38 protein-coding genes, 2 tRNA genes, 1 other RNA gene and 1 pseudogene are annotated in these 57,671 nt (G+C 60.9%); 11 read left to right on the top strand and 31 right to left on the bottom strand.

Annotated features, from left to right (window positions below):
- Positions 1-82: 82 nt before the first annotated feature.
- The 3 genes from EIH27_RS03555 (at position 83) to map (ending at position 3,096) form a co-directional block, all read left to right on the top strand.
- Positions 83-1,249, top strand: a complete 1,167-nt coding sequence (locus EIH27_RS03555) for a nucleotide sugar dehydrogenase (RefSeq protein WP_124039578.1) — start codon at positions 83-85, stop codon at positions 1,247-1,249.
- Positions 1,250-1,273: 24 nt separating this feature from the next.
- Positions 1,274-2,101 carry a 3-methyl-2-oxobutanoate hydroxymethyltransferase gene (gene panB / locus EIH27_RS03560; protein WP_124039579.1) on the top strand — a complete coding sequence of 276 codons (828 nt, stop codon included), beginning with the start codon at positions 1,274-1,276 and terminating at the stop codon, positions 2,099-2,101.
- A gap of 89 nt (positions 2,102-2,190) precedes the next feature.
- The gene (map, locus tag EIH27_RS03565) at positions 2,191-3,096 is read left to right on the top strand and encodes a type I methionyl aminopeptidase (protein ID WP_124039580.1); all 906 of its coding nucleotides are present in this window, start codon (positions 2,191-2,193) and stop codon (positions 3,094-3,096) included.
- Between the two features lie 59 nt (positions 3,097-3,155).
- On the opposite strand, the gene uriT is transcribed toward map, so the two are convergent.
- The 3 genes from uriT to EIH27_RS03580 all read right to left on the bottom strand — a co-directional run bounded on the left by uriT (position 3,156) and on the right by EIH27_RS03580 (position 6,518).
- On the bottom strand, positions 3,156-4,562 hold the full coding sequence (gene uriT, locus EIH27_RS03570) for a uridine transporter UriT (RefSeq protein WP_124039581.1): 1,407 nt from the start codon (positions 4,560-4,562) through the stop codon (positions 3,156-3,158).
- A gap of 118 nt (positions 4,563-4,680) precedes the next feature.
- On the bottom strand, positions 4,681-5,601 hold the full coding sequence (locus EIH27_RS03575; RefSeq protein WP_124039582.1) for a carbohydrate kinase family protein: 921 nt from the start codon (positions 5,599-5,601) through the stop codon (positions 4,681-4,683).
- The gene (locus EIH27_RS03580) at positions 5,601-6,518 is read right to left on the bottom strand and encodes a pseudouridine-5'-phosphate glycosidase (RefSeq protein ID WP_124039583.1); all 918 of its coding nucleotides are present in this window, start codon (positions 6,516-6,518) and stop codon (positions 5,601-5,603) included. The genes EIH27_RS03575 and EIH27_RS03580 overlap by 1 nt, the downstream gene beginning before the upstream one ends.
- 110 nt (positions 6,519-6,628) lie before the next feature.
- Here EIH27_RS03580 and EIH27_RS03585 point away from each other — a divergent pair, with 110 nt between their 5' ends.
- A complete protein-coding gene (locus EIH27_RS03585) occupies positions 6,629-7,534 on the top strand; it encodes a LysR family transcriptional regulator (protein WP_124039584.1) in 906 nt (301 codons plus the stop codon).
- A gap of 100 nt (positions 7,535-7,634) precedes the next feature.
- On the opposite strand, the gene rnpB is transcribed toward EIH27_RS03585, so the two are convergent.
- The 3 genes from rnpB to EIH27_RS03600 all read right to left on the bottom strand — a co-directional run bounded on the left by rnpB (position 7,635) and on the right by EIH27_RS03600 (position 9,669).
- Positions 7,635-7,979, bottom strand: an RNA gene (gene rnpB / locus EIH27_RS03590) — RNase P RNA component class A.
- Between the two features lie 72 nt (positions 7,980-8,051).
- Positions 8,052-8,786, bottom strand: a complete 735-nt coding sequence (locus tag EIH27_RS03595; RefSeq protein WP_124039585.1) for a zinc ribbon domain-containing protein — start codon at positions 8,784-8,786, stop codon at positions 8,052-8,054.
- A 28-nt stretch (positions 8,787-8,814) separates the two neighbouring features.
- Positions 8,815-9,669 (bottom strand): Nif3-like dinuclear metal center hexameric protein, encoded by an 855-nt coding sequence (locus EIH27_RS03600; RefSeq protein WP_124039586.1) that lies wholly within the window; start codon positions 9,667-9,669, stop codon positions 8,815-8,817.
- 98 nt (positions 9,670-9,767) lie between these two features.
- On the opposite strand from EIH27_RS03600, the gene EIH27_RS03605 reads away from it, so the two are divergent.
- Positions 9,768-10,766, top strand: coding sequence for a zinc-binding alcohol dehydrogenase family protein (locus EIH27_RS03605; protein WP_124039587.1), 999 nt, complete (start codon positions 9,768-9,770; stop codon positions 10,764-10,766).
- 64 nt (positions 10,767-10,830) lie between these two features.
- Here the strand turns inward: EIH27_RS03605 and EIH27_RS03610 are convergent, their stop codons facing one another.
- The 6 genes from EIH27_RS03610 to EIH27_RS03635 form a co-directional block, all read right to left on the bottom strand.
- Positions 10,831-18,243, bottom strand: a complete 7,413-nt coding sequence (locus EIH27_RS03610; RefSeq protein ID WP_164461589.1) for a GDSL-type esterase/lipase family protein — start codon at positions 18,241-18,243, stop codon at positions 10,831-10,833.
- 118 nt (positions 18,244-18,361) lie between these two features.
- Entirely contained in the window at positions 18,362-19,135 is a 774-nt protein-coding gene (locus tag EIH27_RS03615; RefSeq protein WP_124039589.1) for a SurA N-terminal domain-containing protein, read from the bottom strand.
- Positions 19,136-19,224: 89 nt separating this feature from the next.
- Complete coding sequence (locus EIH27_RS03620; RefSeq protein WP_124039590.1) at positions 19,225-22,176, bottom strand: family 20 glycosylhydrolase; 2,952 nt, start codon at positions 22,174-22,176, stop codon at positions 19,225-19,227.
- A gap of 81 nt (positions 22,177-22,257) precedes the next feature.
- A complete protein-coding gene (locus EIH27_RS03625) occupies positions 22,258-27,306 on the bottom strand; it encodes an endo-alpha-N-acetylgalactosaminidase family protein (RefSeq protein ID WP_124039591.1) in 5,049 nt (1,682 codons plus the stop codon).
- 435 nt (positions 27,307-27,741) lie between these two features.
- A tRNA-Val gene (locus EIH27_RS03630) sits at positions 27,742-27,815 on the bottom strand.
- Positions 27,816-27,853: 38 nt separating this feature from the next.
- A complete protein-coding gene (locus EIH27_RS03635) occupies positions 27,854-28,252 on the bottom strand; it encodes a DUF3052 family protein (protein WP_124039592.1) in 399 nt (132 codons plus the stop codon).
- 279 nt (positions 28,253-28,531) lie between these two features.
- On the opposite strand from EIH27_RS03635, the gene aceE reads away from it, so the two are divergent.
- Positions 28,532-31,294: a pyruvate dehydrogenase (acetyl-transferring), homodimeric type gene (gene aceE, locus EIH27_RS03640; protein WP_124039593.1), complete on the top strand. Its 2,763-nt coding sequence runs from the start codon at positions 28,532-28,534 to the stop codon at positions 31,292-31,294.
- Positions 31,295-31,383: 89 nt separating this feature from the next.
- Here aceE and EIH27_RS03645 read toward each other — a convergent pair whose 3' ends face one another.
- From EIH27_RS03645 to EIH27_RS03655, 3 genes are read right to left on the bottom strand one after another with little or no spacing between them, the layout of a single operon-like run.
- On the bottom strand, positions 31,384-32,052 hold the full coding sequence (locus tag EIH27_RS03645) for an HAD hydrolase-like protein (RefSeq protein ID WP_124039594.1): 669 nt from the start codon (positions 32,050-32,052) through the stop codon (positions 31,384-31,386).
- The gene (locus EIH27_RS03650) at positions 32,049-32,663 is read right to left on the bottom strand and encodes an L-threonylcarbamoyladenylate synthase (protein WP_124039595.1); all 615 of its coding nucleotides are present in this window, start codon (positions 32,661-32,663) and stop codon (positions 32,049-32,051) included. Before EIH27_RS03650 ends, EIH27_RS03645 begins: the two co-directional genes overlap by 4 nt.
- 51 nt (positions 32,664-32,714) lie before the next feature.
- Positions 32,715-33,326 carry a hypothetical protein gene (locus EIH27_RS03655; RefSeq protein ID WP_124039596.1) on the bottom strand — a complete coding sequence of 204 codons (612 nt, stop codon included), beginning with the start codon at positions 33,324-33,326 and terminating at the stop codon, positions 32,715-32,717.
- Positions 33,327-33,360: 34 nt separating this feature from the next.
- Here EIH27_RS03655 and EIH27_RS03660 point away from each other — a divergent pair, with 34 nt between their 5' ends.
- Complete coding sequence (locus tag EIH27_RS03660; protein ID WP_124039597.1) at positions 33,361-33,651, top strand: hypothetical protein; 291 nt, start codon at positions 33,361-33,363, stop codon at positions 33,649-33,651.
- 72 nt (positions 33,652-33,723) lie between these two features.
- On the opposite strand, the gene EIH27_RS03665 is transcribed toward EIH27_RS03660, so the two are convergent.
- The 5 genes from EIH27_RS03665 to EIH27_RS08125 form a co-directional block, all read right to left on the bottom strand.
- Positions 33,724-34,230 carry a DUF3145 domain-containing protein gene (locus EIH27_RS03665; protein WP_124039598.1) on the bottom strand — a complete coding sequence of 169 codons (507 nt, stop codon included), beginning with the start codon at positions 34,228-34,230 and terminating at the stop codon, positions 33,724-33,726.
- Between the two features lie 205 nt (positions 34,231-34,435).
- Positions 34,436-34,921: a peptide deformylase gene (gene def / locus EIH27_RS03670; protein WP_124039599.1), complete on the bottom strand. Its 486-nt coding sequence runs from the start codon at positions 34,919-34,921 to the stop codon at positions 34,436-34,438.
- A 205-nt stretch (positions 34,922-35,126) separates the two neighbouring features.
- Positions 35,127-35,483: a hypothetical protein gene (locus EIH27_RS03675; protein ID WP_124039600.1), complete on the bottom strand. Its 357-nt coding sequence runs from the start codon at positions 35,481-35,483 to the stop codon at positions 35,127-35,129.
- Positions 35,484-35,728: 245 nt separating this feature from the next.
- A complete protein-coding gene (locus EIH27_RS03680; protein WP_124039601.1) occupies positions 35,729-36,043 on the bottom strand; it encodes a DMT family transporter in 315 nt (104 codons plus the stop codon).
- 1,077 nt (positions 36,044-37,120) lie between these two features.
- Positions 37,121-37,282, bottom strand: a complete 162-nt coding sequence (locus EIH27_RS08125) for a recombinase family protein (protein ID WP_124039602.1) — start codon at positions 37,280-37,282, stop codon at positions 37,121-37,123.
- Positions 37,283-37,568: 286 nt separating this feature from the next.
- Here EIH27_RS08125 and EIH27_RS03690 point away from each other — a divergent pair, with 286 nt between their 5' ends.
- Both EIH27_RS03690 and EIH27_RS03695 read left to right on the top strand, forming a co-directional pair.
- Positions 37,569-38,132, top strand: coding sequence for a hypothetical protein (locus EIH27_RS03690; protein ID WP_124039603.1), 564 nt, complete (start codon positions 37,569-37,571; stop codon positions 38,130-38,132).
- A 24-nt stretch (positions 38,133-38,156) separates the two neighbouring features.
- A complete protein-coding gene (locus EIH27_RS03695; RefSeq protein WP_124039604.1) occupies positions 38,157-38,687 on the top strand; it encodes a hypothetical protein in 531 nt (176 codons plus the stop codon).
- A gap of 41 nt (positions 38,688-38,728) precedes the next feature.
- On the opposite strand, the pseudogene EIH27_RS03700 reads toward EIH27_RS03695, so the two are convergent.
- The 3 genes and pseudogenes from EIH27_RS03700 to EIH27_RS03710 form a co-directional block, all read right to left on the bottom strand.
- Positions 38,729-39,090 (bottom strand): annotated as a pseudogene (locus EIH27_RS03700) (transposase); the annotation flags it as partial.
- Between the two features lie 110 nt (positions 39,091-39,200).
- Positions 39,201-39,272 (bottom strand) — tRNA-Asn (locus tag EIH27_RS03705).
- Between the two features lie 234 nt (positions 39,273-39,506).
- Positions 39,507-39,887 (bottom strand): hypothetical protein, encoded by a 381-nt coding sequence (locus EIH27_RS03710; protein WP_124039606.1) that lies wholly within the window; start codon positions 39,885-39,887, stop codon positions 39,507-39,509.
- 98 nt (positions 39,888-39,985) lie between these two features.
- Between EIH27_RS03710 and EIH27_RS03715 the strand changes: the two genes are divergently transcribed.
- Positions 39,986-41,230: a lipid II:glycine glycyltransferase FemX gene (locus tag EIH27_RS03715; protein ID WP_124039607.1), complete on the top strand. Its 1,245-nt coding sequence runs from the start codon at positions 39,986-39,988 to the stop codon at positions 41,228-41,230.
- A 95-nt stretch (positions 41,231-41,325) separates the two neighbouring features.
- On the opposite strand, the gene EIH27_RS03720 is transcribed toward EIH27_RS03715, so the two are convergent.
- The 5 genes from EIH27_RS03720 to EIH27_RS03740 all read right to left on the bottom strand — a co-directional run bounded on the left by EIH27_RS03720 (position 41,326) and on the right by EIH27_RS03740 (position 52,108).
- Positions 41,326-42,561, bottom strand: a complete 1,236-nt coding sequence (locus tag EIH27_RS03720; RefSeq protein ID WP_124039608.1) for a carboxylate--amine ligase — start codon at positions 42,559-42,561, stop codon at positions 41,326-41,328.
- Positions 42,562-42,638: 77 nt separating this feature from the next.
- Positions 42,639-44,480: a murein biosynthesis integral membrane protein MurJ gene (murJ, locus tag EIH27_RS03725; RefSeq protein ID WP_124039609.1), complete on the bottom strand. Its 1,842-nt coding sequence runs from the start codon at positions 44,478-44,480 to the stop codon at positions 42,639-42,641.
- A gap of 224 nt (positions 44,481-44,704) precedes the next feature.
- On the bottom strand, positions 44,705-47,653 hold the full coding sequence (locus tag EIH27_RS03730; RefSeq protein ID WP_124039610.1) for a LamG-like jellyroll fold domain-containing protein: 2,949 nt from the start codon (positions 47,651-47,653) through the stop codon (positions 44,705-44,707).
- Between the two features lie 151 nt (positions 47,654-47,804).
- Positions 47,805-48,833 carry a cation diffusion facilitator family transporter gene (locus tag EIH27_RS03735; protein WP_206424874.1) on the bottom strand — a complete coding sequence of 343 codons (1,029 nt, stop codon included), beginning with the start codon at positions 48,831-48,833 and terminating at the stop codon, positions 47,805-47,807.
- A 194-nt stretch (positions 48,834-49,027) separates the two neighbouring features.
- Complete coding sequence (locus EIH27_RS03740) at positions 49,028-52,108, bottom strand: type I restriction endonuclease subunit R (protein ID WP_124039611.1); 3,081 nt, start codon at positions 52,106-52,108, stop codon at positions 49,028-49,030.
- Positions 52,109-52,284: 176 nt separating this feature from the next.
- On the opposite strand from EIH27_RS03740, the gene EIH27_RS03745 reads away from it, so the two are divergent.
- Positions 52,285-52,506, top strand: coding sequence for a hypothetical protein (locus EIH27_RS03745; RefSeq protein ID WP_124039612.1), 222 nt, complete (start codon positions 52,285-52,287; stop codon positions 52,504-52,506).
- Positions 52,507-52,536: 30 nt separating this feature from the next.
- Here EIH27_RS03745 and EIH27_RS03750 read toward each other — a convergent pair whose 3' ends face one another.
- The 3 genes from EIH27_RS03750 to EIH27_RS07830 all read right to left on the bottom strand — a co-directional run bounded on the left by EIH27_RS03750 (position 52,537) and on the right by EIH27_RS07830 (position 56,520).
- On the bottom strand, positions 52,537-53,646 hold the full coding sequence (locus EIH27_RS03750) for a restriction endonuclease subunit S (protein ID WP_124040132.1): 1,110 nt from the start codon (positions 53,644-53,646) through the stop codon (positions 52,537-52,539).
- Between the two features lie 2 nt (positions 53,647-53,648).
- Positions 53,649-55,277, bottom strand: coding sequence for a type I restriction-modification system subunit M (locus EIH27_RS03755; protein ID WP_241152999.1), 1,629 nt, complete (start codon positions 55,275-55,277; stop codon positions 53,649-53,651).
- A gap of 1,087 nt (positions 55,278-56,364) precedes the next feature.
- Positions 56,365-56,520, bottom strand: a complete 156-nt coding sequence (locus EIH27_RS07830) for a hypothetical protein (protein WP_164461591.1) — start codon at positions 56,518-56,520, stop codon at positions 56,365-56,367.
- Positions 56,521-57,671: the final 1,151 nt, after the last annotated feature.

Consider the following 57,671-nt stretch of genomic DNA (forward strand, 5'->3'; position numbering starts at 1 on the left):
GCATTTCTCCCATAACGGGGGTAGATTTAGTTATCTGGATCCGTCACATCTATTCTGGATCTGTCACATTTATGGAGAATTCATGAAGATTACAGTCATCGGTCTTGGCTATGTGGGGCTCTCCAATGCCCTCCTACTTTCGTTCCACCACGATGTGTGGGGCCTTGATATCAGTGAGGAGCGGGTTGCTACGCTGCAGGCGGGAAAGAGCCCACTTGTGGACCGGGAGATCGAGGCTGCCATGGCCGATAGCTCGAAGAGCTTCCAGGTGACCATGGACTTTGCCGCGGCAATCGCGGACGCGTCCTACGTAATCATCGCTACCCCGACGAACTACGACGAGGTGCGTAACCAGTTCGACACGAGCGCTGTTGATTCCGTACTACAGCAGCTGGTGGATGCCGAGTACAAGGGCGCCGTCATTATCAAGTCCACCATTCCGATTGGTTTCACCGCGGATGCACGCAAGCGCTTCCCTGCGCTGAGCATTAGCTTCTCCCCCGAGTTCCTGCGCGAGGGCAAGGCACTCTACGACAACCAGCATCCGAGCCGCGTGGTGGTCTCCGACGAGGTTCCCGAGGGCCCGGCTTTCGCGAAAATCCTGGCGGGTGCGGCACTCGATGAGAACGTTTCAGTTCTTACCACCCCGTGCACGGAGTGCGAGGCCATCAAGCTATTCGCTAATACATACCTGGCTATGCGCGTGGCCTATTTCAATGAACTGGACAGCTTCGCAATGTCCAAGGGCCTGAGCACCAAGAAGATCGTCGAGGGCGTATCGCTCGATCCCCGTATCGGTAACCACTACAACAATCCGAGCTTCGGTTACGGCGGGTACTGCCTCCCGAAGGACAGCAAGGAACTCCTCGCCAACTTCGAGGGCGTACCGCAGGCCCTCATCAGCGCCATCGTTGAATCTAATGACATCCGTAAGCAGTTCATCACGGATTCCGTGATCGCCGAGCATCCCACCACGGTGGGTGTCTACCGGCTCGCGATGAAGTCCGGTTCTGATAATGCTCGTTCCTCGGCAATCCTGGATATTATCGGCCGGCTCACAAAGCAGGGCATTAACGTGATCGTTTACGATCAGGGTGTCAAGCGCGAGCTGCACAAGGATCTCACGTATGTTGATGATTTTGCGGCCTTCGCCCAGGATTCTGATCTTATCCTGGCCAACCGCATGGATTCGGAACTAAAGCCGTACGCCTCGAAGGTTCGCACGCGCGATCTTTTCGAACGCGACTAGTCCCTGACAAGAAAGCAGGACAGCATGACCGGCAGCAGCGAAACTCCGTCCCTACCGGGGCCCGAGCCCGTCCAGCGCGTACGTGTTCAACACCTACGTGAAATGATGAAGCGTGGCGAAAAGATCACGGCCCTGACGGCGTCGAGCACGGATACCGCACGGATCTTTGATGCTGCCGGCGTGGACCTGCTCTATGTGAGCGAAACTCTCGCCGCCTCCCAGCTGGGGTACTCCACGGTCCTGTCCCTTAACCTCAACCACATGGTGGAGGCCACTTCTGCCGTCACCCGCGGCACCACGCGTGCTTTCATTGTGGCGGATCTTCCGTTTGGTTCCTACGAGTCCTCCCCCACGCAGGCCATCGCCAGCGCGGTGCAGCTGGTGCGCGCGGGAGCCGACGCCGTGGCCGTGAGTGCTGCCACGCCTACGATCCGCGCCATCACACAGGCGGGCATGAACGTTATGGCACGCATTGGATATGTGCCGCAGCACGACGCCGTACTGGGCGGGCCGCGCGTGGTGGGGCGCCGGGAGCGTGAGGCCGAAGCCCTCGTTGATATGGCCGGGGAAGCCGAGGAGGCGGGTGTCTTCGCGGTACTTCTCGACATGGTGCCGGCCAAGCTGGCGGGTAAAATCACGGAGATCCTGCACGTCCCCACCATTGGGCTGGGTGCCGGTCCGCACACCGACGGCCAGGTACTGGAGTGGACGGACGTAGCCGGTATATCCCAGCAGCACCCCGGTTACGCACGCGCTTTCGGCGACGTGACCGGCGCCCTTCGCGCCGCCGTGGATTCCTACCGCAGCGCCGTCACGGAGGAACGCTTCCCGGGGCCGGAACAGTCTGCGTAATACGCGTCACTACCCCGCTACGCGGCGCCACCGACGTCGCCTGCCATCCCGTCACTACCTCGACCGGTTCAGGCTCCTAGACTGGTCGTATGACTGAACTAGCAAGCCGGGCCCCGCTGGGGCACACCATTCAGGGCCGTATTTCGCCCAGGTTGAACGTGCCAAACTCTATTGAGCGGCCAGAGTACATGTTCCATGACGGCCCGGAGCGTATCACGGCATCCGATGTGAAGGATGAGGAGACCATCGAGCGTATCCGCGAGGCCGGTACCATTGCCGCGGATGCCATGTATGAGGCCGCCAAGGCAATCAAGCCGGGCGTCACCACGGACACGCTGGACAGAATCGCCCACGAGTACATGGTGGATAACGGCGCCTACCCCTCCACGCTCGGATACATGGGCTACCCGAAGTCCATCTGCACGTCAGTGAATGAGGTGATCTGCCATGGCATCCCTGACGACCGCCCACTTGAAGAAGGCGACATCATTAACCTGGATGTCACCGCCTACAAGAATGGCGTGCATGGCGATACGTCGGCAATGTTCACCGTCGGCGAGGTGGATGAGGAGTCCCGCCTGCTCATTGAGCGCACCGCCCAGGCCACGCTACGCGGTATCCGCGCCGCCAAGGTGGGCCGGGAAATCAATGTTATTGGCCGCGTTATCGAGGTGTACGCGAAGCGCTTCCAGTATGGGGATGTGCATGATTTCACCGGGCACGGCGTGGGCGAAGCATTCCACTCCGGCCTCATCGTGCCGCACTATGACGCCGCGCCGCTGTACAACACGGTGATTGAACCGGGCATGGTGTTCACCGTGGAGCCCATGCTCACCCTTGGCACCATCGATTACGATATTTGGGATAACGATTGGACCGCATCCACCAAGGACAAGGGCCGCACCGCCCAGTGGGAGCACACCATTGTGGTCCGTGAGGATGGTTTCGAGCTACTTACGCTGCCCTCTGACCCGTCGGTCGGTTTGCGCCCCTAGTATTTATGGCACGAAAAGGTGGTGGGCTGGCGGTTGCCGGCCCACCACCTTGCGCGGTTCTACTTCTCTACCTCATCCGGATGAGGAATAAGGAAAGAGGCAGCGAAGGCAAGCGCCATGATAATGGCACCCACAAGCACCGCCCAGCGGTAGCCCGCTACGGGTCCCGAGGCTGCCTGCAGCGCCTGCTGAATGGCAAAGATAATCGCGAAGGAGAGTCCGGCGCCCAGGTTGAACGCACCGGAGTTCATGCCGGGCAGATAGCCCTGGTTATCCCTCGGCGAGAGCACCACGCCCAGTCCGTTCAACATGATGTTGCAGGTGCCCGCATAGGTGAGTCCCAGGAAGATGGAGAACACCAGCAGGAACGCCGGAGCCGGGTGGTGCAGGAAGATTGCAAACACCACCAGTCCCATAACGGAGAGCACCAACCCGCCACGCAGCACCTTGCGGAAACCCCAGCGTGCGGCCAGTTGCCCCGCCACCGGCCCCATGAGCAGGCCGGCAATCGCGTACGGAGAAAGCGTCCACCAGGACACGATGCCGGCGGACATGCCGGCGCCCGCCTCCGGGTCCTGCGCCAGGTTTGGCAGGATGCCGTTCATGACGGCGAATACGCCCGTCATGGTGAGAAGCGTGGTGAGCAGAAGGGCCCAGGTGCGGCGCTGCTTCATGTAGTGCGTAGTCACCAACGGTGCATGCGCATTCGTTTCGATACGCCAGAACACCACGAAGGCCACGGCGGCGAGCACGATGAGCCCCGCAACGAGACCCCAGTTAGCCCCGCCGAGCTTGCCCATTTCATTGAACGCGAAGTAGAGGCCACCGAGCACCACGAGCAGGGCAGGGACACCCGGCCAGTCCATCTTCTGCGACTCAGAGGAGCGGGATTCCACTGTGCCGAGAGCGACGCCGATGACCGCGAGCACGGCCACGCCCGCCATGGTCCAGAAGACGGAGCGGAATCCGTATGTTTCTGCCAGCCAGCCGCCCAGTAGTGCGTCCAGGCCGGCAATGCCGCCGTTTACGGCCGTGAGGATGGACATGAGCTTGGCGTAGTGAGCGTTATCCGTCACCTGCTGGTGAAGCATGATGAGTGCCAGCGGCACGATCGGACCCGAGGTACCCTGGATGATTCGGCCGATACCCAGCACCGTCACGTTAGTGGCCAGCGCGGATACCACGCATCCCACACCGGTGGCGATGAGCATACCGAGCATGATCTTTTTCCGGCCGGCCAGATCACCCCAGCGTGGCAGGAACAATGAGAACAATGCCGCGGCGGCGAAGAATCCCGTCTGGGTCACACCGATTTCCGCCTGGGTGGCATTAAGCTGCTGCCCCATCACGGTCAGGGCCGGCGCTAGCATGCTGGCATTGAGCTGGAATGCAAAAATGGCGGCCATGAGCGCCGTCATCAGCGCCCCGATGGATACGGTGCGGCCGCGCACGTCATTGTGCGACATTTCAATATCCCTTCTTTATCTCACGCGCCGGTTGGCGCGCCTGCGGCGTCCGGTGCCGGACACCGCTCCTGCGCAGAGTACACGCGGTGGGCCGTCAGTATCCACCTGACGGCCCCTCCTACTTCTCCTCCGCTCCGGACGGGCTGGCCGAGGCATCGGCGTCGTCCGGCTCCGTAGCACCGGGGCTGCGAAGAACGCGCTGTGCTACGGTGTGGGCATCCTCCACCGCTTGGCGCAGATCGTGGTGGCTAAGCCACGAGGAGAGGAAGCCCGCATTAAAGGCGTCCCCCGCGCCCGTCATATCGCGCACCTCGTCCACCGGCGGCACCGGCACCTCAAACATCAGTTCGGCGCCGCGGAATACCCGGGTGGGATTCTTCCCTGCCCGCGCCAGCAGCACGGTGGTGGGGTCCAGTTCCTTGAGGAATGGGCCGGGGCCATCCGGGCCGGTGAGCTCCAGCATGGCCGTTTCATCCTCGTTGGCCGTAATGAAATCCGGGTCCATGTCCCGCATAATGGCACGGAACTTGTCCAGCCCGTACAGATCAATCATGCCCGTGGAAGAAACGTCGAAAGAGAGCTGACCGCCATTGGCCTTCACTCGTTTGGCAGCGTCCAGCACGCTGGAGGCCGTTGGTTCCGACTGAAGCGAATACCCCGTTATGTGGAGCAATTCCACGTCTTCCAGCAGCTCCGGCTCTACGGGTTCCAGCAACGCCGAGGCGCCACGTGATGGGAACATCATGCGCTCCCCATCCTCATTGATGAGCACCACAATCATGCCCGTGGTGCCGTGCTGCTCCATGTGCACGTCCACGCCGTGGCTTTCGAGCTCCTTCGTAACCACAAAGCCGCCCAGGTCCTCCCCCACGCAACCGATGAAACGCGTGGGGTAGCGCGGACCAGCAAAAGCGGCCACATTAGCGGCGGAGCCGCCCCGGTTCATGGTGATAGCGGACTTTGTATCCGTCGCCGGACGAAGAGGCTCCTCCAGCCACACCACGATGTCCTGAACTACATCGCCAATGACCCCGAGCATCACTCGGCTCCAGCTAGGAGTGCCTTTGCAACGGCGGTGGCCAGGCGAACGTTGTTGCGGTAAAGCGCCACGTTCGCGTCCAGGGAAGCATCCTTCGTCTCCTGGCGGATGTACTCGAGGAGGAAGGGCGTGACGGCCTGGCCCTCAATGCCCTGCTCATCCAGCGCATCCCACGCCTTCTGCACAACGCCGTGGAGAAGATCCGGATCCAGCTGCTCATCCTTCGGCACCGGGTTGCCCACCAGAAGCGCCGAGGGCAGGCCCAGGCCGCGCTGCGCCGTGAAGGCGGTGGCAATCTCCTCCGGGGAATCGAGCCGGACCGGCACCTTGAAGCCGGAATCCTGAACGTAGAAGCCCGGGTAGTTATCCGTCTGGTAGCCCACCACCGGGATCGAGAGCGATTCAAAGCGCTCGAGCGTGGCGTGAATATCCAGCACCGCCTTGGCGCCGGAGCTGATCATGACGATGGGGTTGTTGGCCAGGGCGTAGAGATCCGCGGATTCGTCAAAGTTGGTGGAGGCGCCGTGGTGCACGCCGCCGAGCCCACCCGTGGCGAACACGGAGATGCCAGCGCGAACGGCCAGCAGGGACGTAGCGGCGATGGTGGTGCCGTAGTTGCGCTTGGTGACCGCGGCGATGGGAAGCTCGCGAACGGACGCCTTCCCCACCGTGTCATCGTTAGCGAGTTCTTCGATCTCAGTAGCCGTGAGGCCCACCGTGGGGACGCCGTGGAACACGCCGATGGTAGCGGGCACCGCGCCGGCGTCGCGAATAATCTTCTCTGCCTCGGTGGCCACGTCCACGTTGCGCGGGCGGGGCAGACCGTGCGTGATAATGGTGGATTCGAGAGCCACCACCGGCTTACCGGCCTTGACGGCTTCGGAAACCTCGGGAGCAACCTTCATGAAGCTGGACATGTAATCTCCTTTGACCAATCGGGAGTCCTGAATTGAGGATCAAATAAATTATGGGGTTCCTGGGCGTCAAGAACCAGACCGAGAAACATATCACACCATAAGATTGTTCTATGACGTTTACTCTGCGGCAGGTACGCGTGTTCGTGACGCTCGCCAGCACCCTTCACTTTGGGGAGGCGGCCGGGCGCCTGCATCTTTCTCAACCGGCCGTCAGCGCGGATCTGCGCAATCTTGAAGCGGCCCTGGGCGTGCGTCTCATTGATCGCAACCGCGCCGGGAACACGCTCACCGAGGCGGGACGTGCGGCACTCCCGTGGGCGACACGAATGATAGAGGACGCGCACCAGTTTGAGCTCAGTGCCCGAGCCGAACCCGAGGTGGTGCGCCTTGCCGTCTCCCCGTCCATGGTGAATCGCCTCATTCCCGCGCTCTTGGCGCACCTTGAGGCAGCGCCACAAAACGTCCACCTGGACGTCCACGAGGTGGGTACCGGGGAGGGTGAGGCGCTGGTACTTCGTGGTACCGTCGACGCCGCCCTGGGCCACTTCCTGCACACGGAGCACGGTTTTCGGAGGCTAACGCTGGGACAGGATCCCGTCTATGTGATTGCCAATGGCCTGCCCTCAGCGCCGGGCACACCACTGTGCATGGCCAGCCTGGCCGGGCGATCCTTGCTTCTGTGGAATAGGAAGCGCAATCCCGCCTACTACGATGCCCTGCTAGCGATCTGCCGGGAGCGCGGGCTCGAGCCCACGGTAGTGGAATCAAGCCCGCTGATTTCTGGGCCGCGCTCCTATCATCTGCGCATGGGTCAGTCCTTCAGCCTGGTGCCGCAAGCATTTGCGCTGGAGGCGCCGCGATCCATGGCGACGGCGCCGCTTACGCCGCCCGCCTACCTGCCATTGCATTTGCTTTATCATCCGCCGGCCACCGCGGGAATGGAGGCAATTGTGCGCGGCATCCGCACCATTACTCGCGCCGGAGTGTCGCAGAACGGCGTTACTCACGCTGGCTGATTCCGATCTCACCGCCACCGTGCCTGCGTGCGGCCTCTTCGCGCCGAGTGAGCCCCAAACCAGTGACAACGAGGGGCGCGGAGTCATGCTCCGCGCCCCTCGCGCGAGTTGGCCTATACGCCGGGTTCTGTACCGCCGAAGCGGTGGCGACCATCCATCTACGCCCATCATTGCTGACGGGCTCTAGCAGCCCACCCGTGCACTCAGCGGGACGCCTCAACGTGCACTGTTTGGCCTTGCTCCCGGTGGGGCTTGCCCTGCCGCCTCGGTCACCCGAGACGCGGTGGTCTCTTACACCGCCGTTTCACCCTTACCGCTTGCGCGGCGGTTTGATTTCTGTGGCGCTATCCCGCGGGTCACCCCGGGTGGCTGTTAACCACCACCGTTCCCTGTGGAGCCCGGACGTTCCTCGGAGCCGAAGCCTCGCGGCCGCCCGGCCAACTCGAGCGTCCATTCTATGCGCACCAAGTCCTATCGGGCCGAAAAGTGAGACATCCAGCGCCGGGGCCACCGCGGGTCACAGATGCTCAACACGCACGATAACGGCGTCGTAGTCCTCGGAGAGCAGCACCTCATCCTCGGGCGCATTCTTGATGCGGGCCACCTCCACCGGGGAGAAGGACACCCCGGCATTCGTCGCACCGCTGGGCGCCATGGCAATCACGGTGTAGCCGCCGGTGGAGCGCGCGTGCTCATAGGCGTTGCGTAGCTCCCCCGCAATTGGTTCTAGCAGCGCATCTCGCTTGGCGCGCAGCTTGTCGGCCTCGCCTTCAATCTCCGCCACAGCGTCCTCTAACTCCGAGCGCTTGGCGAGCATGGACTCGTTGAGATCCTTCATTTCCCGTTCGATCGTGGCCGCCCGCTGCTCGCGGTAGTCCACTTCTTCAAGCGCGGCGAATTCATCCTCGGAGGCCTCATCCAGCTTTGCCCGCGCGGCCTTGATCTCCTCAGCCAGGGCCAGCAACCCCTTGGAGGTGAGTCCCTCACCGGAGTTGTACTGCTTTTCCTTGGACTCCACGTCCGTCCGAATCGTGGCCGTAGCCGCCTCACGCGCATCCAGGTCCTCGTGGGCCTCCGTAAGCCGGCCCTCATTCTGCGTGCGCTCATAGGACTTGGCCGCGATGATATTCATGAGTGTGCCAAGGTCCGCCCGCAGCGGATGCTTGGTGTTCGTGGCTTCGAGCCGGGCAATTTGTGCGTCCAGATCCGCCACCTTAATGAGCGCCAGTTGATCCGCGCGAGGAGCTTTCATGGGTGCCACCTTTCGTTGTGTGCCCAGTTTAGTCTGGCCTGTGTTCTGTGTTCGACGCCGGAGCGGGGGCCCGCCACGTACGCTCCGGCTCCACGTCGCCCCCGCGCAAGGCGAGACCCCACGCGTCGGTCACGATGGTGGACACCTCGGTTTCGAGTTCGGGTAGTTTCTCCGCGAGCGCCGCCTGCATGTAGCCGAGGAGGGGCCATTCGGTGGCGAAGTGGGTGGCACACACGAGTGCGCAGCCGCCGTTCCACAGATGGTCCGTGGCCGGATGATGGCGCAGGTCCGCGGTGAGATACACATCCGCACCCGCGGCGTTGGCCGCGTCGAGGAGGGACTGTCCGGCTCCCGAGCAGATAGCCACGCGCTCGATCCGCGCATCCGGGTCACCCGCCACGAGGATGCCCGCGGGAACACGCGGAATGACGCGTTCGACCGCGTGGGCGAAGTTCCTCAGGCTCATTGGCTCCACGAGTGTGCCGACCCCACCGATGCCCGTCTCAGCCTCCAGCGGGCGCTCAAGATTCACGCCCAGCGGCTCCGCGAGCGCCCGCGTGGAAGCGGCCACGTCCGCGTTCGTATGCGCGGAAAAAATGGCCAGATGATGGCGAATCGCCTCCGTCATCCAGCATCCCTTACCCGTGGTGGCGGCCACCGAGCTGGTGCCGCGCAGGAGTAGCGGATGGTGCGTGATGAGCATGTCCGCGCCGGTAGTGATCGCCTCCTGCACGGTGGCGGCGCACGGGTCCACGGCGAAGAGCACCCGCCGCACCGATTCCGTCGGCACACCTACCGACAACCCCACGCGGTCCCAAGCCTCCGCGGATTCCGGCGGGTAGATGACATTCATGGCATCCACAACTCTCTGCACTGTGTACATGCATTTAACCTACCGGACTCCCGCGTTCTGGCATCGGGCATCACACGCGGCCACTAGCATGAAAGGCGACAGTACGTAGTAACAGTCGGAGCTTCATCATGAGAGCTATCGGATACACCACAACCACATCTGCCCCGTCCGAGCACTCGTTCGTCGAACGAGAACTGGAGATTCCGCAGCCCCGTCCCCACGACGTCGTCGTTCAGGTGGCCGCGGTGTCCATCAACCCGGTTGACACCTCACAGCGCCGTATTATTGCACCCCACGGATTCCGGGTGCTCGGCTTTGACGGCTGCGGGACCGTTGTTGCGGCCGGCGTGGAGGCCGGCGTCGCCGTGGGAAGCCGCGTGTACTATGCAGGTGCGATTGACCGCCCCGGTTCCAATCAGCAGTTCCAGGCGGTGGATGGGCGCATCGTTGCCCCGGCTCCCGCTTCCCTGTCCGACGCCGACGCTGCCGCGCTCCCTCTTACCTCACTAACCGCGTGGGAGTGCCTGTTTGATCGGCTGGAGATTTCGGCGGATTCTCACGGCGATTTGCTTATTGTGGGTGGTTCGGGTGGAGTGGGCGTGATTGCTATTCAGCTCGCGCACCTGCTGGCGCCCCGCGTCCGCGTGATCGCGACGGCGTCTCCTTCCCGTGAGGCCCTGGTGCGGTCACTGGGCGCCGATGCGGTGGTGGATCACCATAGTGACCTCGTTGCCCAGGTGAAGGCACTTGCCCCGGGCGGCGTGAAGTGGATTCTCAGCGCCTACTCGAAGGGACAGGAGCCCATTTATGCGCACATTTGCGCGCCGTTCGCGAAGATCGTAGCCATTGACGGCGGCTCACGGGATATTGCTCCGCTGATGTCCAAGTCGGTCTCCTGGGGGTGGGAGTTCATGTTTACCGCCTCCAAGCGGCAGGACATCCCCGCCATGGAACACCAGGGCCGGATCCTCAAACGGGTGGCAGAACTGGTGGACGCCGGACGCATTCACCCGGTGGTAGCCGAGCGTCTCTCCCCGATCTCGGCCGCCACGCTTCGCCACGGCCATGAGCTATCCGAATCTCATCACCTGGCAGGAAAGGTAGTGCTCTCAGGCTGGGCGGATTAGACACGAAACACTTCTACCGTGCAAAAGGGCGGCCCAGCGCCAGCTGGACCGCCCTTTTGAGGTGCTACGCCTCCTTACGTGCCCTCACTACCAGGCCGGCGCCCAGCAGGCCGAGCGCCAGGAGCACAAGCCCCACGGCGTTCATGCCGGTGTGGGCCAGTCCGGTACCACCCGGTGTTGCCGTCGGCCCGTGAGAGCCACCGGTTGTCGGCGCACTCGAACCGCCGCTCGGCGCGGTGGATCCACTCGGTTCAGAGGTGCCGCTCGGCTCAGCCGTGGACTGAGACGGTTCGCCCGTCGGCTCAGTGGTCGGCTCACCGGTGGGCCGGTCGGTGGGTTCGCCCGTCGGCTGGTCCGTCGGCTCACCAGAACCACCCGTGGAGAACTCATGAGACCACGATGTCTCCGCTCCCTCGGCGAGCACGTACTCACCGCCGGACTCGGCCGTACCGGCAGCGCGAGCCGTGAGCGTCACCGTCGCGCCCGCTTCGGCGTCGTACGTACCGGCCCCGACAACCTTGCCGTCCACCAGGTACTCAACGCCCGCAACCCGCGGGACCGTGTAGGTACGCACCCCGTCGGCGTCGCGGAACGTGACAGCCTCAGGCGTCACCGCAACCGGCTCCACCTTGCACTCGCTGGACTTTGCGAACACCGGCGTCACGGACGTGGCCGGCGTACCGTCACCGTCGTAGTTGAGAGCCCAGATCCGCGAACTGCTCACGTCCGCCGGCATCATCTGGATAGTCTCCATGAGGTACTTGGCCAGCTCCAGCTGCCCCTTCGGGCGCATGAAACCGTTCGCGTCGTACCACTCGACGGCCACCACGCCGTCCGCGTTGACCGCGTCAACGGAGGCAACCCATGCGGTCGCATCAACGAGAACCACGCTCTTGGTCTGAGCAATGGAACGCATCGCCTGCGCATACGGGCTCACCTCATTGCCCAGCTGGGCCGGGGTGATGAGAACGGGCACGGCACCGTCGGCCGTCACCCTGTCCACCAGTTCGGTGATGTTATCCGTGAATGCGTTCACGGACGGCTCCACCACCTTCCCATTGAACAGGACGTCCGGCGCGATGAACACCACGTTCGGATTCTGCGGCTTTACGGCACTGGTGTAGCGCTCAAGAAGGTCAGCGGACGTGAGCCCGTTGAGGCCCGCGTTCTCCACATACTTCATGCGCATACCCGCCGGCTGATTCTGATGCTCCCACCGGAGCACCTCCTCAAAGGCCTGCACGTAGTTCTTCGCGGAAAGATCCGTCATCGTGCCCTGCGTGGTGGCGCCACCGAGGAATGCCCACATCTGGGCATCCGTGCTCGCGTAAAGCTTGGCGAGCGCTTCCGGCGCGGGCGTGGTGGATTCGCCGTTCGGGATCGAGGCGATGGCAGCGGGGTCCAGCACCGTCGGGTAGGCCGCCACGTAATCCAGCGTCCCCACGAAGTCCTTGACGCCCGCCGTCTCCCCGGCCTTGCGCATCGCATCCCTGTACTGCGGGAGTGCGCCGCCCAGCGTCACCGTGTCGATGTCAAACCTGGCCGGGTCCAGATTGAGGCCGGCAAGGTTCGCCTGCTTCACCGATTTCCCATCGATGTAGACGTCCAGCAGATTCGCCGCAACGTTCACCGATACCGTGTGGAACTCGCCATCTTTGACGGGCGACTGGTCCCACATGGTGAAGAAATCGTAGCCCGATCCAAAGTTACGGCTGATCCTCAGACTCGAATTCTTGATCGAGATGGTGAGCACCTTGCCCGTGTCCTTATCCGCCAGGGATGCCACCACCATCTCCGTGGTGGTGTCGGTAGCGGGATCCGCCTTAAACCGGACGGTCACGTTGCCTGCGCTCGCCTGCGCAAACTGGGCGAGTCCGTTCCCGTCGGTCACCAGGTCCGTGCCGGCACCGGTGTAGGCCTTCTTTGGAGCGGTGAGGAAGCCGGCCTGGGAGAGCCCGGTGCCACCGAGGAACTGCTCGGCAGCGTTATCACTCGGCAGCTTCACCTTCCCACCGTAGGGGGTCACCGACGCCGTCTTGGTCTCGGCAAGCCGCGAATCCTTGGTGAGCATTCCCAGCGAGTCCAGAATGAGTTTCGCCCATTCCAGGTGCCCCTGCGCATTCGGATGGATGGAATCGGTGGCGGTGTGCAGCGCCGGGTTGATCTCTTCCCCGCCGTTGTTTTCCTTCCACCAGGTGGCCTCATCCACGAACAGAACCTTCTTCTCCTCGGCCAGCTGACGCTCGGCTGCGAAGTAGGTATCGAGGTTCGCGTTATTATCCGCGTTCTTCGTGTAGTTCTGTGTCATGAGTACGGGGATTCCGCCCGCGGCCCGTACCTCATCGATTGTTTTCGAGAGATTCTCCCGGTATTGCGCCAGCGGGACCACCGGTGTGTCCTGGCGTCCATCGTTCATTCCGAAGGCGATGAACACCACATCGGCGTGCCTGTCCGTCACATAGGCAGCGAGGTTATTGCGCATCCACGAGGTGTCAGCGGAGGACACGCCCGTGTTGAGCACAATGTCTCTGCTGCGATCCGCGCACTCCAGCGAGGTGGTGCGAAGGTTGTCCTCGAAGTACTCCGAGAAACGCTTCTCACCGTTCGTGTGCATCACGCCGTGAGTGATCGAATCGCCGGTGAACAGCCACGTCATTGGCGTGGAATTGGCAATCCGGCTCTGTAGCTTCCGGTAATCGTCCAGTCCGGCGTTGTACGCCTTCCACTCAGCGGTTGTCCTGCTTACCGTCGGCGCACTCTCCACATAGGTGATGGTGGGCGAGGCGAGCAGCGAGGGCTTCGTGGGATTGTCGATGCTTTCGGCTACCAGGCGAATGTAATCACCCGTCTTCACCGTGATGGGGTTCTCCGCGGTGATGCTCTTCCAGTCCGCCGCCTGAACCAGGGAGTCCTTAAGAACAACCGATTCGAGGACGTCGTCATTATGCATGAGGGAGAGCTTGACCATACCGCCGGTGTTGCCGTCCTGCCGGAGGAATGGCTCATTGCCCTTGAGGGTGAACGTAATCTGTCCGTCCTTGGGTGCCTTGAACACCATGGCCGTACCGCCCGCGGATTGCGGCGAGTCAGAAAGCAGCCCCTGAATATCCCCGCGCGCATCCGGGTCCGGAAGGTCATGGTTCGCATACTGGATGCCGGGACCGTAGTAGGTATCGACCGTCCAATTCGGGTAGGTGGAATCGTAGGCCGTAATGTTCTTCCAGGCGCCATTCACACCGTCCTGGTATTGCGCATACCAGACGGGGCCCTGCACATTGTTCTGGTAGTCGTGCACCCAGGCGTAGGTGTCACCCGACTGCTCGGAGGAGCTTCCCGGCTTGGGCAGCGTGGTGGGATCAACGGCGTCGCCCGCGATCTGAATCGCGCCGACGTCGGTGGCACCCTCAAGCTTGCTGCCGAGGAAATCGTTAGATGCAGCCGCAAATCCGTTCTGGTCAATGATGGTCGAACCGGAGTTTGCTGCCTTCGAGCCCTCCACGAGCTTGTAGCCGGAGAATGCGTCGGTACCCGTCAAGGTCGACGCCGTCTTCCCCGGCTGCCGGTAGGCTTGCAGGTTTGTTTGCGCGCTTACCGGACCCGTGCCCGGATCGGCCATGATCTTCTCACCGGCACCCGCCACAATGGCCTTCGTATCGGAGGCCGGTTGGTTCGCGAAGTTGTAGTAGAGGTTGTTGTTGTATGTCTTCTTTCCTCCGCTCTGCTCCCAGTTGCCGGTGGCAGGAGTGGAACCCGAGTTGTAGAAAATGTTGTTTTCGATGGTGGCCGTGCCGTTAATGGTGTGCTTGCCCAGCACCGGCACGCCCTCCGCTATGTAGAACGTGTTGTTGTACACGTGCGCTTCGGGCAAACCATCGGGGATGTCGATGATGCCACCCAGATCGTTCTGTGAAATGTTGTAGCGGAAGGTGGAGTTCATGACCTGCTGCCCGCAGAACATGACCGTGCCGCCCGTGTTCCCGTGCGAGTAGTTGTACTGATAGATCGTCCCATCGCCGTAATCGGCGTCCCAGGCCTGGCCGTCGCCGTTACCCTGCGCGGAGTTGAGGGTGTTGAACGCCTCGTTGAACTGGAATACCGCGTTCTTGGACTTCCACGGCCAGATCGCCGCCGCCACCTTGCCACCGCGGTTCTTTCCCGTACGCAGGGACGTGGCATTGACATAGTCCGTGTTGTTGATCTGTCGTGCAGCGTCCACGGACACGTTGTATTCAACAAGCGGCCGATCCGCATAGAACGTGGTGATGGCGTCGCCTCCAGCGCCCTTCACGTAGTTTCCGCGAATGACAACGTTCGTTTGCCCGTATGTCCGCATCACATCATCGGACAGTTCCGCCGATGTGAAGTGGCTGGCCGAGCCCGTGTAGCCCACGCCGATTCCCCACCGGTTTACGTTCTCCACACGATTATTAAGGATTTGCACGTCATCAAACCGCGCAACGCCGGTAGCGGCCTCATCCTTCGCCTTGTGGGCAATGACGTAGATGCCGCCGTTGGCCATGTGCTTGTTGTAAACGTTGCCGTCCACATCGTGAATGTAGAGATTCTTGAGAACCACGTGGTTGACGGTGCCGATGTTCTCGGCGATCACCGCAACGCCGGTGCGATCCATCTGATCGGCGTCGTTGTAGTGGGATTCCTCGTCCTTGGAGAGAGCGTTCGTGATCTCCAGGTCCGAAACCTCCACATACTCGACATCCTTGAGAAGAATCGAGGTGGACACGTCGCCCTGGAACGTGTGCGATGAAGAGTCGAGGCTCGTGTTGTAGTCCTCGTACCACACGCCGTTCCCGTTCGTATTAATGATCGGGCGCGGCTTGGTTTCATCGCCGTAGGCGGAGATCTTAATCGACGCGTCCTTATTTCCAGAGCCCTTCACATGAAGGTAGTCACCATTGAATGTGTCACCGCGGCGGAACAGGACGGCATCGCCGGGCTGCATTTCTAGGCTGTTCACCGGCGTCGTCGTCTTAAACGCGGTTTCGGGGCTCAGGCCGTCGTTAGTATCGGACCCATCGTTGGACACGTACCAGGTGGTGCCTTCGTAGGTGCCGCCGGCAGATCCTGCCTTATCGAGAGCCAGGGTAAAACGGTCCGTTGATGTACGCGGAATACCCGTACCGTCATCCTCTTCAGAGAAGTTAACCGTCACCGTGTAGTGCTGCTGGCTATCATTGCCCACGCTCGGCGTGCCCTCGATAGCACCTGTCTTTGTGTTATAGGAAAGTCCCTGCGGTAGTCCCGTCACCGTGACCGTATTCGCCAGCATCGGATCATCGCCGTTAAACTTCAGCGGAATATTCACCGTTTTCTCATCAACAGCGAACTTGATTGACGTGTCGGATAGCTGCGGCTCCGTTGCCAGATGATCGGTCAGCCACGGGAGCGTGAAATTGAGATAGTCGATGCCCGAACCATTGGGTTCATAGAGAAGCCCAATGGTGCCATCGGGTTGAACCGCCATCGTGGTGTAGGAGGAATTTGCGGACCGGAACTCCTTTGAGACGGGCCAGGTTTGGCCGTCGTCGTAGGAGAGTGAAACGGTGCCGTTGTTGCGTGCACTCGCGTTCTTCGTGTTGGAGAAGAGCAGTACTTTCGAGCGCAGTGTTCCCGGCTCCGCGTTCGGGAATGCGCGAATGATCTGCGCGTTGTTTCCCGGATCAATGAGGTCCGTCTGGGTACGGTAATCCTTCCAGGTGACTCCGCCGTCATCCGAAATAGCTACGATGCGGTGCCCGATGGCGGCTGATGCACCGTGCGTGCGCGAGTTGAGCATGAGCCTGCCGTCGGAAAGCTCCACCACCTTGTTCTCGTTGAACACCCAGCTGCCGCCATCGGCCCCATCCGTCACCGAGGTGAAGTTGCCCGAATGCCAGGTTTCGCCGTGATCATCCGAGTAGATCGTCATTGCCAGGATGGTGCCATCCTTTTTGACGCAGGCGGTCTGCTGTAGGAGACGCCCCCGATAGGGATCCTGCATCTTCTGTGTGCCCGCACCGGACGTGGCGAAGCAGGACTGAAGATCCTGTGCCTTCTGCCCCAGCACCTCGTTCGTGATGATGCGCTGCTCCCACGTGTAGCCGTTGTCCTTCGAGATGGACAGCGCCAGATTCATCGTGTGCGTATTGGTCTCATCGATGGTGCCGTCCGTATTGAACGTATAGGCCGGGTTGTTTGCGAATACGCCCGAGGCCTGCGAGTAGACGTGGAAGTTGAAGATGGTCCCCGTCGTGTAGTCGACGACGTAGGAGGGGTCCGAGTAGCCCTTACGCCCGTTTGCGTTGGCGTCACCGTTATTTCCCTGCGCGATGACCACCTCCGGCCCCCAGGTGGTGCCACCATCGGTAGAACGACGCTGCATGATCCAGTTCGCGTTGGGGGAGTCTCCTCCCCCGCCGCCGGCCTTGGGACGCTTGTCGTATGCGGCCAGGATGTCCCCATTGGAGGCAACTGCGATGGCCGGGATGCGAATGTTGTTGTCCGCGTCCGAGCTTGCGATCGAGAGGGCACTGGTGATGTTTGCCTCTAGATTCGGATCCGCGTCTGGAGCTTCAAAACCGGTAGCGGCGGGCCACGAACCATTTGTTTCGACGTGGGCTGTGGCAGCTACGCGCTGAAGAATGGTGCCGTCCTTTGTCACGTCGAGGAGAACTTGAGGATCCACGGATCCCTTTTCAAGGTCCGTCTCCGTGATTGTGTAGGTGAGAGCGGTGCACGTGAACGTCTCATGGGCACCAACGTTCGTGGCAGCGCAGCTGCCCTTTACCTTAGAGGCGTCAGCGAGGCTAAACGCGAGCGCCTCATCGGCGGTATTGGTAGCCACCAGCGAGAACGTCAGCTGATCGCCAGCTTTATAGGAAGATTTTGTTGTTTCAGCGTTGACGTCGAAGCTGTTAATTGTCGCAGCACTTTGCGCAACCGGGATGGCAGACCCCGTGGTGGGATCAAACGTGGTCATGTCTCCAAGATAGCCAGCCTGCGAATACATACCCCACGTAATACTCGGGGTAAATGAACCCGCCGCCTGATCCGCCTCAGTAATTGTGTGTGTGGCAAAAACACACGAAAGGGTCTGACCCGGCGTGATCTTGGTCCACTTGCACCCCTCCCATTTGGTGAGATTTGAGCTAACGGACTTAAACGATCGGGCAATGTCGGTGTTGTTTGTCACGGTCATTGCGAACTGCACAACTTCGCCCACCTGCCACGGGACGCCGTCCGCTTTGGCATTCGACACCGTCAGCGTTGCCGGCGCCGCGTTGGACGTAACCTGCGCAGCGGTAGCCAGAGCGGACGAATCACTTCCGCCTGTGGCAGCCGCCGAGGTTCGTGCGCCCGCCTGGGCCACGGAGGATACGGTTTGAGTTTGAGCCGTTTCACTTTCTAACGGCGATGCATTGGCAGCCGAACCGGCTGCCACCAGAGAGAATGCGATGGCCAGGGCTGAGATCCCCGACACTGCTCGTCTTTGAGCATGTTGCACGTGGAACATAGGGCTTATTATGCCCACCCGTTGTTTATGTCACAATCGATTTTCGCGCCAACAGTGGGAAAAATTGTCCTCGTCGGTTAACCGATTACTTCATATAGCCGGACACAATAGACGCAAGGTCCTCCATGCGGGTATCTATTTTCTCGCTAGCCTGTGCTTTCTTGACCATCTGTGCGAAGAGCTCCCGTCGCAAGTCCATCACCACGTTCGGACGTACGTCGTCAAGCGTGGCGGGAGAGCCATCCTCTAGTGTCCATTCCTTCGAATTGAAATGGTCCACAATCTGCTGGTCGGTGAGTTCCATGCCCGGTAGAGAAGCATCACTGACGTATTGCTCCTCAAGTCTGCTCATGTCATAGCTGACAAACGTAGACATGTCATATTCGGTGAGTCCATAGACGGGTTCGCCGTTCTCTATTTTCTTCTCCCGCGACGCGTTCTCCGCCTCGTAGCGCTTCTTCACCGACGTCCAGCTGTTCGAGTCAATGAGTTTGCCCTGTGCTGCCACGTCGTAGAAGGCATACCGGTAGGCGAGGTCGCTCACCGCCGCATCAGCGACGGCGTACGCCGAGGATCCTTTGGTATTGCTGGTCCAGAAGTCGGTGGGGACCTCCCCGCCATCGGGAACCATTTGCATGACCACCTGGTTTTTCACCTCATTAACGGCGAACTTGAATTCCTCCTCGGAAATTCGCTGACCATCAATGGTTAACGCCACCGTTGGCACCGCTGGCCGGCTCCTCCTCATGGCTATGCCAACGCCGGCCGCAACAACCACTAACGTCACCAGGCAAATGGCCATGACGCGTTTCCGCCTGTTTTCCCGGTGCCCGCCGGTGGATTTCTGCTTATTACTCACGCCGCGCCTCCTCCCCGGTTAAAGGTACACATCTGCCACGCTTTCTGCCCGGGACGCAGGGCGGCGGCCATGTGCCGCCGCCCTGCCGGTTATGCGTCCCTCCGCGCCCGCAGTATCAGGCCGGTACCGAGCAGGCCGAGTGCCGCCAGCACCATGACCGCGGTATTCATGCCCGTATGCGCCAGCAGACCAGTCGTTGCCGGTGGCACGGGCGTCGTCGGCCCCGTGCCAGTCGGCCCAGTGCTGCTCGTTCCGGTCTCACTCGGCGCCGCACTTGCGGAACCGCCTGGCACGGAACCACCCGGCGTCGTCGCGCTCGCGGACACACCGGGCCCAGCCGACGTCGAACCCCCACTACCCGGTGTTGAGGATCCGGATGGTACGTCCGAACCCGAGGGCGTGCAGGTGGACGAATCTGTTTCTTCCGGGCCTCCCGGCTCCTCCGCCTTCACCGTGACGGTCACCGTATCTTTTACGGTGTTACCGCCAACCGTCAAGGAAAGCGTGCCGAGGTACGTGCCCGGCGCGTTAGGTGCCGCCGCGCTCAGCGTGAAGAGCCCGTTCTGTTGGCGGTCATTGTGAGTAGAGGTAGTGCCGGGCAGATAGGGCCGCTCCACCGTGGCGTCCACGGCGTCGTCGGTCGCAACCTCGGACCCCGCCTTCACCCACGAAATGGCGGCTGATACCTGCTCCAAGGTTGTCGCCGGCGAGTATCCGTAACCGAGCGTTACAGATGCCCCCGCCTCGGCCACGCGGGTATCCACACCGGCCACCTGCGGATTCGTAGTCACCGCATCGCCCTGGTAGAAATCCACCCCAGAGGCGGTAAGCGCGGGCAGGATATTCGTCAGCCGGTCACGGAATTGAGCCACCTTGCCCGCACGCACAGCCTCGGGCGACCACGCCACCTCGGCGGTCGCGGCCGCACGCGGAAACTCAAGGAAGAAAATGTCCTGGATTGAACGCATGTGCTCATTCCACATGGCACCTTCCACGCCCAGTGTTGCCGCATCCGAACCCGCAACGGAGGCCGGATCATAGTTGTAGAACGCGTTAATGCCGCAGTATCCGGCGCTACCGCACGCCCAATTGGGCCCCGCCACGTCCGTGCCGGGACGCTGTGGGAAGTACGTATTTCCCGCCAGCGAGTAGATGACCTGCGCGCCTTCGCTGCTGACCGCGTTGCCCACACCCGCGGACCACGCCTGAAGCACATCTCCCGGCTGCTGCGTTCCCGCCGCGGCCTCGTTCCATCCGATCGGCGTGAGCCCTTTCTCCCGGATGAGCGTAGCCGCTTTTGTCACGAATGCCTCATAGGATGCCTTCCCCGCGGCCGTCTTCGTCATCTCCTGGGATTCATCCCCGCCGAAGTGGAAGTACGGCGCCTTGGTGATCGCAGACACCTGATCGACCACGTGGTTGATAAAGGTCCACGTTGCCTCCGAGTTCGGATCAAGGTAGGAGTAACCCACATCCGCCGTCGTGTTTGCATCCGCCGTGAGGTAGCGAGCCGAATCCGTGATCGTCTGCCCGCTGCTATTCACCGTGCCATTGTGCGAAGAACCGGGCGTATTGAGCTGCGGAATTGCGTGGAGGGCGGCCTCGGTATGCCCGGGCATGTCGATTTCCGGCACCACGGTCACGTGACGCGCCTGGGCGTAGGCGACGATCTCGCGTAGGTCATCCTGCGTGTAGTAGCCCGGCACACCCGCGTCGGTGTTGAATCGCGTGGCACCGATTGCCGTCTGCCCGGACACGGAGGTGAGCCGCGTGTAGTCGATGGTGTCGCCCTCTGCGCGCCCATCGTTCGTAATTTCGATGCGCCAGCCCTGATCGTCGGCCAGGTGGAGGTGCAGATAGTTGAGTTTGAACCGTGAGTAGGCGTCTACCGCTTCCTTTACCTCCTCCACCGTGAGGAACGAACGGGATGGATCGAGCATCATTGAGCGGTATCCGAACCGCGGCTGATCGGTAATGTGCACGGCCGGGAACGTCCACGGCCCGTTTGTCACGGACTCATAAGAAGCCCACGGTCCGAACAGTTGACGTAGTGTCTGCGCGCCGTTAAATAGTCCGTGAGCTGTCGACGCCATCACGCTTACCCCGCCCGAGTCCGCATCGAGGGTGTAGGCCTCCCCGGCGGGCCCTCCCGCATCCAGAACAAACCGAATATCGGCCACCGCATCCGCCGAGGATTGAGCAACAGGAAGTGCGAATCCCGTCGCTGCCCGCAGGCCGGTAGCAAAGCGTTCCGCCTCGGCTACCCCGGCTCCGGTTGCAAGGATTGCCGCATCTTTTTCAAGCGTGAATGGCTCCCCATCGGTGGCCTCGTAGGTGACCGGCTGCGGGATAAGCGCGGGCAACGCGGTCCCGGATTCCTCAGATGTATTCCCCGGATTGTCCGTGAACACGCCAAATATCTCGAACTCCCAGATCCCTATGGGCCACTGCGAGTTGCGGGCACTCGTGGACACGCGCCAGTAGCGCGCCGTGGTTGGTAGGCCCGCGGTCGTGGTATCCGTATCAATCGCCGACGACGCCGCACCGGCCAGGTTCACCGCCACCGGCGTCCAGGTGTTTCCGTCCGTTGAGGCTTCGATCGCATAGTTTGTTGCGTACTGCTTACCCCAGGTAACCGTCACATGGCTAATGTCCGCGGGTGCCCCGAGATCGACCGCTAGCCACACCCGGTCCGCCGAATTCGCGGACCAGCGGGATGCCACCGGGTCGCGGAAGTTTGCGCCTTGATCGCGGAACGTGACGTCGCCACCGGTATTGCCGTCGATAGTTAGTTCGGGGCCCCACTGACCCGCCACCTCCTGGCCGGAGGCACTGGCGGTGCCGTGAGGGGCAAGGTTGGTCACGCCGGATTCCGCGGCACTGGCTGGAAGCGCAGCGAGGCCTCCACCCGCCAACGCGAGGACCACGGCGAATAGAAACGATAGTTTTCGCAAATAATGCATTGTTACGTCCTTCTTGCTGCGCCCGTCCTCACGTAGCGAGAGCACGTGCGACGACGGGTATGCCGAGGTGGACACCATGTCAAAATGAGAGCCGCTGCCCAGAAAACGAGGGCCCCGACAATGGTGGGGAGGAAACCCGTGTTTCCTCCCCACAGCTCGTTAGGCGTCCTTGCGCGCCCTCACCACCAGGCCGGTACCGAGCAGGCTGAGCGCCACCAGCGCCAGCACCGCGGCATTCACGCCCGTGTGCGCCAGCCCTTCACCGGACGGCGTTGGGCTTGGTTTGATCGTTACCGAACCAGAGCCGCCCGGTGCCGTTGTACCCGCGGAACCACCCGGCGTTGCACTGGCGGACGCACCGGACCCAGCCGAGCCGCTGGGACCGCCGGAGGTACCCGGCGTCGTCGGAGACTCCGAGGGCTTATCCGTAGCAGTGCCGGAAGGCCCAGCAGATGGCGAATCGGTGGGTGTCCCCGTGGGAGAATCCGTCGGCGTAACGGACGGCGAATCCGTCGGCGAATCCGTCGGCTCCGCCTCGGACGTGCAGGTGCCACCCAGGCGGATCTCCGCCGCCCCACCGTAGGCCTTACCGTTCTGGGAACTGGTTTGCACCATCTTGACGTAGGTGCCCGCCGCGGGCTGGGCGAACTCAATCACCTGCGGGGTGGTCACGTCCGCGAGTTCACCCGTGGCAACGGGATCACCCCAGTTCGCCCCATCGGTGGAGACGTAGATCTCGTAGCCCTTCACGCGTCCGTTCATCGCACCCTGCCGAGCCGTGTACTCGATGCCCGTCATCGTGCATGTCACGTTCTCGTCGGCAGCCGCAGCCTTCGGCTGAAGAACAATGTAATGCGGGTAGGGCAGGTCCGGACCCCACTGGGTGTGCCAGTATGTGCTCGCATCACCGTCAATCGCCGCGGCGGCCGGCCCGTTCGGTGCCGGTTCACCGGACTTCTGCTCCGAAGAGACATCCACCACGGTGAGGTCAGACCCACCAATCGGGTTGGCAAGCGGGAAGTTTGCCGGATCCACGTGCACTGTCTGAGTTCCGGAGCCCTCCGCGCCATCGAAGGTCCACGTACCCGTGAACGAGATGTCCCCGGGCTCCGCCCCCTTCGGAATGGTCAGCGTCCAGGTGGCCACGGACTTCTCGCCAGGCTTGACAATGGTCTCACCCGATGTGGCGGATGTAAGCGTCCACCCGTCGGGCACGCTCACCGCATGCTGGACATTCGTCGCGTTACCCGCCGCCCCTTCGGGCAGGCTCACCGTTGAGGTGACGAGCATCTGATAGTGCGAAGAATCCTCGCTTTCCTGGGCCTCCGCGGTGAGCGACGTGGTGGGCAGGATGCCCAGTTTCTCCACGCGGAAGTTATCGATCACCAGGTCGCCCTGATCCTCGCTGCCGGACTTCGTGATGCCGAGGAACGTGGGGTTCTCGCCCACCGTGAATTCCTTCGTGAAGGTCTTCGTTCCCTCGCCCGCGGTTCCGGAGCTGTCCTTCCAGCCCGTTCCGCGTGTCTGGGCAATCGGCCAGGTTTCGTCGGTCACCTGTTTCCAGGCGCTGCCGCTGGCCTCATCGTGTCCAAGGATCATCGCGTAATCGCCGTTGAACGCGGCCTGGTAGTCATATGTCACCCGATAGGTGGTGTTGGCCTCGAGCGGGATCGAGCCTTCGGCCGTGCGAAGGATGAGGCCCTGATTCTCCTGGTGAGCCAGGAGGGACCAGTGTCCATCAAGCACGTTGTCGAGATACTTCTGTCCCTCTTCGATGCCGGAGCCGGTCACCTTGCCCCACCAGCCGGACTGTGAATACGGCTCATGGCGCTCCGCCAGCTGAGTGCGAGCGTCCCCGCCCGCGTTCGTTGAACCGGTGACAAACGGCCAGTAGCCAGTGTCCGTGTCCTCGAAGTCGGTATAGAACACCGTCTCCGGGTTCTCCTTCGTCGCCATGTTCCGGTAGGCCACCACGCGGAGGTCATCGATGTCCACGGTCGCGTTGCCCTTTGCAGCCGCTACCTCGAACGTGAACGGGCTGCCGTCCGTATGGAAGAACACGGGGACGCGCTGGAAGTAGGTGCCCAGCTTTTCGTCCGACGCCGTCGCGTTAACCGCCGCCGAGGAGTGGATGGTGGTGGCCACCGTGCCCGCCTTCGGGGAGGCCTGGTAGTTCGTTGCGGTGATACCGTCGCCCATGGCGGCAACCGTCACGTCGCGCGTTTGCCCGGGTTGGATCTCCACCCACGCCCACATCGAATAGTCACCGGCGGGAAGCGTGATGTCCTGAGAGATCGACGCCGCCTCGCCCGCGGCCAGTTCCGCCTGGTAGTTCTGCCGGTCCGTCTTCGTGACCGACGCCGAACCGGTCACCCGGTAGGAGTCAAGGGTTCCGGAGAAGAAACCGGGATCCTTGATATGCGTGCCTTCGCCCCAGTTTGGCGTGACAGCAGCCGGAACCGCAGACGTCGGATACAGCACGTAGGCCGTATCATCCTCCGTGGCCGGAAGGGTGATGGTTCCATTCGTCACGGCAACGTCGGCTACCTTGACACGGCCCATGTCCGTCAGCTTGAAGAGCGTGAGCGAGGACTGCGCGCTCCAGGCGTCGGTGAGCTTCCAGGTAGCCGTGGCATTGCCCGGGTTCCAGTAGTAGAGGCGGTTGGTACCGCCGTCCTTCCAGGGAAGGAGATAGGAGCCATCGGTCTTGAACACCGTGGCGCCGTCGTACGTGATGGTGCGATTGGTTGGGGAGGTTGGATATCCGGCGATATGGTCCACCGCGGAGGTCACGGTGGTGCCGTTCTTAAAGACAACCTTGCCGGTTTCACCGTTCGCCGCGGGGGTCCAACTCATAATGTCGGACTGCTGGAGGAACTTGGTTGGGAGGTTATGCTCCCACACGTTCTTAATGAATGCCGTGTGATCCGCGTGGCCCGTCCACCCCTCGAAATCCTGAATGCCGGCATTGCCAAGCATGGGATCCGGGTTGAAGGTGTCACGGTAGGAGTTCTCCACGAAACGAATCAGCTGAGAGTTCAGCCCCTTGGTTGACACGCCTCCATACGGTTCATCAGTGGCCCAGTGGGACCACGTCGAGTAGGACGGCATGCCATAGGCCCACTCCGAGCCGAGGCGCCACCCCTGCTTTTCCATCTCTGAGGCGAACCGCTGCGCTTCCCAACCCGAGCCGTAGTACACGTCCCAGTAGAGGAAGTTGAGGTTAGAATCCGCCGGGAATTCTTCCCGCAGCTGATCGAGCCGGGCCAGCACGTTGCCCGAGCCCAGGTCCAGGTTGCGGTCCATGTAGTAGGCCTGGTTCATCCATCCCCATGCTGCCGATGGCGGCATGGAAATCTGGCAGGGAGCCGCTACCTTGTCACTGTTGTAGCCGTTCATGCCGTCGGAGAAGCAGTTGGCCTCTGAATAGGATTCGGTTGCATTGACATGGATGCCGAAACTGGCGTTGTACTTCTTCCCTTCCTCGGTGAGAGTCTTGAGATCCTCAAGCCCTCCGGCACGTTCGTTGTAGTGGTTGGCGTAATCTCCCTGTGCCGAATCATGTCCCTCTGCCTGATATCCCTTGAGGAGGGCCTGCTGGCCGAGGTTGTCCGTTTCCAGGGAGATGCGCTTCGTATCGTCGAGCGTCCGGAGGAACGGGTGCGTGGCCTGCGAAACGATGTTGAACGGGATCCGCTGGATCACATTGTTCTTCACTTCGTCGCGGCCCACCGCCACCGTGAGAATGTCGCGAGTAGCAATTGCACCGTCCTGCCAGGTCACCGCACCGTCCGCATTCGCGTCGGCGGTGATCTTTACCTTGACCATGGGCTCGGCATCGTGGCCAATATTAGCGCTGCCCGCATCGGCGAGCTTCTTCACCGAGCTAGCCCAGTAGGTCCAGGCATCAGGAGAGATGGTCGCAACGTTCTGTCCCGCAACATCCGTCTTTACCTTGTAGACAAAACGGGAGTTGTTATCAGTTCCCGTGATGGCGTTAGTTTCAAATCCGGCGGCCAGCTCGCTCGACGCCGCCGTAATCATGTACGCCTTCGTGGCGGCCTTAGCCTCCGCGCCACTCACCTGAATGAGGGTATCGCCCGGCTTATAGTTGGCGTTCGCGTTTCCGTTGTTGTCATAGGCGCGGCTGGTCTGGATGGTGGCGGCCATGAGCTGGGAAGCCGTGTCCTTCCCGGTGAGGCTGACCAGGTCCAGATCTGGAATCTGGATCGTTGTCACCTGCCGCGAAGGATCCTTCATCGTCAGCTGGTAGCTGAGCACAGCGTTCTTCACGCTCATCGTCGCGTCAAAGCCCACACCGTCCAGGGCCGTGGTCACCGGGTAGGTAACCGAGGCGTGGTCCTTGGAAACGGTGGGGGTACCGACCGTCACGGCCGTGGCCTTCCCGTTCACCAGAACGGAGGAAATGGCGTCTCCGTACTTGCCCGCGATTTGTTTTCCGCCCAGTTGGTAGTCCACCACCTGCGGAAAGTCCGGGTGTGTCCGCACCGTGAGCTCGCCATCCGTAATGGTCGGGGCGCCCTCGGGCACCTCAATCTGTGGCCCATCACCCGGTACCGGATCCGTAGTCTCGCGCGCCACCGCCGTCGCCGCACCAAATTCGGCGAGCGAACCGGGTTGCTTCGACGTATCGTTTCCACCCCATGCGGACTTGTAAATCACCTTGACGCACCGTGCCTTCGTGGGTGTGAACGTGACGTTAACGTCGGCGAGTTTGCCGGAAGCGGGCTTGGCCTCCACGGACCCGTCACTCACCGTCGTGAATTCGGCGGCGTCCACCGTACTGGCTGCGCTGCACTGCGTATCCGTGCTCACCTGGACCTCGTAGTCACCCACACGACCCGAGCCATTCGAGGATTGGCGCGGCGTGAGCGTCACGCGCCCCAGGTTGTTCACCTCCGCACCCAGATCAATGACAAACCAGTGCGGAAGCGGGTCCTCACCGCCCACCCACTTCGTATGCCAGTAGGTGTCCTTGTTCCCATCGAGCACGAGCGCAATCGGACCGTTAGCTCCTTCACCGGATGTCTCTACGGAGTCCGCCGCCACGGCCGTCATACTGCTCTGGTCGAGCGCCGTGTAGTCATAGGAGGTGGCACCTGCGGCTGCGGGTGAGATGCCGCAGAGGGAGACCGTCGTTGCGAAGGCCACCAGGCCGCCCCATTTTCTTATTCGAAATCGCTTCATTCTCGTCTCTCTATATCGTGGTTAGGAGGCGGCAACGCTGCCGCACTGACGGGGATGTTGCGCGCACCTCAGGATTACCGGGACACAGCCCTGTGCACCTCGGAAACCAGATTTGCGTAACAGCCTCAAGCTATCCCCGCTGGTGTCCTTCGCGCGGGTATTTCGTGGATTTCACCCGAATACGCGGGGAATCGCGCTACTCCCCTCATTCGTGCAAAAATAGGCCCTACGTCATTAAGTTTGCCGCGAATCGGTGCCCGTTTGTGCGCGGGACGACGCCGGAGCGGTACGTATCCCATTCTTCCGAGGTAGGTGCCCGCGTTCTGCACACCGCCCAATCGGACGTGCGAGGGTGACGAAATAACGCGGCAGACAGCGCAATACCACATAGAAAACGGACTGCTGATACGCGCGCATGTTTGACAACTTTATTTGTGGACCCGACCGGATTCGAACCGATGACACCTGCGGTGTAAACGCAGTGCTCTAACCAACTGAGCTACGGGTCCCGAGGGCGGCATACCGCCCAAGCGTTTGCCTACTTACATTACGCCCGCAACCCCATCGCTGCCAAGCGCACACCCGTCCAATCATCGGAAATTGCCTGAGATGTGGTGGCCTGCATACCCGCGGTAGTGGCTGCCTCCTCAATCACCGTGTGGGGTACGTACCCTGGCTGACGAGGCGCCGGTACCAGCAGCCAAGCGACCGCATGTTCCGAATCAAAATTTGCCTTCATATCAATAAGCAGATCGGCAAGATCGTCGGCGTCGCCATCATCGGCACGCCACCACGCCAGGGCGCCGTCCACAATCCCCTGATAATCCTCATCCACCAGTGATTCCCCGGTGGCCTTCTCAATATCCTCTCGAATCTCCCCGGCAACATCATCGTCATACCCGAATTCCTGGATAACGTTGCCAGCCTCGAAACCGTACGAAGTCATGCACTAATCGCACCCTATTTTGAGCGCCAATGCAAATAAAATACGCGCGACAATCCCCTCAACTTTGCCGCGCAAGGCCGTTTGGCGCCGCGCCTGCACGCACGAAAACGGCGTCGTCCGCTCTATCCTCCAGCCACGTCGCCTCAATCACAGCAGCCGTGGGACCTTCTACCCGATTCTCTCCAGCATCTCCCAGGAATCTCTGTAGAATGACAATGTTGAACTACCGCCTTTAAGGTGTAGTTCCGGCAGCATGTCAATCAATCAAGGGAGATTCTCGTGAGCTCACAAGGTGAGTCCGACCAGGTCCACATTGGCCAACTGAGCCAGATTGCGGATTCGGATCCCGAAGAAACCCGCGAATGGGTGGAGTCGGTCAATGACCTCGTCGAAACGAATGGTACGGAGCGCGCCAAGTACGTCCTCTCCATGGCGGCCGAACACGCGCGGCAGAAGGGTGTGGATCTAGGCCCGGAGCTGGTCACTCCCTACATCAACACCATTCCGGCCTCCGATCAGCTGCCCTATCCCGGGGATCTCGAGGCGGAGTGCAAGTTCGCTAACTGGGTTCGGTGGAATGAAGCAGTACTGGTGACCCGTGCACAGCGTCCGGGCGTGGACGTTGGCGGCCACATTTCCTCCTACGCCGGTCAGTCCACCCTCTGGGAGGTGGGCCTCAACCACTTCTTCCGCGGTCCGGATGCGCCGGGCGGCGGCGATCAGGTGTTCTTCCAGGGTCACTCCGCCGAAGGCCTCTACTCCCGCGCGTTCCTCGAGGGCCGGCTGAGCGAAGCGGATCTCATGACGTTCCGTCAGGAAGCATCCCGCCCGGGCGGGGGACGTGGTCTATCCTCCTACGCCCACCCGCGTTCCATGCCGGACTTTTGGCAGTTCCCCACCGTGTCCCTCGGTCTGGGCATCGTGTTCTCCATCTACCAGGCCTGGTTCAACAAGTACCTGACCGGCCGTGGCATCAAGGACACCACCGATCAGCACGTGTGGGGCCTCATGGGCGACGGCGAGATGGACGAAGCCGAATCGCGTGGCTTCCTGCACTTCGCCGGCCAGCAGAAGCTGGACAACCTGACACACGTGGTCTCCGTCAACCTGGAGCGTCTGGACGGCCCGGTACGCGGCAACGGCAAGATCCTCGACGAGCTCGAGGCCTCCTACAAGGGCGCCGGCTGGAATGTCATCAAGGTTGTGTGGGGCTCCGAGTGGGATGAGCTGCTCCGCAAAGACAAGGATCTCGCCCTCACCAAGCTGATGAGCACCACGCTCGACGGCGATATTCAGGGCATGCCTACGTTCGACGGCGCCTGGGTACGTACGAACTTCTTCGGTCGCGATCCGCGCACGAAGCAGATGGTGGAGAACATGTCGGATGATGACCTGTTCAACATGCATCGTGGCGGGCACGATCCGGTGAAGATTGCTACCGCCATGCGCGCGGCCCTGGCCCACAAGGGCCAGCCCACCGTGATTCTGGCGCAGACCATTAAGGGCTACGGCCTGGGCCCGGACTTCGAGGGCCGCAATGCCACCCACCAGATGGATACGCTGACCACCCAGAACTTCAAGGATCTGCGCGATCGCAACGAGATTCCGCTCCCGGATTCGGCTCTGGAGGATCCGTTCAACGTCCCGTTCTACAAGCCGGATGACAGCGACGAAGTACTTCAGTACATCAAGGCTCGCCGCACCGAGCTGGGTGGCTCGCTCCCCCAGCGGCGCGTGTTCAAGGGTGGCGTCAAGCTGCCGGCGGACAAGGCATTCAAGAGCGTGAAGAAGGGCTCCGGCAAGCAGCGCGTAGCCACCACGATGGCCCTTGTTCGTATCGTCAAGGACATTATCCGCGATAAGGACTTCGGCTTCCGCATGGTGCCGATCGTCCCGGATGAGGCGCGCACCTTCGGCATGGAGTCCATGTTCCCGTCCCAGAAGATCTTCAACACCCTGGGCCAGGATTACACCCCGGTTGATGCGGATACGCTGCTCTCCTACCGCGAGGCCACGAACGGCGTGCTCATGCACACCGGCATTTCCGAGGCCGGTTCGGTGGCCGCATTCAATGCGGTGGGTACCTCCTACGCCACCCACGGCGTGCCGATGGTGCCGTTCTACATCTTCTACTCGATGTTCGGCTTCCAGCGCACAGGCGATCAGTTCTGGCAGGGCATGGACGCGGAGGCCCGCGGCTTCATCATTGGTGGCACCGCCGGCCGTACCACGCTGACGGGCGAGGGCAAGCAGCACATGGACGGCCATTCGCCGGTGCTGGCTTCCACGAACCCGGCCGTCGTGATCTACGATCCGGCCTACGCCTACGAGGTTGGCTACATCTTCCGTGACGGTCTCACCCGCATGTACGGTGATGGTTCGGACGGGCGCGATCAGAACGTCATGTACTACCTGACCGTGTACAACGAGCCGATTCACCAGCCGAAGGAGCCGGAGAACGTGGACGTGGATGGCATCATTCACGGTATCCACAAGGTGGAGGAGCACGACAACCTGGGTGGCCCCAAGGTGCAGCTGCTCGCCTCCGGTGTGGGTGTGCCGTGGGCCCGCTACGCCAAGAAGATGCTCCGGGATGACTGGGGCGTGGATGCGGCCGTATGGTCCGTCACGTCCTGGTACGAACTCCGCCGCAACGGCCTCGAGGCCAACAAGCACAACTTCCTTCACCCGGAGGAGGCGCCGCAGGTTGCCTACCTGACCAACAAGCTGCAGGGTGCAGAGGGCCCGGTCATCGCCACCTCGGATTACGATCACCAGGTGCAGGATTCCATCCGCGAATGGGTGCCGAACCCCTACTACACGCTGGGTGCCGACGGCGACGGTATTTCCGATACCCGCCCGGCAGCGCGTCGCTACTTCCACGTAGATGACGCCAGCATGGTGGTGCGTGCGCTTCAGGCGCTCGCCGACGCCGGCCAGGTGGATCGCAGCCTCGTCAAGCAGGCCATCGATAAGTATGACCTCTTCAATCCGGCCGCCGGCCAGGCGATTCCGGATGAGTTTGATGCTCAGGTGAAGTAAGTACCACTAGTACAAGGGAGGGGTTGGCCCGCGGGCCAACCCCTCCCTCTATATATACGTAGTCGGTATGGCCGGCGGCCGCCCACCGTCTACACCAGTACCGGCTCCACTTTGCCGCGCGAAAAGTCCAGCAGCAGCTCAGTAAGCTCCTCGGCCGTGTTCACCGTACGCCACGCCAGTTCGTATTCACTCTCAGGCGCGGCACCCCAGGTGACCAGAACCGTCGGAAGCCCATTAGCAGCGGCACCCTCGGCGTCGTGCTTGCGATCCCCCACCATGAGCGCGCTGCTGATATCCACGCCCTGCGCCTCCAACTGCCGAAGCGCATCCGCCACCACCGTGGCCTTGGTGGAATTGCGGGCCGAATCCGGCGCACCGCAGATAGCCCGGAAATGATGGGCCACGCCCTGATGCTCAAGGATGCGGTGGGTGAATGTCAGGGTCTTGGACGTGGCCACGGCCATGGGCACGCCGGCCGCATCCAACACTTCAAGCATGTGCCGCATGCCGGGAAATAGCTGAGTGCGGAGCATGCGTGCGCCGTAGTACTCACGGTAGGCGGCAACGAGCTCGTCCACTCGTTCGGGCCCGCCCAGTGTTTTCATGGTTTCGGTCAGCGGCGGGCCAACGAAACGGAGGTAGTACTCTCGCGGATGCACCTCCCCCAATTTGTCACGCACCATGGCGTCCAGCGCCTCGGTCACAATGGCCGCAGAATCGTGAAGTGTGCCGTCCAGGTCAATGAGTACTGGCCTCACAGATCAATCCCTTCCGTACTGCCCGCACCCTCACGAATGATGGTGCGCTGCAGCAAATCGATGACGGTGGTGTAGTCGGTACCCACCGGACCGTCCACCACAATGTCCACTAGATCCCCAATCGCATCATTCACCTGCCAGCCTTCCGTCATGGCGTCATCCTGGCCGGGAAGGATCAGGGAGGAGGAGAGCAGTGCCTCCCCCATTTCCGCAAGGATAGTCTGCACAATGACGTGATCCGGAATCCGTACGCCTACCGTGTGCTTCTTCGCATTAAGCGTCATGCGCGGCACCTCCTTGGTGCCCTTAAGAATGAATGTGTAGGGGCCGGGCGTGAGCCGCTTGATGAGGCGGAAATCCGAGTTGTTGACGGTCACCAGATTGCCTAGCTGAGAGAAATCGTGGCAGAGGAACGTGAAATCATGCTTGGGGCCTACCTGCCGAATGGTGCGGATGCGTTCCAGCCCCTCTTTGTTTGCCATGGCGCACACAATTGCGTAGGCGGAATCCGTGGGGATGGCTGCCACGGCGCCGCCTCGCAGGTGCTCCACAATCTTGGTGACCAGCCGCTGCTGAGGGTTTTTCGGGTGCAGCTCCACAAATCGAGCCATTTTTCTCCTTTCGCCGCCGTGCTTAGCCCGGCACTCACTCCGCCTCGGCCCTCACTCCGCGGCCTCGAGGTGGGCCGAGAGTTCAGCCTGAGCGGCCTCGTCAATGTAGGGCGCGAGCTCGCGGAGGTACGCCTTGGCTTCGTTGCCGCGTCCGGCAGCTAACGCCACCTCAATGAGCGTGGAACCTACCGCTGTCCCTTGCCGCGCGGGATCCCAGTGGGCCACGCCCAGGTTCATGGCCGCGTCTGCTCGGCCCGCCTCGCGCAGGATGGTCATCGCTTCGATGAGTACCTCGTCCGTGGCCCGCCGATCCACAGCCACGTTGAGAAGGCGTATGGCATGCTCCGGATCCCCAGGTAGCGCCAGTTTCGCCAGTTGCAACTGCGGGTACCAGGAACCAGCATCAGACGAGAGCTCTTCTGCCAGCGCCCACACGGCCAGGTTGCCGGACACGTCAATGTGCGCGGTGGTATCTGCTGTGAGCGGGTCGCGCGGCTGCCGCTCGGTGTCCGCGCTGTAGGCGATGGCGGCGAGTTCGTCGAAGGCCGCCGTATCATTCGGATCCCGTGTGAGGCGTGCGCGTAGGTCCGCCACGCGAGCAGGCACCGTGTGGTCCTGCCGCGTATGCTTGAAGAGCTGTTGCATCAAGTCGAGGAAGGCCATGACTTGACCCTACCCGTCCATGGTTGGAGGCGCGATGAATACCACAGAGTTGCTGGATGTAGCGAATGATGCCCTATCCGCCGAAGGCGTCACCCCCGCCGGCCCGCAGATGCCGCTGAGCACCGTGGATCTTGTGACGCGCTGGAGCGTGGCCGTGGCATTGGAAAAGGCCACGAACCACCGGGCACCCGATACCACGATCGACGCCGCCACCACACTTGGTGATTTGCTTGCGCTCTACGCCACCCCGGACGACGTCGCCGCGGACGCCCCCGCTGAGGGCCCGCTCAGCGCGGATGCAATTCGGCAGGCACTGGGCCTCTGAACTCGCTGCGGGGCAGTAATAATTAGCTATATTTCGGCCGGTGGATGGCCGGGCCCGCCGTGACTGGCCGCGCTACCCCACGCGGTGGAGCCAGCGCACCGGCGCGCCGGCGCCAGCGTAACGGAATACTTCGAGTTCGTCGTCCCAGGCCTGGCCGAGTGCCAGATCAAGAAGGCGGCGCAGTTCGCGCGGGTCCTGCCCACCGCGTTCCATAGCTGAACGGATGCGGTCCTCGGGGATCACCATGTTGCCGGTGAGGTCCGTTTGGGCGTAGAAAATCCCCAGCCCGGGTGTGTATGACCAGCGTCCACCTTCGGAAACGGATGTGGGATCCTCGGTGATTTCGTAGCGAAGGTGCTCCCACCCGTTGAGCGCGGAGGCGAGCTTGGCGCCCGTGCCCACTTCGCCGGTCCAGGAGAGTTCGGCACGATTCATCTCCGGCGCAGCCGGCTGCTCAGTCCACTCAAAATGCACCTCGTATCCGAGCACACTTGATACCGCCCATTCAACGTGAGGCTGAACGGCCGGCATGACTGAGTGAATGAATATGACGCCACGAGCGGCGTGTTTATTGCTCATCGCGGACCTCCTACGTGTGGGTGGCTTTCCCCGTGCTACCCCACGCACGCGAACGCGATTAACGCCAGTATACGCGGTCGACAAACAATCACACCCGAAACTTCGCGCCGCCTAGACGGGCACCACGAGCAACCGGGTCCGCCGCCGGCACCGAGCAACGTCGACATACCCGCACGCCGAATCGGCGTCGTACTTGACGGCGACCCTACAGGCGCTCTCGAATGTCCCGGAATGCTTCCTTCCGCCAGGCGCGGTCCAGACGGTCAAGATAGACGTGGCCGTCGAGGTGATCAACCTCATGCTGGATGCAGCGGCCCAACACGTCGTCGCCCTCAACGATCTTGGGGTGGCCATCGAGATCGATACCTTCAGCGCGGGCAACCTCGGAACGCGCGAGCGGGTACCAGAGATCCGGGACCGAGAGGCACCCTTCCTCGCCATCCTGCAATTCTTTAGAGCGGTAGGTGATGACGGGGTTAATGATGTAGTCCAGCTGGCCGTCCACATTCCAGGAGAACACGCGCAGGGAGACACCAATCTGGTTGGCGGAAACGCCGGCGCGCCCCGGATCGTCCACGGTGTCCAGCAGATCCTCTACGAGCGCGCGGATGGAGGCATCAATGTCAGTGACGGGCGCGCAGGGGGTGCGCAGCACGGGATCACCGAGGATGCGGATGGGACGAACAGTCATGGGTTACCTTTCTGCGCGGCGCCGGGGCAAACCAAGATCAACGGCTGACTACGTCGGGATCTACACAAATGCGGCCTGCGCGGGGCGGATGATAGGGCCCGCACGACGCAGGGCCCAGGATACCGCCGGATGTCCACACGGCGTGGACGGCATGATGAACCGCCCCGGCCTGTCTGGGAACCGGGGCGGTTACGGATGTGAACGGCTAGCTATTAAAAGCCCTGATGAGGCCGAAAACAATATCAAGAATGGTGACAACCATGGAAATGTAGTAGGCGGTCTTGAGCTTTCCGCCCCAGATCCAGTTTGCACCCTTGTTGATTTTGCCCTTAATGGTGCCGGTCCAGATCCACGTGGCAATCGCGAGGAGGCCGATGAGGATTCCGACGATGGAGCACACCAGGGCAGCCGTTGCGTGAGGATACTCGACCGGCCCGGTCGGCTGAGACTGGTACACCGGCGACGCCGCTTGCGGGAGCGGATTGTCACCCTGATAACCGTTATTCGACGGCGGGGTGGGGTAGAACGGCTGGTTATTGCTGTTATCCGTGGGAGCAGACACGATTGATCCTCTTCTCGTGAGATATGCATCTACCAGTCCGACACGGTTAGCGTAACGCGAATACGCCTCGCCGCATATCTCAAACGTCCCCCAAGACTCACGTATCTCCGCCGGCCGGCTTGAAGCCACCCCAGGCATCGAACAGTTTCATAGGTAGCCAAGCACTGACAGACGCATCAGGCACCAGGAACAAATACCAAACCCTAGCCTTTAGGCCACAATGCGATTCGGCAACGGCTCCCTATTCAAGATGCAACCTTGAGACCGATAACGCAGGCGATAATGCCCACGATGAGCATCACCTTCACTGCCGAGAATGTTTCTACACCACTGAGCATCGCCCAGGTAACCGTGGTGGCGGCGCCCACGCCAACCCACACGGCGTAGCCGGTGCCGACGGGCACTGACCGGAGCGCCCACCCCAGGCCACCCATCGAGACGGTGAGGGCAGCCAGGAAAACAAGGATGGGAACCGGCCGCGACAGGCCATCGATACGATTCAAAGCCATCGCCCAGATGGCCTCGAACATGCCAGAACAAACCAGAATTACCCAGGGCATCGGGGAACTCCTCATGGTCATGGGGCCGTCCCCTGCGTCGCTCTCATTGAGGGCGGGCCGTCCCACCCGAGCATCACGTCACGAGCATACCTAGGATCATGAGCGATGTAGACAATGTCCCTGACCGTCCGGGAGAAGCTCGTTTGGGTACCATCGGCCTACATTCCCGCCGGGAGTTACTCGCGTGTTACTATTCCCACCGCAAACCCACCAAATTAAGAGGCCGCACATGCACCACGGGGCAAGGACTTTGACGAGAGTCAGAAGCGCCGCAACGGGCATTACGGTGCGCGATACACGAACCCTGTTCAGCCGGTCAAAACGAACGGGGGCACAAAACGGGGGCTATCGATCCCATTTTAGAAACCAACGCAAGCAGTATTTTGGGGCGCTCCTCCTCAGTGAGATCTCTAAAGCAGAAATCACTGCATGGACGAAGCCCCCAGACGCACAGGGGCATCCACGGGTGGGGAAACCATATGGTCTCTCCGTCCGAAGTGCCCGTAGAGCTTTTGATTGTGACGAGGTCCAGGTGCTGCCCGCTCTTTTCCTGGGGCCTTGTGGTGCGTTAAGTGTCAAGCCAGCCGTCTTCTTCTACTTCGTCGTAGAGCTCGTCGAACTCTGGACGCTGCGGTGTGAGACTGTGGTCGGTGATCCGTCAGGGGAAGGGGTTCCGGGGATGGAGTTCCAGCATTTCTCTGGGGGGTCATTACTTTCCAGAGCTTGTCCCTAAGATCGTATTCTTCGTCTGTGCACCACATGCCAATACGGATTGAGCTGTAAGTGCGTCCGGGAGGGTCTGAGTAAGGGTTAACGCACATAGTTTCTACTCCTCTACAGTGAGGGCGAAGGAGCCGACGCTCCGTTTCTTATCGACGCTGACGGAATAAGGGCACGTGTTCTCGGTCAGCTCTGCTACTGGTGTTGTTTCTTCGTGTTTTTCGTGGCTCGATCTCGCGGGATAAGAGATGGCCGGGATTCGACTTGTTTACCTGAGAAAGGCCGTGGAAAAGTGCTCTCTCCCGCGGTGCGGATCAGATCTCCCAGGCTCGAAGACGAGTCCTTCCCTTGAGGAACTTAATGTGGACGCCCCGTGCGACGAGTTGTTGGGCGAGGTCTCACTGATCGGACGAGGCGGTCCATACTCGTAGCAGCCACCGTGTCTTCCTCACGCACGTAGCCCACCATGTTGGCCAGCTCGGCACGGTCTTTGCGTGAACGACCTGACTGCTTATCCAATCTCGGGGCATGGGCAACAGTCTTGTGTCAGGACACATTCGTCTAGTGATTGTCCTGTCTCAGAGCAATCACTAATAACGCCATAGTGAGCCGTGACGGGATTGTGCGGGGATGTTTCTTCACCTGCGGGCTGAGTAAGGAAGCGCGTAGGGGCAAGTGCGAGTTTACCCGAGCGCGTATTCGATAATTAGTTCTCGCGTAAGTTACTTGGCACTCGTCCATACTGCGGGTATATTGCCGAGTACCTAAATCAACGATTAGGTAATTTCGTTTCAAAGGGGAAACTATGAAGGCGACGAATGCTTTTGTGGGTGGCATAACAAGTTTGGCGCTTACGTTGGCCTGCGCGGGAATTACTGCGCAGGCCAACGCAGAAACGGGACAGGAACAGACGGCGGTCTCCTCTGCGGCTGAGATCAAAGGCGCTGTGATGAGCGACGAGGAGTTCGACGAGTTGATTCGCGTACTCGATCAACTTCCTACGGAACTCAAGAATGCCGATCCGAAGACAACTCCAAATTATGAGGCGCGCATATCGGCGGCGGTAGACGCAGTACGCGCTGGGAGGACTCCATCATCTTCGCTACCATCTTTGCCCGCGGAGACCGTTTCTCTTATGTCCTGGTGGAGTTGTGGTCTCGCCATCGCCAGTTTTGTGGGGCAGTACGGAATTCCTTTTGGGAAAATCATTGGCTGGTTGAAGAAGGCTAAGAAAATCTACGGAACCGTTAAAGGAATTTTGTGGGCAATCAAGCATGGAGTTGCGGCCGCGCAGATTGGTAATGAAGCGGCTAAGATGCTCGAAGCTCTTCTAGGATTCGACAGTATCAAGAGCGCATGCTTCGGGTAGTCCGGGCACAAGAGGAGAATGACAATGGCGCGTGAGTCTGATCCTGATTGGAAGCCGATCAAGTTCGTGTATGTGTGGACCGGGCACTTGCTCATCGGGAGCCTCACCGCGGCCCTTGTGCTGGTGGCCGCGACGGTGATGAGTCGAATTTCATTGGGGAATTGGCGTCTTCATGATCTCTTCGTGGCCAACGCCGTGGCGATGGTCGTGTGCGAGACGATTCTGAGCGTTGTGGACCGGGAGTATTCGAAGATTCGGCATCATGATGCTCCAGGAGGTCTCGTGCCGACGATTGTTCCTCTGTGCGTGTATTTTCCGGCCTACTTTGGAGCGGCGCTCCTGGTCACGCATTCTATGTCGGTGGCGTGGATAGCGCTTGGGGCGGGCGCGCTCGTTCAGCTTGGGTCTTTTCCATTTCTTAAGCCATGGGAAGGCGGAATGACCTTGGCTGAGGCTAATGAGAGGGCCGCCGAGCTTGAGCGTGAAGAAGTGCAAGGCCAAACGATGCTGAGTGGAGACAGCTTCCTACCAGATCTCCACAAGCCGAAAGATTAGCTGCTGGGCCCCTATGCTGTGGGTCCAAGTGGCTAGGCGGTTTATTTGACAGGCTGGGGCTCGTAGAGAGTGCCGTCTCGTATCACGACGTCGGTGACGGCGAGGCGTTTGTGGGCGAGGACAATGACAGCTTGGTTGTGGCGTTTCCCGGTGGCGCATTTCTTGTTGTGAGTCCGGCGCGAGATCGGGTCGGTGCGGAGAGAGGCGAACGCGGACAGGAAGAGAACCCGTTTGAGGCGCTTGTTGCTCGAGTGAGAGACAGTGTCGGACTTGATTGAGGCGCCGGACTGACGGGTGCGGGGTGCAAGTCCCACATGGGAGGCGAGAGCGGCCACGTTCTTGAAGGTGCACCCTGAGCGATGATGATGGCGGCGGTCCTGACAGCAATGCCGGACATAGGTGTGTAGGTACGCGCAAATAAGGTGACCGGTCACCAACTCCTCATACCCACCAAGCGGGGAATAAAGAAAACCCGCGGGCTACCTTTTGTTGGTATCTCGCGGGTTTGTAACGCTCCCGCAGTTGGATTCGAACCAACAACCCTTCGATTAACAGTCGAATGCTCTGCCGTTGAGCTATGCGGGATCAGCGACGTCAATAGATACTAATAGCTCTCCCACAAAACTTCTAGAGGGCAGCAGTAGGGACCCCGGATGCTTACCACCCTCGGATCCGCGCAACACCGCGTAAACACGGCCATCACCCACTCAACCGCACGCCAGAATCGTGGCGAACGCCACCACCCGGGCCGATGGCAGAGAGTACCTCACTCCACCGAATCAACCTGCCAGACCAGACCAACCCGCCAGCGCCGCCCTGCTACACGAATAGCCCATCTGCTACAGCTGAGATCTCACACTCCACGCTCACCACCGCGCCGTTTACCGCCTCCCCGGAAACGTGATTCCCCACCGCACGGCCCACAAAGAATCCGACTACCAGCAGTACCACGCCGGCAACCGCGGCAATCACAAACCTTCGCCGCACCGTCCGCTTCAGTTCCGCGAGCTGCTCCGGCGTGGGCGGCGCAATCACAGCCTCCACTTCACCGCGCAGGCCATCCCCTCCGTCCGCACCCTGACGCCCGCCCACCGCGTCCCCGGTCTGCGCAACGTCACCCGCGCCCGCATCGACACCCGGATCCTGCGCAGGAACGCGCGCTTCGGCGTCGTTCGGGAAGTTATCACTAGAGTTCGTCACCCCATCACCCTACGGGACCACGCACTCCACCGTCCGGTATCTCATATTCGCTTCGCGCATGAGTACATCCACAGCGCGGTCTACTACCCTCAAGACAAATGAAATTTGCACTGCTTTCGGACTCTGAATATAACGATTTCGCCTCGCAACAGGACCGCCTATTCCTCCCTCAAACCGCCGAGTACGGTCGCGTGCGTAGGCGGGAGGGCATGAGGGTGGATTACCCCGCCGTGCGGGCGGACGATGGCACCGTGCTGGCTGCCGGGCTCCTCACGTACCAGCCGTGGAAGCATTTCTTCCTGCGTGCTCAGCTGGTGTACGGCCCTACGCTCGACTGGCGCAACAAGGAGGTAGCAGGTTTCTTCCTTGACCACCTCGAGGCCTTCCTGCGTAAAAACCGCCGCGTCCTCTCCCTGCGCCTTAATCCGCCCGTCGCCAAGGCCTACTACCGCGACGCCACGAAAACCGGCGACGCCGAAATCGGCACGGCCACGACCGCGCTCCTGGCTTCCCACGGTTACCAGCACGTGGATAAGGAGTTTTCTGAGCAAGCGGACGTGCAGGTGCGTTTCATCTACACAAAGGAGATCGCGGGCAAGGACTTCGAGGAGATCGCTGATTCGCTCACGCCCACCATGCGGCGCCAGGTCAAGCATGTGGGCCGCTACGGGGTGTCGGTCAAGTTCCTCGGCCCGGAGGACTTCGAGATCTTCGAACGCCTCCACGAATCATCCCGCGAGCGCACGCATATGGCCCCGATCTCGGCGGCCTCCGCGCGCCTTTACAAGGACCTGCTGCGCGAGATGGGCCCGGAGCGTTCTCTCCTTCTCGTTGCCTACGCCTCCCCCGCTGCGTATCTCAAGGAGATCAACGCGAACCTGGAGCAGTTGGACAAACAGATCGCCAAGAATGAGCGCCCGCCGGAAACTACCAAGAAGGTGCGCGCACTTAAGGAGCTCAATAACCAGCGTGATTCCCAGCTGCGCGCCCGTGAGGGTGCCAGCCGCCTCCTGGCCCAGTACGGCGACAACGTTCCCTTCGCCGCCGTACTTGCCTACCGCTGCGGCAACGAGATTGTTCAGCTCCTGCGTGGCCTCAACAAGGACTTCACCGTTTACAACCGCGATTACCCCATCGAATCGGCGCTGCTGCGCTGGGCGGCGGATCGCGGTGACATCACCATGTACAACACGTTCGGCATCACCGGCGATTTCTCGCGCGACGCCGAGGACTACAACGTGCTTGAGTACAAGCGCAAGCTAGACGGGAACGTGGAGGAATTCCTCGGCATGTTTGTGAAGCCCCTGAGTCTGCTCGCCGGTCCGCTCGGAGCTATTTCTTAGTCCGACGACGCCGTGGCATCCGGTAGTAGTTAACTCCTGGAGCCAAGCCCCACCGCGCCGTCATAAGCGAGGTGGGGCCGCGCGGCAATGCTCCGCTAGAACCCGGACCGCGTAACGCGCGGATAGTAGGTGCGCATGGCTTTGGCTTCGCGACGGTCGTGGATAAGCCGGTAAAGGGTGCGCTTGAGGTTCCGGTCCGCCGCGTAATTCAGCGGATCCACGGGCTTGCGTGCGCGGGTGATCCGCTTGACCTCGGCGTAGAGGGCGGGGTCGCGCAGGTAGCGGTGACTGAGGAGCGAGGCGGGGAGGATGCGGAAGATACCGTCCTCGGTGACACGCTGGCTGTGTCCCCGCGTTCCTTCCAGATCATCCACCAGGGCGGTAGCCAGGTTCACGCCGCCCACCTTCAGGTAATAGTGCCCGCGTCCGGCGCGCGGATTGAGGTCCAGCCAGTAGGCGGTGCCCGTGCGCGGGTCCACCTTCACGTCCATGGAGAAGAAGCCGCGCAGGCCCACGCGCTGGACAACGCGGATGGCGTCCTCCACAAAACGGCCCTCACGGTTCAGCATGATGAAGCCGGCATTACCCAGGTACATCGGGTGGTGCAGGCCCAGCAGCACCTGCCCGGAGCCGGCCGCCGTCACGGCACCGCTGCGGTCCACATAGCCGTTGACCACCCACTGGCAGGTGTCGTCGCCGGGAATGAGCTGCTGGATGATGAGTTCGCTCTTCGCGCCCGCCGCCGCGAGTTCTTCCAGCCGGGCACGAAGCTGGGGCGCCGAATCTGCTGTCTCTACCTTGTGCAGGCCGGCCGTCCGGTACGTCACCAGATCGCGCTGATGGCTGGGCTTAATAACCACCGGGAAGGTGTCCATGGCCAGGGCAGCCTCCCACGTGTCCGGCTGGGCGAGGCTGAGAGTGGCGCGCGGCGGCGCGGCGAGCCCCAGTTCCTCATACACCCTGGCCATCTCCTCCTTGGAATTAGCCAGGTCCACGGCTTCCGGTGTGGCGATCGGCAGGAACCAGGCCGGGTCCACTTCCCCGGCGTGATGTGTCATCACTTCAATGCCGCGATCCGAATTAATAAGCCCGATGAGCCGCTTCCCCGGATGCTCGGTGGCAATGCGGTTCATTACCGGTATGAGCTTGCTACTGGAAAGCACGCCGCGGCCCACCAGTTCGCGCGTGAGAATCCGCGAGTTGTTGATGGGACCGCGCGGATAGGGCGCCACCACGTGGGCGGTGATGCCATAGGTTTCGTGGAATAGCCGGGCGAAACCATAGGCCTCAACCTCGTCACCAAAGATGACCGGGAGAATATCAGCAGGCATGGTTCTTCTTTCTCGGGACGCAGCAGGGGTTCCGCGGCGCACAACCGCGCACCTCAAACCTACCGGCACGTGGCCCATTACTTCCGCTTCCCTCTCACCTTGTGGGCCATGCGCTTGATCGGCCGCAGCAGCGCGTCGATCTCACGCAGGCCAACCAGCTTCATGCCACCAATGTACATGGCCACAATCACCGCACCGCCGCATACCAGGGCGGCCAGCGCCCGGCCGATGCTCAACGGCCCGAACAGCGGACCAATGCGGGAGACAACAAATGCGCCACCCAGGGATGCCACCACAGTCACGCCCAGCAGCTTCACGTGGAAGCTAATAAGACTCCCCCACGGAATCCCGCCCAGCCGGTCGGAAAGCGCCCATAGCATCAGCGGCACGGCAAGAAGATTAGTGACGGACATAATGATCCCCACCGCCACCACCACATCCGCGGGCGGCAGGAAACCGCAGATGATATAGGCCACCACGGCCAGCGCCTGAACTGGCAGGGAAATAAGGAAAGCCCCACGGGTATCTTCAAACGCATAGAACACGCGGTTGAGCACGGTCACCGCACCAATGGCCGTGAGCCCAATCCCCATCGTGGCCACCACGTGCGCCAAGGTAACGCACTCCCGCGGGGAGGAGGCCATCGCGAACAGCCTCGAAATTGGGCCCGCCAAGGTGACTATGCCCGCCGCGCACAGAAACATGATGGCGGAAACAGCCCGCAGCGTGCGTCCGACGTCGTCGCGCATCCGCTTCGTATTGCGTTCCGAGGCAGCCTTGGACATCCGCGTGAACACGGCGGTAGCGATCGACACCACGAACAGGGAGGTGGGGATCGAGTAGATGGAATAGGCGGTGTCATAGGCGAAGTTGCCGGCCACCCACTCCGTGTTCATGCCGGCCTCAATCGCGCGGTTTGAGGCGCCCGCCGCCACGTTGGACACGAGCGCCGTGGGGATGATGGAGACCAGCATGGTGAGCAGCATCCACCACGAGGTGACACCCACGGTGCACAGGCCGGAGCCGCGCCAGTTGAAGTCGAAGCGGAAGGTGATGTCCAGAGAACGCATCGGGAAAATGAGGATGAGGGCCTGCACCGCGATACCCAGGGTGGAGATGCCGCCCAACCACCCGATTGTCGTGCCCGTCCAGGCGCTCAGGTCCGAGCCCGCCGTTTCCGCCGTGGTTCCAAAGATCCACATCATGGCCAGCATGCCCAGGATCGCCACCACGTTATTAGCCACCGGCGCCCACATGTATGGTCCAAAGTTTTCCCGCGCGTTAAGGATTTGCCCCAGCACCGTGTAGAGCCCGTAGAAGAACACCTGTGGCAGGCACCAGTAGGCGAATGCGACGGTGAGTTCGTACCAGGCCGGCGAGAGCGTAGCGGCCATCATCTTCACCACCAGCGGTGCCGCCACCGTGATGATGAGCGTGATTGCGCCCAGCCCGACCACCGTGATGGTGAGCAGCTTGTTAATGAATGCCTGCCCGCCGTCGCGGTCACGTTTCGTGGCGCGCACAATTGCCGGCACCAGCACCGCATTGACCAGTCCGCCCACCACGATCATGTAGAGCAGGTTGGGAAGCTTATTAGCGATCTGGAATGCGTTGCCGGCCGGCATGGTGAGGCCCACCACCGCGCCGAGAATAATCGGCGAGCGCACCAGCCCCAAGATTCGGGAGACCAGCGTGCCCAGGAACATGATGAAGCTGTTGCGCGCCACGGAATTAGCACCGGATGGGGACGGTTGAGCGTTTTGGGTGGGCAGCGTATGCGTGCCCGCTGGGTTCGCTCGGTCCGACGACGCCGATGTGGGCGCCTTGGTACGTATTTCGGGGTGTACAAGGGCTTCCTGCCCGCCAAAGGTGGGCGCAAAATGGCGCCCGCGCGGTGGCCGGCGAGGAACTAAATGCATGGGTCGATACTAGTGCACGCTAATTACGGGGCCGGCAAAGGCTTGCGTGAGAGCGGCAACGCCCGCGAGAGCGGTACCGGGTTTGGCTCGGGCTGTGGCTGGGCGCAGCGGGCGGGATAAAGGAGTGCCCGGGTGGGGACGCTCCCTACCCGGGCACGAGCCGTTGTGCGAACTGGTGAACCGTATGACGTCGCCGGCCGGCTCAACGGATGGCGGCGACGGCGCTACCGGATAACGGCGACGGTGTCGCGGCCGAGGCCTGTGAAATCACCGGCCGCCGGAGTATCCGAGGTACGGCCGTAGGCGAACGTCTGTTGGGCTTCGCCGCCGGCCAGGTGGTTGTTCACGAAGAACTGGTTGCCGCGGCGCACAGCCACGGTATCCTTCCCGTCCCCATCCCAATCACCGGCAAGTGAGTGATCCGATGCGTGGCCGTACGCGAACACCCGGTCAGCTCTACCGCCCGCCAGCACATTACGCAGGTGGAGCATGTTGCCGCGCTGCACGGCGAACGTATCTTTTCCGTCTCCATTCCAGTCACCGGCCAGCGCGCGATCCGTGGCGCGGCCGTAGACGAACACCCGCTGGGCTTCGCCGCCGGCCAGGTGGTTGTTCACGAAGAACTGGTTGCCGCGGCGCACAGCCACGGTATCCTTCCCGTCCCCGTCCCAGTCGCCGGCAATGAATTCGTCACCGGCCCGGCCATAAGCAAATGTCACAGCCTTCTGGCTGCCGGATGCGGGAATCGTGATCGTGTTGCCATGAACCGAAGCCTCGGTATCAATACCGTCACCGTTCCAGTCACCGATCAGCACGGTGTCGCCGCGCTTGCCCAGACGGTGCACATCGTCGGCCACACCAGCGGTCAGCGAATGCTTGATGTGCACTTCGCGAGCGCCGCTGGACGGCACCACGGTCGGCTTACTCGTCGGCTCCGAGCTGGGCTCATCCGTAGGCTTCGCGTACGCATCATTTGTGAGCGTCCAGCTCCGCGATGTAATCCGCGCGCCAGAGCCATCCACGCCAAGCAGGTAGCCCTCGTCCGCCGTCGCGGTGACGGTCACGTTCTTAACAGCACTCGAAAGCGTTGCACCAGCGGAACCCAACGGCGTCGTTACACCGTTCACCGTGTACGTGTAGCTCACGTGATCCGTAGCATCCGCCTGCAGCATGCCACCCTTGACCGTCGGCTCAGCCGGAGTCACCTGACCACGGCCGGTGAGCCACTGATCGCGCGGGAGCGCACCCGCGGTGATGCGCACCTCGCCAACATCGCCATGCCAGGCATCCCACGTTTCCCCGGTGGCACCCGAGCCGCCCATACCGATGAGCCACGGTGCCACCGAATCACCCGTACCGGTCGTTATGCCGTCGTGTCGCTCGCCGTAGCGATTACGCAGAATCGGGTTGCCGTCAACAAACAACTCCACAGAATGTTCCTTGACGTTGTTCACCGCGGCTACGTGGTACCACTGGTTCTCAAAGATCTCCCCGGACCAGTTGGACCAGGTTTCCGTATCGTTGGCGCCCGCGGATACCCACTGGACCTCGTTGAGACTGGACGTAGCGAAGCCCGCCGCCCCATCCTCGTCGCCAAAAGCCTGCGGCATACGCTTGAGGAACGTCATCCACTTATGTCCCTCACCGGGCGCGATCCGAATGAAGGCCTCAACCGTGTAGCCGTCCGTGAACTTGTTGGAGTTAATCGGCGCACCAGCAACCGTCTCGAAGTATCGGCCCGAGCCGCCCGGAGCCGTCGCGAAGTGGACAGCTTCGGGTGCAGAGGAGAATGCGTCCGTGTCCGATGTCAGGGTCACGGTGCCATCTGTGTCCGCACCGCGCAGGGTCATATCGTTGCCGTTCCCGGTGATGTCCCTGTAAAAGATGCTCCCATTCTTATCTTTCGCCGGGCGCCAGTGCGCCGCCGTATTGGACGCGTCCACGTAGTCCTCGCTGGACGCGGGTTCCTTCAGCGGCAGTGCCTTCGGCGCGGTATACCGAGCGCTGATATCGGTACGCAGGGCGCTGGACGCGGAGCCCACGCTACCGGCGGGCTGGAAGTCGGCGTCGAACTGCTTGAAGCGATCCGCGAAATCAAAGGGGATCGTGTAGGTGGCACCACTGTCCGGGAAAAGCGCCACGTCCAGCTCCGTGAGTTTCGCCTTCGGTTTCTCCAGTACCCAGGGGCTGAACGAGGTGAGCGAGAGCTGGCCGTGCGTGAAATCAAATTCCAGCAGACTCATGAGGCCGTTACCACCCTCGTAGTACATCTGGTAGTCGATCACCTGCTGCAGCACGGGCAAATTCGGGTCATTGTTGATATAGCGAACCCGGTTTGTGGCACCGTGGTTGTGGCCGGAGAGGGTGAGGAACACCTGCGGGTGACCGTTAATGACATCAGTCCAGAGCTTCTCCCCCGTGGGATCCGTGGTGGCGGCGCCCGTCGGGGACACGTTAAGAATGTCATGCTGGGTGATGATCGTGGGGACGGTGGGGTTCTGGTCCAGGATCTGCGCAGCCCAGGGGTAGTCACGCTCATCGGCCAGGTTGATGCTCATCATCGGCACGCCGGCCACCGTGAACCGGTGGTAGTTTGCGGCGCCCGACGGCGAATCCCCACCCGCGTACGACGGCGATTCGGCCTGCCAGCTCATTGGGAAGCTTCCGAGGTAGGTGTTCCAGCCGCCCTCGTATCCGGCGGGCCAGCGGGACTGGTCGATGAAATCGTGGTTGCCGGGGATCATGGCGAAGGGGACCTTGGCGTCATGGAGAACGCCCATGGCCGCGCGGGCCACGCTATATTCGCCCGGCTTACCTACCTGATCCACCACGTCACCGAGATGCTGGGTCATGTCAATGTTGTATTTGCTGGAGTTATCCACGATCCACTGAGTTTGAGACTCGAATGGATTGGGTACGTTCGTGCCGTACTGCTGGGCAAACAGATTGCCATCCGCCGTGTAGCGAGAGTAGAACTGCGTGTCCGGGAGGATCGCGATGGAGCCACGGGCACCCGGGTCCGTGTTGACCGTGGTTTGGATGGATGTGCTGGTGTAGGGGCCGTCTTCGCCCGCCGCCTCCGGGAGCGACGCCGCCAACGAGGGCGCGCCGGTGACGACCAGCGCTGCCGTCGCGGTGAGCGCCGCGGCCGTGGCCATGAACTTTTTGGTCATAGCCCCACGCTAGAAATTCGCTGTAAACGTCCAGGAAACTTCAGGTAACCGGAGGGATACTTGCGCAACGCGCTGGGCAGATAAGCAGATAAGCACTATTGCGCTAGATCGAAGCGCAAGCGTCGGTGTGCTAGGCAGATACGTCTTACTACTAAGCCGATGCGCAAGTATCCGCGCGGTGCTGGTTGCCGTCGCCGTTCCGGTCCGCCTCGGTCACTGACGTATCCACCAGCTCCGGCTCATGGCCCAGGTGGCCGACGGGCTCCAGCTGAAACGTGGAGTGCTCAATGCCGATCGGGAAGCGCTCAGCCACGCCCATTTGCAGTGTGTCGAGGATGCGCGGCGCGTGCCCGTCATGGAAGCAGGAGCGCTCCACGATGACGTGCGCCGTGAGTACGGGTAATCCGGTAGAAATCTCGGTGATGTGCAGGTCATGGACAGCGCGCACGTGCTCGACGGAAAGAATAAACTCGCGGATCGCTTCGACGTCGACCCCGGAGGGCGTGGCCTCCATGAGCACGGTCCCAGCCTCGCGCAAAATCATGAAAGCGCGCGGGATGATGAGGCACGCGATGAGCAGACCGGCGATGGAGTCCGCACGCGTCCAGCCGAGCGTGGCGAGCAGGATTGCGGAAACGATGACGGCGACGGAGCCGAGCGCGTCATTGGCGACTTCAAGGAACGCCGCGCGCATGTTGAGGCTGGAGCCGCGGCCGGCGTGAAGGACTAGCAGGGAGGCGATGTTACCCACCAGGCCGAGGATGCCGAAGGCCAGGAGCAGGCCCGCGACGTGGACTTCAGGCGGGGCGATGAGGCGCCGGATGCCCTCGACGATCGCGTAAATGCCGACAGCGAGCAGAATGGTGGCCTGCACGCCCGCGGCGAGGATTTCGGCGCGGCGCCATCCCCAGGAGAGTTGCGAGGTGGCCGGCCTGGTTGCGAGGGTGGCCGCGCCAAGGGCTACCGCCAGTCCGGCAACGTCCGTGACCATGTGGCCGGCGTCCACGAGGAGCGCGAGGGATCCAGTCACCGCCGCGCCGATAATCTCAGCCACCAGAATGGCCGCGGTGATGCCCAGCGCGACGCCGAGCCGCCACCGCTGCACGCCCGGCCTCCGCGTCTCATGTGCTCCCGGCTGCCTGCCCGGCGTCCGTGTCTCATATGCTCCTGTTTGTGCCACGCCGCCTCCTTTCTACCCATGCTACCGGGAGCGAATAGCTGGCTCTGTGGCACCGGTTGCGTAGTGGAAGAGGCGCGCGACTTGCCGCCGTTTCGAACGACGCCGCTCTCCGACGCGCCGCAAAGGTACGTGGTAGATGCTGCGGCCGGTGGTCGAGCGTGCCCCACGCGCGCGTCGCAAAGTAATGCCGCGCCCTACGCCTCCGGCACGCGCAACAGCGGCGCATACCGATCGTAGAAAGTCTCCAGTTTTCCAGGGGCGCGCTCCTTGGTCACCGCGTAGGCGTCGTTTTTTGCGAAGCGGGACACCTTGGGGAGGATTTTCGTGACCGTCTCGCCACTGGTAGGTACTTCCCCACTGCGGAAGGCACGTCGCATGAAGCTGCGCGTGGGCTCTGGCTTGAGGCGTTCCTCCTCAATGATTTCGGCGAGTTCCTGATCACGCTGCTCCACTACATAGTTGGTCCAAGCCACATCGATGCGGCCGCCTCCGGCCTGCGGATTATCGTTGATCTCTGCGAGAAATCCCTCCAGGAGATCGCTCTTAGACCGCAGGTCCGGTGAGGCATCCAGGCTCTTGATCATCCGCCGCTTAATTGCCTCGGCCTCAGCGGGTTCGGCGTTCTTGTAGCCTTCAGCCATCATAAGAATGTAATCGACGTTGACCGTTACCTGCTCTACGAGCTCCATCTGGAATTCAACGTCATCCCGGATAGATTCCTTATCACGGTACACTCTTGGCGGCCGCATCTCCTCGTACAGGTCTAGGTACATGGAGGTGTAATCCTGCTCAACTCCCTCAGGAAGCGGGTTATCGGCGTCGAACGAATCAAAAGACACCAGCACGTTCTTGAGCTTGAGGATCTCCCCGAAGCGCGCGATAAAGTCCTTCTGGGCCGTCTCCCCGAGAATCTGCTGCCCCACCGGATACAGTTGCTGCAACTCCTCGATAGCCTTGAGGTACTGCTTGAGGTAGTAACTGTAAGGCCGCAACTGCACGATATCTTGAGCACCAGGACCACCAAACAACCCCAGAGCTTCGTCTAGTTCTTCATGAAGGTCCCGGAAGCTCACAATGTTTCCGTAGGCCTTCACCGAGTTAAGGATGCGGTTGGTACGTGAGAAGGCCTGAATGAGCCCATGCTGACGCACATTCTTGTCAATGAACAGGGTGTTCAGCGCGGGTGCGTCGAATCCCGTGAGCAGCATGTTCACCACGATTGCCATATCCAGATCTCGGTCCCGAAGTCGCTTGGTGACGTCCATGTAGTAGTTGGAGAAACTATTGCCCTCGCTGGAAAAGTTCGTGCCGAACGTAGCGTTGTAGTCCGCGATGGCCGAATCGAGGAAAGCCCGATCATCCCCGTAGAGCTGATCGGTGTCCAGCGACTCGTCCCCCAGGATGCCGCCCTCTAGTTCAGGGTTGGGTGCGTAGGAGAACACGGTGGCGATCTTCAGCCGTTGACTCTCAGGACGGTCCTTCTGTGCTTTCTTGAAGGCCTCATAGTAGAGCCGCGCCGCGGGAATAGATTGCACCGCGAACAGAGCGTTGAACCCACGCACCCGCTTGTCCTTGAGCTGATAAGCCTTATTTCGAAGCGTCTTCCGGTCAAAGTCCTGCAGGGTGTAGTTCACGATTTCGGTAATACGCTTGGGAGCCAGCAGGGCTGAGTTCGTGTCAATGCCCTCCACCTGTTTATCCTCAACGTTGTGCTTCTCCATCGTGTTGACGAAATCGATGTTGAATGGCAGCACGTTCTTGTCACGGATGGCATCCACTATCGTGTAGTGATGGAGCTCGTCACCAAAGAGCTGCTTGGTGGTACGAGCTGCGGGCGAGTGCATCGCCGTCGCATTCACCACAAAAATCGGGGTACCAGTAAACCCGAAAATATTGGAGCGTCTAAATGCCTTCGTGATGGCGCGGTGCATCTCCCCGAACTGGGAGCGGTGCGCCTCATCGAAAATCATGACCACGCGCCCGTCGTAGATGGGGCGTCCCTTCGCCGCCGAGACATAATTGTCCAGCTTCTGAATGGTGGTCACCACGATGGGCAGGTTGGGATTCTCCATCTGCCGCGCCAGCTCCGCCGTGGAGCTATTCGCCAGTACGGAGCCCTCCTCGAACCGGTTGTATTCTTTGACGGTTTGCGAATCGAGGTCCTTGCGGTCCACCACGAAGAGAACCTTGTCTACCTCTTTCATCTTGGAGGCAAGCTGTGCCGTTTTAAACGAGGTGAGGGTCTTGCCCGAGCCCGTAGTGTGCCACACGTATCCGCCCGCCTTGGGCGTCCCCAGCCAGTCTGGATAGTTGGTCGAAAGCCGGATCCGCTTGAGAATCTCCTCGGTGGCCACAATCTGGTAGGGCCGCATGATCATGAGGACGCCCTCGGAGGTGTAGACGGAGTAGCGCGTGAGCACGTTGAGCAGCGTGTTCCTCCCAAAGAATGTGCGAGCGAAGTCACGCAGGTCCGAAATACACGTATTTTCCTTGTCCTCCCACCACATGGTGAATTCAAAGGACTTGGACGACGCCGCCTTAGTGCGTTGCTTGTGCGCTTCCTGAAGGTGACTACGCCGCGTGGTTGCGGAGTAGTACTTCGTTTCGGTGCCGTTGGAAATGACGTAGATCTGTACATACTCGAAGAGCCCACGGCCGGCTGAGAAAGACTCACGTTCGTACCGGCCGATTTGGTTGAAAGCTTCCCGGAGGCGTACGCCGCGCCGTTTGAGCTCAATGTGGACCAGCGGGAGGCCATTCACTAGTACCGTGACGTCGTAGCGCGTTGCGTGTGTCGACGACGCAGTTCCCTGCGCACTCCCCGGCACCGCGTACTGGTGCATCACCTGGAGGTGGTTGCGGTGCACGTCCGTTTTGTCGATGAGGCGAATGTTCTTGGTGGTGCCGTCCTCACGCTCAAGCACCTGGATGTAGTCGCGCTGAATGCGTTCGGTTTTCTTTGCGGGGTCCTCTGATGCGGGTGCGATTTTCGTATCGAAGAAGCGCTTCCATTCTTCGTCCGTGAACCCGGTGAAATTCTCGTCAGCGTTGAGCGTCTCGAGCTGGCGGCGGATATTGGCAATCAGGTCTGCCTCATCCTTCGCGTGAAACTCCTCGTATCCCTGAGACTCCAGGATTCCCATGAACTCAGCCTCAAGGTCCGCCTCACTCTGGTAGGACGTGCGGGGCCGACGGTCCGGCTCATACTTGGCCACGACCGTTGAGTCGTCGCTGAGCACCATGGGTTCGATGGGGGCAGTGGGGAGATCACTCATGACAATCCTTCCGAAACGCGGTATGTGCCCATTATGGCGTGTGCCTCCGACAAAAATGGGAAGCGGGCAATTGCGCAGGAGGCTGGTGGCCACGCCCGGCCTAGCTGGCTAGCAGTTGTAGCGGCGCAGGCAGCTCCTTCTCCGCGTGACGCACGCCACCCTGGCATCATGGATACATGGAAACCAAATCACGCCGCAGCAACCGCAATCAGACGATGCCGTCCGCCATAGAGTGCAGCGGGCTCGCCGACGATCTACGAGCGGCAGCGTCCGCCACGGCTGGCATGAGACCCGAACGGGCCCACGAGGTGCAGGTGCACGCCGCATCCGCGCGGATCCACGAGCGCTACGGCAAGACGCTGCGCGCGCTCAACGCATACAAGCCCGCTGATCAGTAGAGCCTCGTCCCGAGGCGAGTTGACCAGCGCCTAGGCGTTGGCCTCCGAGAACGAGAGCAACCGGTCCCGGTAATACTCGTACTGCTGCCGCCGTGCCTCGATCTCGGCGGGAAGCCCGTCGGTGAGCGACGTCGTGTATGCCTCAAACTTGTCAAGAATCGACACAATACGGTCCTGCTCTTCCCGTGACGGAAGCGGAATTTCAATGCGCCCCAGGAGACGTGCAGGAAGTTCAATGACCTTCGTGCCGTACGCGTACTTCTTCTTCTGGGTAAAGAAGTCCGTCGTTTGGAACCAATACGCAAGGTACTTGGGATTCTGGTCGTGACGAATTACAGTGGCATGACCTCCAGTCACAGCATTGTCAGATCCCAACCAAGCAAGAGCCTTACCTACGTCCTCAATGTTCTCGCTCGTATTCGTGACAACTACATCGCCTGGATGAACTTGCACCAGCTGCGACGCCAAGACAGGCGAAACCTTTGAGATGGCTCTGGCCGAATAGGTGCCATACCGGGTATAGATCTGGCCGTAGTGAATTGCGTCGACCCCTGAGTCCGAGAAATCGGACTTCTGCAAACCATGTCCCCTATCCAGGACAGCGAATTTATTAAGCGGGAGTCTCTCAACAGAAGAATTGAACGTCAGTAGTTGGTCGCGGTAGAAGGCGTACTGATCCCTGCGCGCCTCCAGCTCCGCCTCCAGCTCCGCCTCCAGCGAGGTGAATGAGTCAAGAATCTGTACGATCTCATTCTGCCGCGCCAAATCAGGAACATCTACTAGGATCCGATTCAGTTGCCGCTTGGTCAAGGACGGGACACCTGCCGCTTCGTTCAATCGCTCAAGATGCTTATTAGCAAGCCAGTAATATAGATACTTCGGGCGAACCCGCGGACCAATTTCGGTATAGAAGATTGTATCAACGGTCCAAAAGGGCCGATCCACATAATAAAGCTTGTTGAGGGACCCCTTTCTCGGGATAAGGACACTCGGCCCCCGGTAGGATGCGCGATCAACATATGTCATGATCCCGCCTGTCCCATAGACAGGAACGTCACCGGGGCCAAAACTCTTGTAATCTCCGCCGTTACAAATGCGGACAAGCGATCCCAATGGAACGCGCTCAACAAAGGACGACATGTTCACTTGCTCCGTTCCTTCGAAAGGTCGCAGCAGCTACTGCTCCGTTCTAGCGCATCGACAATGTCGTCAATTCGTTGCCGGAGTTCTTGCTCGCGGGCGACGATGCGGTCGATCCGGCTATTGAGCTCGTCGATATTGATTTCTTCGCGGGTGGACTTCGTCTCCACGTAGGCAGAGACCGAGAGGTTGTCCTCCCGATTCGCAATGTCCGAACGGTGTACCACCGCTGAGAAGTACTGCTCAGGCTCGCGCGATTTCAGAGCGTCGATCACACGAGTCTGATGCTCCGGCGTCATCGTGTTCTTGTTGCCGCTCCGAGTGAACAACTCGGAGGCGTTGATGAACATGACCGTGTCATCCGGCTTCGACTTCTTGAGCACCAGAATGCACGTGGCGATGGTGGTACCGAAGAAGAGATCGGGCGGAAGCTGGATGACGGCGTCGACGTAGTTCGAATCGAGCAGGTACGTACGAATCTTCTTCTCCGCGCCGCCGCGATACAGCACACCAGGGAACTCAACGATCGCGGCCGTTCCGTTCTCGGCCAGCCACGAGATCATGTGCATGGTAAATGCAAGGTCCGCCTTAGACTTTGGGGCAAGCACGCCCGCTGGCGAGAACCGCGGATCTGTGATGAGCTCCGGATTTGCGCTGCCGACCCACTTCGTAGAATACGGCGGATTCGACACAATGACCTCAAACGGCTCGTCATCCACGTGCTGTGGGTGAATGAGGGTGTCGCCCAGGCGAAGATCGAACTGATTGAACCCCACGTTGTGCAGGAACATGTTCATGCGGGCCAAGTTGTAAATAGTCAGGTTGATCTCCTGACCATAGAGGCCCTTGCCAACGTTCTCGTCGCCGAGCAGCCGTTGTACGGCGAGCAACAGTCCTCCACTACCGCAGGCCGGGTCATAGACCTTGTTTGCGGATGTCTTGCCAATCGTGGCAATCCGCGCGAGCAGCGCACCCACCTCTGGCGGCGTGAAAAACTCACCGCCCGACTTGCCACCATTGGCCGCATACATGTGGATGAGGTACTCGTAGGCATCACCGAACAGATCCGTCCGCGAGGTCTCCGAATTGACGGAAAGTGGAAGCTCGGCAATCTTCTGGAGCACGGCTGTGAGTTTCTTGTTGCGGTCCATGACCGTCGGGCCAAGGCGCGGCGAATTCACGTCCACGTCCTGGAACAGACCACGCATGTCATCCTCAGACTGCGTCCCCACCGCGGACCCCTCGATCGCGCGGAACACCGCGCTTAGCGCCTCGTTCAAGTTGTCGTCGTGAGGCGCACGCGCCACAACATTAGCGAAAAGCTGGGAAGGCAGGATGAAATAACCCTTCTCGTCAACGATTCCCTGACGCGCACCCTCGGCAGTTTCATCGTCAAGCTGGGCGTAGTCGAAATCAGGAGCGCCCGCTTCCTCTTCGCCAGCATTGACGTAGGCGGTGAGATTCTCCGAGATGTAGCGGTAGAACAGCATGCCAAGCACATAGCTCTTGAATTCCCAGCCGTCTACCGCGCCGCGCAGCTCGTCAGCGATGGACCAGATGGTCTTGTGCAACTGCCGGCGCTGCGCCGAGGAGACTCCGGCCGCATCAACCTTACCCGCTATCGTGTCCACGCGGGCATCCTCATTCTTGCTAGCCAAGAAACCTCCCCTTAAAAGCCAAGTAGTAAAAATATTACTAGCGGAACGCCTTTTGAATACACGGGGAGCTTCACACAGATACGTAAGAATCAATCAGCTTTCGCGGTTCTCACCGTCTTCCCGCCTATTCCGAACCGTACGAATCATTGTGCCGAGGTACTCGAACACCGGTGCTGCTAGGAATACCGACGCAAACAGAGCGCTCCCACTCAGCACGTATGCACCGATAGCACCGCCAATAAATACAATGGTTAGCCCCGCCCTCAGATACTGGCCACGCTTAACAGCATCAACATCGCCGTGTCGAGCGTGATCTTCTCGTCGTTGGAGGCGCGCACGCTTTCCTCCGACATTGCAAGAGCGCGCTCAGCGAACGATGGATCAATATCGCGAAAATCTCGCAGCGTTTGAGGAGACGGAGTAGGCCCAGCCCAGTAAGACGCGAGTACCTGGCGAAGCTCCTGTCGAGTGATCAGCTGCGCTTAGGAGAAATCTTTCGAACCTGCTTGATGTTTACTTCGAGAGACCTGAATGTCGCGTCCCACGCGTTGCGAACCGTCAGAGAAGGATCATTGACTTTGAGCCGTTTGCGAGTCCTCACTGGCGGTGGATTGACAGCGAATAGATCTATGTCCCGACCCTCGATCCCCTTGAAGGCGTCCATCCCAGGTACCTGGAGCATCTCGTATCACCGCCCACTCCTTACAAATTCCAAGAGGAATCTCGGACCTCACAGTCCGAGCATTTCATGATTACGCGCAATAGCTGCTGAGCAGCCCGAAGCGCTTGCACAATCTTGGTACCCTCGGCAGGACTTGAACCCACTACCTATTAAGTCAGAGCAAACCACTAAGAAACACTCGATGAAACTCCATAAATCAAAGATTTTCACGGACTTTTCCCGACCGAAAAATCCGGGACGATCCCCAAATTCCCGAGCGATAAGTCCACTTACTGATCGCGGACCTCGTGCATCAGCCCACCGAGCACGATCACCTCATATACCTGCCCAAGACCGCCACTACATAAGAACGATCTCCCGGGCAATCGTGACCGCATTTTAGAGGGTCTCCTCGTGTACCTCGCCATCGATTCGCGATTTGTCATTCTTACTACTGGATCCCGTCAGCCACTCAAGGATGAGGTTATCAAGATTATCGACGTTCCAGGGAGCTGGCGTGGCGAGCCACTGGTGCATAAGCAAGTGAAGAAGCATTCGCTTCTTCGGAATGCTTCCCCTAATATTCTCAAGTTCACGGGCGGTGTCAACCCGAGTGCCCTTGGGGTCGCCATGAACGATCTTGGAACGCCTCGATAAAGCTTTTCAACCACCCGCTTGACATCCGCAGGATCCGGGAACTCAGACAATGCTACTGCCGCCCGTAGGCTTAGTCGATACGTGAGGTCCTGATGCTCCTTCCCTAGAAGCCTTTAACGTCAATCATTGCATCCCGGAGTGCATCAACTGACGATGTCCGGAGCGTCGCGCGCCTGAAGCGCTCCATCGCAAGCTCCACACCGCCGTCCGATGCAACGAGCCTTTGATAGTCGGCGGAGATGCAGTTCACTTCATCAGATCTGCAAAGTACCCGGCGCCCCGTCCAAACGGGGTTTGTCACCGGTGGTAGATCGTGGACGTCCGCAAGAAACGCGAGGGGCGGCCTGTCACCCGCACTGGTCTTAACCCACCAATGCGGGCGGATAAAAACCTGTTCGAATCCAATTCTCTCGTTCCCACAGCGCGCTTATGTTACCGCAACGAGTGACTGAACAGCGGTGAGGTCGAGGTCCCGAAGCTCGCGCGTTGGCACCGAATTCAGTTGCCCGAGATAGTTTGATCACGAATAACCACAGTATGAGGCACTGCCGCCAAATAGTACGGATTTTCATTACCATGAGTTGGCGCGAATGGAGCACGAACTACTTAAAGGTCCGCCGGTATCCACTCGATGAACACCTGCTCAAGAACGGTATGCTCTCGCACTCATCAGGGAACGCTCTCATCACCAGGGGCACATAGATGTCACCAGCAAGCTAGTCGGCGAAGTACGCCACCTCCCACTCCTCATAGAGGTCGCGGTAGTCAGCCTCGTCTCAGGCTCGTAGTGCCTATACGGTAAAGGCGGACGCCTAGCTGGCGGAGGAATTCGAGGCCAATATACGTGTCAAGAAAGGAACTGCTTGGGTTCGATGCAGAGCCCAACGCGAACGACAGTATTCGCTTCCACACCTTCCCGTCGCTTTGAGCAAGTTCGACGAACTGGTGGATGGTTGTATCAAGGGGTCCTCGAAGTGAGCTAGCTCCGTAGCCACCGGGTTGTCTGGCTGAAGAGCCCGAGTCCAATCGACAGGGAGATCCCGCCCATT

This window comes from Neoactinobaculum massilliense (assembly GCF_900604955.1).
Lineage (GTDB): Bacteria > Actinomycetota > Actinomycetes > Actinomycetales > Actinomycetaceae > Neoactinobaculum > Neoactinobaculum massilliense.

Coding starts and splice junctions, on each gene's coding strand:
- EIH27_RS03555 (WP_124039578.1), top strand. CDS start 83: ATGAAGATTACAGTCATCGGTCTTGGCTATGTGGGGCTCTCCAATGCC.
- panB (WP_124039579.1), top strand. CDS start 1,274: ATGACCGGCAGCAGCGAAACTCCGTCCCTACCGGGGCCCGAGCCCGTC.
- map (WP_124039580.1), top strand. CDS start 2,191: ATGACTGAACTAGCAAGCCGGGCCCCGCTGGGGCACACCATTCAGGGC.
- uriT (WP_124039581.1), bottom strand. CDS start 4,562: ATGTCGCACAATGACGTGCGCGGCCGCACCGTATCCATCGGGGCGCTG.
- EIH27_RS03575 (WP_124039582.1), bottom strand. CDS start 5,601: ATGCTCGGGGTCATTGGCGATGTAGTTCAGGACATCGTGGTGTGGCTG.
- EIH27_RS03580 (WP_124039583.1), bottom strand. CDS start 6,518: ATGTCCAGCTTCATGAAGGTTGCTCCCGAGGTTTCCGAAGCCGTCAAG.
- EIH27_RS03585 (WP_124039584.1), top strand. CDS start 6,629: ATGACGTTTACTCTGCGGCAGGTACGCGTGTTCGTGACGCTCGCCAGC.
- EIH27_RS03595 (WP_124039585.1), bottom strand. CDS start 8,786: ATGAAAGCTCCTCGCGCGGATCAACTGGCGCTCATTAAGGTGGCGGAT.
- EIH27_RS03600 (WP_124039586.1), bottom strand. CDS start 9,669: ATGTACACAGTGCAGAGAGTTGTGGATGCCATGAATGTCATCTACCCG.
- EIH27_RS03605 (WP_124039587.1), top strand. CDS start 9,768: ATGAGAGCTATCGGATACACCACAACCACATCTGCCCCGTCCGAGCAC.
- EIH27_RS03620 (WP_124039590.1), bottom strand. CDS start 22,176: ATGGTGTCCACCTCGGCATACCCGTCGTCGCACGTGCTCTCGCTACGT.
- EIH27_RS03625 (WP_124039591.1), bottom strand. CDS start 27,306: ATGAAGCGATTTCGAATAAGAAAATGGGGCGGCCTGGTGGCCTTCGCA.
- EIH27_RS03635 (WP_124039592.1), bottom strand. CDS start 28,252: ATGACTTCGTACGGTTTCGAGGCTGGCAACGTTATCCAGGAATTCGGG.
- EIH27_RS03650 (WP_124039595.1), bottom strand. CDS start 32,663: ATGGCTCGATTTGTGGAGCTGCACCCGAAAAACCCTCAGCAGCGGCTG.
- EIH27_RS03655 (WP_124039596.1), bottom strand. CDS start 33,326: ATGGCCTTCCTCGACTTGATGCAACAGCTCTTCAAGCATACGCGGCAG.
- EIH27_RS03660 (WP_124039597.1), top strand. CDS start 33,361: ATGAATACCACAGAGTTGCTGGATGTAGCGAATGATGCCCTATCCGCC.
- EIH27_RS03665 (WP_124039598.1), bottom strand. CDS start 34,230: ATGAGCAATAAACACGCCGCTCGTGGCGTCATATTCATTCACTCAGTC.
- def (WP_124039599.1), bottom strand. CDS start 34,921: ATGACTGTTCGTCCCATCCGCATCCTCGGTGATCCCGTGCTGCGCACC.
- EIH27_RS03680 (WP_124039601.1), bottom strand. CDS start 36,043: ATGCCCTGGGTAATTCTGGTTTGTTCTGGCATGTTCGAGGCCATCTGG.
- EIH27_RS03690 (WP_124039603.1), top strand. CDS start 37,569: ATGAAGGCGACGAATGCTTTTGTGGGTGGCATAACAAGTTTGGCGCTT.
- EIH27_RS03695 (WP_124039604.1), top strand. CDS start 38,157: ATGGCGCGTGAGTCTGATCCTGATTGGAAGCCGATCAAGTTCGTGTAT.
- EIH27_RS03715 (WP_124039607.1), top strand. CDS start 39,986: ATGAAATTTGCACTGCTTTCGGACTCTGAATATAACGATTTCGCCTCG.
- EIH27_RS03720 (WP_124039608.1), bottom strand. CDS start 42,561: ATGCCTGCTGATATTCTCCCGGTCATCTTTGGTGACGAGGTTGAGGCC.
- murJ (WP_124039609.1), bottom strand. CDS start 44,480: ATGCATTTAGTTCCTCGCCGGCCACCGCGCGGGCGCCATTTTGCGCCC.
- EIH27_RS03730 (WP_124039610.1), bottom strand. CDS start 47,653: ATGACCAAAAAGTTCATGGCCACGGCCGCGGCGCTCACCGCGACGGCA.
- EIH27_RS03740 (WP_124039611.1), bottom strand. CDS start 52,108: ATGAGTGATCTCCCCACTGCCCCCATCGAACCCATGGTGCTCAGCGAC.
- EIH27_RS03745 (WP_124039612.1), top strand. CDS start 52,285: ATGGAAACCAAATCACGCCGCAGCAACCGCAATCAGACGATGCCGTCC.
- EIH27_RS03750 (WP_124040132.1), bottom strand. CDS start 53,646: ATGTCGTCCTTTGTTGAGCGCGTTCCATTGGGATCGCTTGTCCGCATT.
- EIH27_RS07830 (WP_164461591.1), bottom strand. CDS start 56,520: ATGCTTCTTCACTTGCTTATGCACCAGTGGCTCGCCACGCCAGCTCCC.